This is a genomic window from Burkholderia glumae LMG 2196 = ATCC 33617 (assembly GCF_000960995.1).
Classification (GTDB): domain Bacteria; phylum Pseudomonadota; class Gammaproteobacteria; order Burkholderiales; family Burkholderiaceae; genus Burkholderia; species Burkholderia glumae.
This window is the reverse complement of sequence record NZ_CP009435.1, coordinates 3,460,853-3,517,491: the sequence shown is the minus strand read 5'-3', so window position 1 is coordinate 3,517,491 and position 56,639 is coordinate 3,460,853. Positions and strand designations below refer to the sequence as shown.

General features: G+C 64.0%; 51 protein-coding genes, 1 tRNA gene, 5 pseudogenes and 2 other annotated features (1 of these 59 cut by a window edge). Of the genes and pseudogenes, 32 read left to right on the top strand and 25 right to left on the bottom strand.

Annotated features, from left to right (window positions below; genetic code table 11):
* The 11 genes from KS03_RS28280 to KS03_RS32200 form a co-directional block, all read left to right on the top strand.
* Positions 1-711 carry the 3' portion of a ferritin-like domain-containing protein gene (locus tag KS03_RS28280; RefSeq protein WP_015876394.1) on the top strand. The gene continues 147 nt to the left of window position 1, outside the view, so only the last 711 of its 858 coding nucleotides appear in the window; its start codon lies off the left edge, out of view; it ends in the stop codon at positions 709-711.
* A gap of 139 nt (positions 712-850) precedes the next feature.
* Positions 851-1,747, top strand: a complete 897-nt coding sequence (locus tag KS03_RS28275) for an alpha/beta fold hydrolase (protein ID WP_017432935.1) — start codon at positions 851-853, stop codon at positions 1,745-1,747.
* A gap of 121 nt (positions 1,748-1,868) precedes the next feature.
* On the top strand, positions 1,869-2,699 hold the full coding sequence (locus KS03_RS28270) for a 3',5'-nucleoside bisphosphate phosphatase (RefSeq protein ID WP_015876392.1): 831 nt from the start codon (positions 1,869-1,871) through the stop codon (positions 2,697-2,699).
* 85 nt (positions 2,700-2,784) lie between these two features.
* Positions 2,785-3,420: an L-threonylcarbamoyladenylate synthase gene (locus KS03_RS28265; protein ID WP_015876391.1), complete on the top strand. Its 636-nt coding sequence runs from the start codon at positions 2,785-2,787 to the stop codon at positions 3,418-3,420.
* A gap of 91 nt (positions 3,421-3,511) precedes the next feature.
* Positions 3,512-4,174 (top strand): site-2 protease family protein, encoded by a 663-nt coding sequence (locus KS03_RS28260; protein WP_015876390.1) that lies wholly within the window; start codon positions 3,512-3,514, stop codon positions 4,172-4,174.
* Positions 4,175-4,183: 9 nt separating this feature from the next.
* Positions 4,184-5,386: a tryptophan--tRNA ligase gene (locus KS03_RS28255; RefSeq protein WP_015876389.1), complete on the top strand. Its 1,203-nt coding sequence runs from the start codon at positions 4,184-4,186 to the stop codon at positions 5,384-5,386.
* A 16-nt stretch (positions 5,387-5,402) separates the two neighbouring features.
* Positions 5,403-6,020 (top strand): class I SAM-dependent methyltransferase, encoded by a 618-nt coding sequence (locus tag KS03_RS28250; RefSeq protein ID WP_035978205.1) that lies wholly within the window; start codon positions 5,403-5,405, stop codon positions 6,018-6,020.
* A 44-nt stretch (positions 6,021-6,064) separates the two neighbouring features.
* A complete protein-coding gene (gene dapA / locus KS03_RS28245; RefSeq protein WP_015876387.1) occupies positions 6,065-6,967 on the top strand; it encodes a 4-hydroxy-tetrahydrodipicolinate synthase in 903 nt (300 codons plus the stop codon).
* A 102-nt stretch (positions 6,968-7,069) separates the two neighbouring features.
* A complete protein-coding gene (bamC, locus tag KS03_RS28240) occupies positions 7,070-8,215 on the top strand; it encodes an outer membrane protein assembly factor BamC (RefSeq protein ID WP_015876386.1) in 1,146 nt (381 codons plus the stop codon).
* Positions 8,216-8,219: 4 nt separating this feature from the next.
* Positions 8,220-8,993, top strand: coding sequence for an MBL fold metallo-hydrolase (locus tag KS03_RS28235; protein WP_015876385.1), 774 nt, complete (start codon positions 8,220-8,222; stop codon positions 8,991-8,993).
* A 105-nt stretch (positions 8,994-9,098) separates the two neighbouring features.
* Positions 9,099-9,395, top strand: a complete 297-nt coding sequence (locus KS03_RS32200; protein ID WP_161520944.1) for a hypothetical protein — start codon at positions 9,099-9,101, stop codon at positions 9,393-9,395.
* 207 nt (positions 9,396-9,602) lie between these two features.
* On the opposite strand, the gene KS03_RS28230 is transcribed toward KS03_RS32200, so the two are convergent.
* Entirely contained in the window at positions 9,603-10,826 is a 1,224-nt protein-coding gene (locus KS03_RS28230; RefSeq protein ID WP_045678932.1) for a cupin domain-containing protein, read from the bottom strand.
* 32 nt (positions 10,827-10,858) lie between these two features.
* Between KS03_RS28230 and KS03_RS28225 the strand changes: the two genes are divergently transcribed.
* Positions 10,859-11,404: an FKBP-type peptidyl-prolyl cis-trans isomerase gene (locus KS03_RS28225; protein WP_015876383.1), complete on the top strand. Its 546-nt coding sequence runs from the start codon at positions 10,859-10,861 to the stop codon at positions 11,402-11,404.
* Positions 11,405-11,454: 50 nt separating this feature from the next.
* Here KS03_RS28225 and KS03_RS28220 read toward each other — a convergent pair whose 3' ends face one another.
* From KS03_RS28220 to KS03_RS28205, 4 genes are all read right to left on the bottom strand, one after another.
* Positions 11,455-12,708, bottom strand: a complete 1,254-nt coding sequence (locus tag KS03_RS28220) for a membrane protein (protein WP_043307866.1) — start codon at positions 12,706-12,708, stop codon at positions 11,455-11,457.
* Positions 12,692-15,403, bottom strand: a complete 2,712-nt coding sequence (gene mutS / locus KS03_RS28215) for a DNA mismatch repair protein MutS (protein WP_035981581.1) — start codon at positions 15,401-15,403, stop codon at positions 12,692-12,694. Before mutS ends, KS03_RS28220 begins: the two co-directional genes overlap by 17 nt.
* 630 nt (positions 15,404-16,033) lie before the next feature.
* The gene (locus KS03_RS28210) at positions 16,034-17,266 is read right to left on the bottom strand and encodes an EAL and HDOD domain-containing protein (RefSeq protein WP_015876331.1); all 1,233 of its coding nucleotides are present in this window, start codon (positions 17,264-17,266) and stop codon (positions 16,034-16,036) included.
* Positions 17,267-17,375: 109 nt separating this feature from the next.
* Positions 17,376-19,094: a methyl-accepting chemotaxis protein gene (locus tag KS03_RS28205; RefSeq protein ID WP_045678931.1), complete on the bottom strand. Its 1,719-nt coding sequence runs from the start codon at positions 19,092-19,094 to the stop codon at positions 17,376-17,378.
* Between the two features lie 350 nt (positions 19,095-19,444).
* Between KS03_RS28205 and KS03_RS28200 the strand changes: the two genes are divergently transcribed.
* The gene (locus tag KS03_RS28200; protein WP_015876329.1) at positions 19,445-20,272 is read left to right on the top strand and encodes a c-type cytochrome; all 828 of its coding nucleotides are present in this window, start codon (positions 19,445-19,447) and stop codon (positions 20,270-20,272) included.
* A gap of 408 nt (positions 20,273-20,680) precedes the next feature.
* On the opposite strand, the gene kdgR is transcribed toward KS03_RS28200, so the two are convergent.
* Positions 20,681-21,514 (bottom strand): DNA-binding transcriptional regulator KdgR, encoded by an 834-nt coding sequence (kdgR, locus tag KS03_RS28195; RefSeq protein ID WP_015876328.1) that lies wholly within the window; start codon positions 21,512-21,514, stop codon positions 20,681-20,683.
* Positions 21,515-22,055: 541 nt separating this feature from the next.
* Between kdgR and kdgT the strand changes: the two genes are divergently transcribed.
* Both kdgT and KS03_RS28185 read left to right on the top strand, forming a co-directional pair.
* The gene (kdgT, locus tag KS03_RS28190; RefSeq protein WP_015876327.1) at positions 22,056-23,081 is read left to right on the top strand and encodes a 2-keto-3-deoxygluconate transporter; all 1,026 of its coding nucleotides are present in this window, start codon (positions 22,056-22,058) and stop codon (positions 23,079-23,081) included.
* 322 nt (positions 23,082-23,403) lie between these two features.
* The gene (locus tag KS03_RS28185) at positions 23,404-24,024 is read left to right on the top strand and encodes an HAD family hydrolase (RefSeq protein WP_015876326.1); all 621 of its coding nucleotides are present in this window, start codon (positions 23,404-23,406) and stop codon (positions 24,022-24,024) included.
* Between the two features lie 175 nt (positions 24,025-24,199).
* On the opposite strand, the pseudogene KS03_RS28180 reads toward KS03_RS28185, so the two are convergent.
* Positions 24,200-25,148: pseudogene (locus tag KS03_RS28180) on the bottom strand (IS5 family transposase); the annotation flags it as partial.
* 135 nt (positions 25,149-25,283) lie between these two features.
* On the opposite strand from KS03_RS28180, the gene KS03_RS28175 reads away from it, so the two are divergent.
* Together KS03_RS28175 and KS03_RS30655 are read left to right on the top strand one after the other, a co-directional pair.
* Positions 25,284-25,691: a hypothetical protein gene (locus KS03_RS28175; protein WP_232252233.1), complete on the top strand. Its 408-nt coding sequence runs from the start codon at positions 25,284-25,286 to the stop codon at positions 25,689-25,691.
* Positions 25,691-26,758, top strand: a complete 1,068-nt coding sequence (locus KS03_RS30655; protein WP_015876325.1) for an Imm71 family immunity protein — start codon at positions 25,691-25,693, stop codon at positions 26,756-26,758. Before KS03_RS28175 ends, KS03_RS30655 begins: the two co-directional genes overlap by 1 nt.
* A 203-nt stretch (positions 26,759-26,961) precedes the next feature.
* Here the strand turns inward: KS03_RS30655 and KS03_RS33030 are convergent.
* Positions 26,962-27,118, bottom strand: a pseudogene (locus tag KS03_RS33030) (IS6 family transposase); the annotation flags it as partial.
* A gap of 75 nt (positions 27,119-27,193) precedes the next feature.
* Complete coding sequence (locus KS03_RS28165) at positions 27,194-28,009, bottom strand: inositol monophosphatase family protein (RefSeq protein WP_015876324.1); 816 nt, start codon at positions 28,007-28,009, stop codon at positions 27,194-27,196.
* A 306-nt stretch (positions 28,010-28,315) separates the two neighbouring features.
* Here KS03_RS28165 and KS03_RS28160 point away from each other — a divergent pair, with 306 nt between their 5' ends.
* Positions 28,316-29,170, top strand: coding sequence for an RNA methyltransferase (locus KS03_RS28160; RefSeq protein WP_015876323.1), 855 nt, complete (start codon positions 28,316-28,318; stop codon positions 29,168-29,170).
* Between the two features lie 186 nt (positions 29,171-29,356).
* Positions 29,357-30,121, top strand: coding sequence for a serine O-acetyltransferase (gene cysE / locus KS03_RS28155; RefSeq protein WP_015876322.1), 765 nt, complete (start codon positions 29,357-29,359; stop codon positions 30,119-30,121).
* Positions 30,122-30,184: 63 nt separating this feature from the next.
* Here cysE and KS03_RS28150 read toward each other — a convergent pair whose 3' ends face one another.
* The 4 genes from KS03_RS28150 to KS03_RS28135 all read right to left on the bottom strand — a co-directional run bounded on the left by KS03_RS28150 (position 30,185) and on the right by KS03_RS28135 (position 32,944).
* Positions 30,185-30,988, bottom strand: a complete 804-nt coding sequence (locus KS03_RS28150; protein WP_015876321.1) for a UDP-2,3-diacylglucosamine diphosphatase — start codon at positions 30,986-30,988, stop codon at positions 30,185-30,187.
* A 22-nt stretch (positions 30,989-31,010) separates the two neighbouring features.
* The gene (locus tag KS03_RS28145; RefSeq protein ID WP_015876320.1) at positions 31,011-31,502 is read right to left on the bottom strand and encodes a peptidylprolyl isomerase; all 492 of its coding nucleotides are present in this window, start codon (positions 31,500-31,502) and stop codon (positions 31,011-31,013) included.
* A gap of 87 nt (positions 31,503-31,589) precedes the next feature.
* Positions 31,590-32,168, bottom strand: a complete 579-nt coding sequence (locus KS03_RS28140; protein ID WP_015876319.1) for a peptidylprolyl isomerase — start codon at positions 32,166-32,168, stop codon at positions 31,590-31,592.
* A gap of 59 nt (positions 32,169-32,227) precedes the next feature.
* On the bottom strand, positions 32,228-32,944 hold the full coding sequence (locus KS03_RS28135; RefSeq protein ID WP_015876318.1) for a tetratricopeptide repeat protein: 717 nt from the start codon (positions 32,942-32,944) through the stop codon (positions 32,228-32,230).
* A 228-nt stretch (positions 32,945-33,172) separates the two neighbouring features.
* Between KS03_RS28135 and cysS the strand changes: the two genes are divergently transcribed.
* The 9 genes from cysS to KS03_RS31895 all read left to right on the top strand — a co-directional run bounded on the left by cysS (position 33,173) and on the right by KS03_RS31895 (position 43,584).
* On the top strand, positions 33,173-34,567 hold the full coding sequence (gene cysS / locus KS03_RS28130; RefSeq protein WP_015876317.1) for a cysteine--tRNA ligase: 1,395 nt from the start codon (positions 33,173-33,175) through the stop codon (positions 34,565-34,567).
* Between the two features lie 45 nt (positions 34,568-34,612).
* Positions 34,613-35,524, top strand: coding sequence for a DNA-3-methyladenine glycosylase family protein (locus KS03_RS28125; protein ID WP_015876316.1), 912 nt, complete (start codon positions 34,613-34,615; stop codon positions 35,522-35,524).
* Positions 35,525-35,629: 105 nt separating this feature from the next.
* The gene (locus KS03_RS28120; RefSeq protein ID WP_017423377.1) at positions 35,630-36,601 is read left to right on the top strand and encodes an acetyl-CoA carboxylase carboxyltransferase subunit alpha; all 972 of its coding nucleotides are present in this window, start codon (positions 35,630-35,632) and stop codon (positions 36,599-36,601) included.
* Between the two features lie 43 nt (positions 36,602-36,644).
* Positions 36,645-38,084, top strand: coding sequence for a tRNA lysidine(34) synthetase TilS (gene tilS, locus KS03_RS28115; RefSeq protein WP_015876314.1), 1,440 nt, complete (start codon positions 36,645-36,647; stop codon positions 38,082-38,084).
* 346 nt (positions 38,085-38,430) lie between these two features.
* Positions 38,431-39,681: an aspartate kinase gene (locus KS03_RS28110; RefSeq protein ID WP_017432558.1), complete on the top strand. Its 1,251-nt coding sequence runs from the start codon at positions 38,431-38,433 to the stop codon at positions 39,679-39,681.
* 132 nt (positions 39,682-39,813) lie between these two features.
* Positions 39,814-39,907, top strand: a tRNA-Ser gene (locus KS03_RS28105).
* Positions 39,908-40,010: 103 nt separating this feature from the next.
* Positions 40,011-41,384 carry a site-specific integrase gene (locus KS03_RS28100; RefSeq protein WP_017432559.1) on the top strand — a complete coding sequence of 458 codons (1,374 nt, stop codon included), beginning with the start codon at positions 40,011-40,013 and terminating at the stop codon, positions 41,382-41,384.
* A 47-nt stretch (positions 41,385-41,431) separates the two neighbouring features.
* Positions 41,432-42,669, top strand: a protein-coding gene (locus KS03_RS28090; protein WP_085962428.1) for an IS3-like element IS1416 family transposase whose coding sequence is annotated in 2 segments (ribosomal slippage) — positions 41,432-41,723 and positions 41,723-42,669 — 1,239 coding nt in all. Because the reading frame shifts where the segments join, the coding sequence is not laid out codon by codon here.
* Positions 41,713-41,829: a sequence feature (AL1L pseudoknot), on the top strand. Its footprint overlaps the gene before it by 117 nt.
* Before the next feature lie 219 nt (positions 42,670-42,888).
* On the top strand, positions 42,889-43,584 hold the full coding sequence (locus tag KS03_RS31895; RefSeq protein WP_127913931.1) for a hypothetical protein: 696 nt from the start codon (positions 42,889-42,891) through the stop codon (positions 43,582-43,584).
* Positions 43,585-43,614: 30 nt separating this feature from the next.
* Here the strand turns inward: KS03_RS31895 and KS03_RS30650 are convergent, their stop codons facing one another.
* The 3 genes from KS03_RS30650 to KS03_RS31885 form a co-directional block, all read right to left on the bottom strand.
* Positions 43,615-44,076 (bottom strand): ankyrin repeat domain-containing protein, encoded by a 462-nt coding sequence (locus KS03_RS30650; protein WP_158335157.1) that lies wholly within the window; start codon positions 44,074-44,076, stop codon positions 43,615-43,617.
* Positions 44,077-44,129: 53 nt separating this feature from the next.
* A complete protein-coding gene (locus KS03_RS31890) occupies positions 44,130-44,513 on the bottom strand; it encodes a hypothetical protein (protein ID WP_127913932.1) in 384 nt (127 codons plus the stop codon).
* 159 nt (positions 44,514-44,672) lie between these two features.
* Positions 44,673-45,068, bottom strand: coding sequence for a hypothetical protein (locus KS03_RS31885; RefSeq protein WP_127913933.1), 396 nt, complete (start codon positions 45,066-45,068; stop codon positions 44,673-44,675).
* Between the two features lie 377 nt (positions 45,069-45,445).
* Here KS03_RS31885 and KS03_RS28085 point away from each other — a divergent pair, with 377 nt between their 5' ends.
* Positions 45,446-45,772 (top strand): hypothetical protein, encoded by a 327-nt coding sequence (locus KS03_RS28085; protein ID WP_035979995.1) that lies wholly within the window; start codon positions 45,446-45,448, stop codon positions 45,770-45,772.
* Entirely contained in the window at positions 45,769-47,793 is a 2,025-nt protein-coding gene (locus KS03_RS28080; protein ID WP_045678930.1) for an AAA family ATPase, read from the top strand. The genes KS03_RS28085 and KS03_RS28080 overlap by 4 nt, the downstream gene beginning before the upstream one ends.
* Here the strand turns inward: KS03_RS28080 and tnpC are convergent.
* Both tnpC and tnpB read right to left on the bottom strand, forming a co-directional pair.
* Positions 47,774-49,360 (bottom strand): IS66 family transposase, encoded by a 1,587-nt coding sequence (gene tnpC, locus KS03_RS28075; RefSeq protein ID WP_012732733.1) that lies wholly within the window; start codon positions 49,358-49,360, stop codon positions 47,774-47,776. The two genes, KS03_RS28080 and tnpC, sit on opposite strands and share 20 nt — an antisense overlap.
* A gap of 99 nt (positions 49,361-49,459) precedes the next feature.
* A complete protein-coding gene (gene tnpB, locus KS03_RS28070; protein WP_012732734.1) occupies positions 49,460-49,813 on the bottom strand; it encodes an IS66 family insertion sequence element accessory protein TnpB in 354 nt (117 codons plus the stop codon).
* Between the two features lie 119 nt (positions 49,814-49,932).
* Between tnpB and KS03_RS28065 the strand changes: the two genes are divergently transcribed.
* Positions 49,933-50,979, top strand: coding sequence for an IS481 family transposase (locus tag KS03_RS28065; protein WP_015877383.1), 1,047 nt, complete (start codon positions 49,933-49,935; stop codon positions 50,977-50,979).
* A gap of 55 nt (positions 50,980-51,034) precedes the next feature.
* Here KS03_RS28065 and tnpA read toward each other — a convergent pair whose 3' ends face one another.
* The 7 genes and pseudogenes from tnpA to KS03_RS28035 all read right to left on the bottom strand — a co-directional run bounded on the left by tnpA (position 51,035) and on the right by KS03_RS28035 (position 55,266).
* The gene (gene tnpA / locus KS03_RS28060) at positions 51,035-51,490 is read right to left on the bottom strand and encodes an IS66-like element accessory protein TnpA (protein WP_012732735.1); all 456 of its coding nucleotides are present in this window, start codon (positions 51,488-51,490) and stop codon (positions 51,035-51,037) included.
* Positions 51,491-51,701: 211 nt separating this feature from the next.
* Positions 51,702-52,272 (bottom strand): annotated as a pseudogene (locus tag KS03_RS33025) (integrase core domain-containing protein); the annotation flags it as partial.
* A 13-nt stretch (positions 52,273-52,285) separates the two neighbouring features.
* Positions 52,286-53,103 (bottom strand): IS5-like element ISBugl2 family transposase gene (locus KS03_RS30645; RefSeq protein ID WP_085962362.1). Its coding sequence is split into 2 segments (ribosomal slippage): positions 52,286-52,755 and positions 52,755-53,103, totalling 819 coding nucleotides; the frame shifts between segments, so codons are not numbered across the junction.
* A 117-nt stretch (positions 53,104-53,220) separates the two neighbouring features.
* Positions 53,221-53,415 (bottom strand): annotated as a pseudogene (locus KS03_RS28050) (transposase); the annotation flags it as partial.
* A 120-nt stretch (positions 53,416-53,535) separates the two neighbouring features.
* A complete protein-coding gene (locus KS03_RS28045) occupies positions 53,536-54,339 on the bottom strand; it encodes a phytanoyl-CoA dioxygenase family protein (protein WP_015876294.1) in 804 nt (267 codons plus the stop codon).
* A gap of 8 nt (positions 54,340-54,347) precedes the next feature.
* Positions 54,348-54,926, bottom strand: coding sequence for a class I SAM-dependent methyltransferase (locus KS03_RS28040; RefSeq protein ID WP_015876293.1), 579 nt, complete (start codon positions 54,924-54,926; stop codon positions 54,348-54,350).
* A gap of 49 nt (positions 54,927-54,975) precedes the next feature.
* Positions 54,976-55,266: a tetratricopeptide repeat protein gene (locus KS03_RS28035; protein WP_230674514.1), complete on the bottom strand. Its 291-nt coding sequence runs from the start codon at positions 55,264-55,266 to the stop codon at positions 54,976-54,978.
* A gap of 266 nt (positions 55,267-55,532) precedes the next feature.
* Here KS03_RS28035 and KS03_RS33020 point away from each other — a divergent pair.
* A pseudogene (locus tag KS03_RS33020) lies at positions 55,533-56,027 on the top strand (transposase); the annotation flags it as partial.
* Positions 55,814-55,930, top strand: a sequence feature (AL1L pseudoknot). (Overlaps the previous pseudogene by 117 nt.)
* Positions 56,028-56,639 lie beyond the last annotated feature (612 nt).

Here is a 56,639-nt window from a genome sequence, read left to right as displayed (position 1 = left end):
GCGGCGCGCCGCTTCGCAGCGCCGCCGGCGCTGCCGGGTCGCCCGGCGCGGCCCGAGCTGGTCGAGCCGCGCCTGCTGCGGCGCCGCTCGATGCGCTCGCCGCAAGGGCGCGCGACGCTGCTGCACGCGCTCGCCCATATCGAGTTCAACGCGATCAATCTCGCGCTCGACGCGGTGTGGCGCTTCGCCGGGATGCCCGACGCGTTCTATGCCGACTGGCTCAGGGTGGCGGCCGAGGAAGCCAGCCACTACGGGCTGCTGGCCGAGCGCCTGCGCGACTACGGCCATGCCTACGGCGACTTTCCGGCCCACGACGGCCTCTGGGAGATGTGCGAGCGAACCGCCGGCGATGTGCTGGCGCGCATGGCGCTCGTGCCGCGCACGCTCGAGGCGCGCGGGCTCGACGCGTCGCCGCCGATCCGCGCGCGGCTCGCGCAGGCGGGCGACCACGCCTCGGCGGCGATCCTCGACGTGATCCTGCGCGACGAGATCGGCCACGTCGCGATCGGCAACCGCTGGTTCCGCCACCTCTGCGCCCAGGCGGGGCTCGACGCGCATTCGGCCTACCTGCGGCTGGCCGCGCAATACCATGCGCCACGCCTGCGCGGTCCGTTCAACTTCGACGCGCGCCGCGACGCCGGTTTCGACGAGACCGAACTGGCCGCGCTGGTGAACCAGGACAGCGACGCATCGCCGCCCGCCACGGCATGAGTCTCGGCCCCGATGCCGGGCAAGCGCGCCTCGCTGGCTAGAGAAGTGCCTCTGCACGCGCGCGCCGCGCGCCTGCCGGGGCGCATCGGCAGGCCGTCGCCGATATAATCGAACGACCATTCTTTTTTTGGCGGCCGCGATGATCCCAACCCAATCCGATTCCGTTTCCGAATTCGTGACCGTGCGCGGCGTGCGGCTGCATGTGCGCCGCTGGGGCCGTCCGGACGCCCCGACGCTCTACATGCTGCACGGCTGGATGGACGTGGCGGCCTCGTTCCAGTTCGTGGTCGACGCGCTGGCCGGCGACTGGCAGGTGATCGCGCCCGACGCGCGCGGCTTCGGGCTATCCGACTGGCCGGTGGCCAGGCAGGGTGGCGGCCATTACTGGTTCGCCGACTATCTCGGCGATCTCGACGCGCTGATCGACCACTACACGCCGTCCGGCGAAGTCAATCTGGTCGGCCACAGCATGGGGGCCAACGTGGTGTGCCTGTATGCGGGCGTGCGGCCCGAACGCGTGCGCCGCGTGGTCGACCTGGAGGGCTTCGGGCTCGCGCCGCCGCCGGCCTCGCTCGCACCGGCGCGATTGCGCGGCTGGCTCGACGACCTGCGCGAGCCGCCGCGGCTGATGAGCTATGCCTCGCTCGACGAGGTGGCCGGGCGCCTCGTCAAGACCAATCCGCGGCTCGCGCCGGAACGCGCCGCGTTCCTCGCGCGCCACTGGTCGCGCCGCGAGGCGGACGGCCGCTACCATCTGCTCGCCGATCCGGCGCACAAGCAGATCGGCCCGCTGCTGTACCGGCTCGACGAGGTGATGGCGATCTGGTCGCAGGTGAGCGCGCGGGTGCTGCATGTCGAGGCCGTCGATTCGGCCATGCTGCGGCGTCTGGCCGGCGACATTCCGCTCGACGAATTCCGGGCACGCTTCGCCGCCTTCCCCGACTGGCGTGAAAAACAGATCGAGGAGGCCGGCCACATGGTCCACCACGACCAGCCGGAGCAGATCGCGGCCCTGATCGAGGCGTTCTGCGCCTGAGGCCGGACCACCCGGCGCGAGCACGGCGGCGGCGTGCCGGTGGCGGTGACGGGGCGCGCGGCCGCGCCACGGCGAACGCGCGACCTTGCAGTAGAATGGCCGGATGCGCCCGATACCGACCATGAACGCCGATCTGCACTGCCATTCCAACGTTTCCGACGGCCATCTCGCACCCGCCGAGGTCGCCCGGCGCGCCCAGGCCGCGGGCGTGACGCTGTGGGCGCTGACCGATCACGACGAGGTCGGTGGGCAGCTGGCCGCACGCGAGGCGGCCGAGGCGCTCGGCATGCGGTATCTGAGCGGCGTCGAGATTTCGGTGACCTGGGCCTCGCGGACCGTGCATGTGGTCGGCCTGCATATCGATCCGGCCAATCCGGCACTCGTCGACGGGCTCTGCCGCACGCGCAACGGCCGCGCCGGGCGCGCGCGCGAGATGGCCGAGCAGCTCGCGGCGATCGGCATTCCCGGCGCCTATGAGGGTGCGCTGCGCCACGTATCGAATCCGGACCTGATCTCCCGTACCCATTTCGCGCGGTTCCTCGTCGAGGCCGGCTATGCGGCCTCGACCTCGGACGTGTTCGCGCGCTACCTCGGCGACGGCAAGCCCGGCTTCGTGCCGCACCGCTGGGCCACGCTCGCCGACGCAGTCGGCTGGATCCGTGCGGCGGGCGGCGAGGCCGTGATCGCCCATCCGGGCCGCTATTCCTACACGCCGGTCGAGTTCGACGCGCTGTTCGGCGAGTTCATCGACCTGGGCGGCCGCGCGATCGAGGTCGTCACGGGCAGCCATACGCCCGATCAATACCGGCAATATGCGGACGTGGCGCGGCGCTACGGCTTCGAGGCGTCGCGCGGTTCCGATTTCCATGCGCCCGGCGAGAGCGTGGTCGAATTCGGCAGCCTGCCGCCGCTGCCGCCCGACCTGACGCCCGTCTGGGAGCGCTGGCTCTGACATGATCCAAGGCCGCGCCAGGTTCGCGCGGCGCGCCCCCGGCGCATGAGGCGCCCGGGCAATGCCCCTCTTCAGCACAGTCCCCATGTCCCAGTTCTTCAGGATTCACCCGGAAAACCCGCAGCCGCGGCTGGTGCGCCAGGCAGTCGAGATCGTGAAGCAGGGCGGCGTGATCGCCATGCCGACCGATTCGAGCTACGCGCTCGCCTGCCAGCTCGACGACCGCGCGGCCGTCGAGCGCGTGCGCCGCATCCGCGGCCTCGACGAGAAGCAGTTGCTGTCGCTGCTGGTGCGCGACCTGTCGGAGCTCGCGAACTTCGCGATGGTCGACAACCACCAGTACCGGCTGATCAAGTCGGTCACGCCCGGTCCCTACGTGTTCGTGCTGCAGGCCACCAAGGAGGTGCCGCGCCGGCTTTCGCATCCGTCGCGCAAGACCATCGGGCTGCGCGTGCCGGACCACGCGATCACGCTGGCGGTGCTGGAGGCGCTAGGCGAGCCGCTGCTCGGCACCACGCTGATCCTGCCGCCCGACACCGATCCGCTCAACGATCCGGAGGAGATCCGCGAACGCCTCGAAAAACAGGTCGATCTCGTGATCGACGGCGGCGCGTGCCCGCGCGAGCCATCCACGATCGTCGACCTGACCGGCGCCGAGCCGGTGCTGGTACGCGCCGGGCGCGGGCCGCTCGAGCCGTTCGGGCTCGGCGCGCACGCCTGAGCGCAGTTTATTGCGTGCCGCAACGCGAGCCCGGCATGGCGGCGCCCGCGTTTCGGTGTTCGACTTTTCCTGCTTGTTACAATATCGCGCTATGGACAACCTGATTCAGACGATTGCCGTCTACGCATTGCCCGTGATCTTCGCGATCACGCTGCACGAGGCCGCGCACGGCTATGCCGCGCGCCTGCTCGGCGACAACACCGCCTACGTGCTGGGCCGCGTGTCCTTCAATCCGATGCGCCACATCGATCCGATCGGCACCATCGCCATGCCGCTGGTGCTGTATTTCCTGACGAGCGGCGCGTTCCTGTTCGGTTACGCCAAACCGGTGCCGGTGGCGTTCCGCAACCTGCGCAATCCGCGCTGGGGCAGCCTGCTGGTGGCGGCCGCCGGCCCCGTCTGCAATCTCGTGCAGGCGCTGGTCTGGGGCTTCGTGGCGGTCGGTCTCGCGGTCGCGCAGGTCGACGAACCTTTCTTCACGCGGATGGCCGCGGCCGGCGTCGGCACCAATCTCGTGCTCGCCGCGCTGAACCTGTTTCCGTTGCCGCCGCTCGACGGGGGGCGCGTGCTCGCGGCGCTGCTGCCGCCGCGCCAGTCGATCGCGCTCTCGAAGCTCGAGCCCTACGGCTTCTTCATCGTGCTGATCCTGGTGACGACGGGCGTGTTCACGCGGATCTGGCTGGGGCCGCTGGTCGGCCTCGGCCAGAGCGTGCTGGCCGCCATCCTGAATCCCATTGCCTCGCTTTTCTTCTAAAAGACCACCATGTTCCCCGATCGTATCTTTTCCGGCATGCGTCCCACCGGGTCGCTGCATCTCGGCCATTACCACGGCGTGTTGAAGAATTGGGCGAAGCTGCAGTCCGAGTATCCGTGCTTCTTCTGCGTGGTCGACTGGCATGCGCTGACCACGCATTACGAAACCCCCGAGGTGATCGAGAAGAACGTCTGGGAAGTGCTGATCGACTGGATCGCCGCCGGCATCGATCCGACCCAGGCCACGCTGTTCATCCAGAGCAAGGTGCCGGAGCATGCCGAACTGGCGCTGCTGCTCGGCATGAGCACGCCGCTGGGCTGGCTCGAACGGGTGCCGACCTACAAGGAGCAGATCGAGAAGCTGCGCGACAAGGACCTGTCCACCTACGGCTTTCTCGGCTACCCGGTGCTGATGGCAGCCGACATCCTGCTCTATCGCGGCTCGCTCGTGCCCGTCGGCGAGGATCAGGTGCCGCACGTCGAGATGACGCGTGAGATCGCGCGCCGCTTCAACTACCTGTACGGCCGCGAGAAGGGCTTCGAGGAGAAGGCGCTCGAGGCCGCGAAGAAGCTCGGCGGCAAGCGCGCCAAGCTCTATCACGAGCTGCGCAACGCCTATCAGCAGGAAGGCGACGACGAGGCGCTCGAACAGGCACGCGCCATGTTGCAGGAGTCGCAGAGCCTGTCGATGAGCGACCGCGAGCGGCTGTTCGGCTATCTCGAAGGCGCGCGCAAGATCATCCTGGTCGAGCCGCAGGCGCTGCTGACCGCGGCGTCGCGGATGCCGGGGCTCGACGGCGGCAAGATGTCGAAGTCGTACGGCAACACGATCGGGCTGCGCGAGGACGCGGAAACGATCACGAAGAAGGTGCGCACCATGCCGACCGACCCGGCCCGCGTGCGCCGCACCGATCCGGGCGATCCCGAGAAATGCCCGGTCTGGCAGTTCCATCTCGTCTATTCGGACGACACCACGCGCGAATGGGTGACGCAAGGCTGCAAGTCGGCCGGCATCGGCTGCCTCGACTGCAAGCAGCCCGTGGTCGAGGGCATCCTGCGCGAACAGCAGCCGATGCTCGAGCGCGCGCAGAAATACATGGACGACCCCTCGCTGCTGCGCGCGATCGTGGCCGACGGCTGCGACAAGGCACGCAAGCACGCGGTCGAGACGATGCGCGACGTGCGCGACGCGATGGGCCTGTCCTACAACTGAGCGGGCGGATGCTCCGATGACGACGTCTGCCCCTGGCGCCGCGGCCGCTTTGCCGGGCGCGCCCGACCCGGCCGTGGCTGCCGCGCCGTCGCGCTGGGTCGCCGCATGGTCGCATCTGGTCGCGCCGGGCGGGGCGGTGCTCGATGTCGCCGCCGGCCAGGGCCGGCATGCGCGCTGGTTCGCCTCGCGCGGGCATCCGGTCCTGGCGCTCGATCGCGATCCGGCCGCGCTCGCGACGCTGGGCGCGCTGGGCGGCGTCGAGGCGCGCGCGGCCGACCTCGAAGGTCAGCCATGGCCGCTGCCGGCCGGGGCGCGGTTTTCCGCCGTCGTGGTCACGAACTACCTGCATCGCCCGCTGCTGCCGCGGCTCGTCGAAGCGGTCGCGCCAGGCGGCGTGCTGCTCTACGAAACCTTCGCACGCGGCAACGAAACGCTCGGCAAACCGTCCAACCCGGCGTTCCTGCTCGCGCCTGGCGAACTGCTCGACGCGGTGCGCGGTGAGTTGCGCACGATCGCGTTCGAGGACGGTTACCTGGCGGCGCCGAGGCCGGCGTTCGTACAACGAATCTGCGCGGTGCGGGAGCGCGCCGCGCAACAAGGGGCGGGATTTCCGCGTTACGGACTGCTCGGGTAATCCGCTACAATCGTCGTTTATTGAGTTTACTTTCACTGCGTTTCATGGCTAACGGCACTCAAGACGGTATTCAATTCCGCGGCAGCATTCCCGCGATCGTGACCCCGATGCTCGAAGACGGCAGCCTCGATCTGCCGACGCTTCGCAAGCTGATCGACTGGCACATCGAGGAGGGCACCGACGGGCTCGTCGTGGTGGGCACGAGCGGCGAATCGGCGACGCTGTCGGTCGACGAGCACGTGCTGACGATCAAGACGGCGGTGGAGCACGCGGCCGGACGTATCCCGATCATCGCGGGCGCGGGCGGCAATTCGACCTCGGAGGCGATCGAACTGGCGCGTCACGCGAAATCGGTCGGCGCCGACGCCACGCTGCAGGTGGTGCCGTATTACAACAAGCCGACGCAGGAAGGCATGTTCCGCCACTTCCGGGCCATCGCCGAGGCGGTGGACCTGCCGCTGATCCTCTACAACGTGCCGGGCCGCACGGTGGCCGACATGGACAACGAGACGATCCTGCGGCTTGCCGAGGTGCCGGGCATCGTCGGCGTGAAGGACGCGACCGGCAACATCGGTCGCGCCGCGCACCTGATCAAGGCGGCGCCGGCCGGCTTCGGCATCTACAGCGGCGACGATCCGACTGCGATCGCGCTGATGCTGCTGGGCGGCCACGGCAACATCTCGGTCACCGCCAACGTCGCGCCGCGCGCGATGAGCGAGCTGTGCCGCGCGGCGATCGCCGCCGACGCGAAAACGGCCCGCGAGATCCATCTGAAGCTGCTGTCGCTGCACAAGCACCTGTTCGTCGAGGCGAACCCGATTCCGGTGAAGTGGGCGCTGCAGGAAATGGGCAGGATCCGCGGCGGCATCCGCTTGCCGCTGACGCCGCTCGACGAGCGTCATTACGATGTCGTGCGCGGTGCGCTGCGCGAAGCCGGCATCGTTTAACCGATCCGGGCGGCCGCGCCGCCCGGAGTTTCGATCCACTCCGACTCCTGTCCGGCCCGCCGGCATCGCGCGTCACCCGCGTTTAGCAAGACGAAGGATTTCATGAAACATTTCGCCTTTTCCTCTCGCGCCTTCCAGGCGTCCGTGATGGCGCTCGCGCTCGGCGCGCTGGCCGGCTGCGATACGCTGAACGATTATCTCGCGCCGGACCGGGTCAACTACAAGGCGACGGGCTCGGCGCCGCCGCTGGAAGTACCGAAGGATCTGACCGCGGTGCCGGTCAACCCGTCCTACGTGGCGCCGCCCACCAATGCCGGCCTCGGCTCGCTGCCGCAGCGCGCCGTCACGGCGGCCGGTAACGCGACGGAAGGGCAGCCGAACGCGCAGGACCCGTTGGGCATGCACGTCGAGCGCGACGGCGACCGCCGCTGGCTCGTCGTCGACGGCCGCACGCCCGAGCAGCTCTGGCCGCAGCTGAAGGAATTCTGGGTCGACAACGGCTTCGCGCTGAAGACCGACGCGCCGCAGACGGGCATCATGGCCACCGACTGGGCCGAGAACCGCGCGAATATCCCCGATGACTGGTTCCGGCGCACCATCGGCCGCGTGATCGATTTCGCGTATTCGTCGGGCACGCGTGACAGCTTCCGCACGCTCGTCACGCGCGGGCCGGACGGCTCGACCGACATCTCGATCACGCACAGCGCGATGGAGGAAGTGCTGACGGGGCCGCAGGGCGGCGATTCCTCGCGCTGGGTCGAGCGGCCCCGCAACCCGGTGCTCGAGGCCGTGTTCCTCACCAAGCTGATGGAGAAGTTCGGGCTGACCGACGCGCAGGCCAAGCAGCTGCTGACCGATGCGCGCCCGGCGGCGGCACCGGCGAAGGTGGTCGACACGAGCTCGGGCGCGCCCACGCTCGATCTGGCCGAGTCGTTCGAGCGCGCCTGGCTGCGCGTGGGGCTCGCGCTCGACCGCACCAACTTCGCCGTCGACAACCGCGATCGTGCCAAGGGCATCTACATGGTCCGCTACGCGAATTCGGCCGAGGAACTGAAGCGCGAGGGCGTGTTCGGCAAGCTGTTCTTCGGCGGCCCGAGCGCGGCCAAGCCCGGCAAGGAGTTTTTCGTCAGCGTGCGCGCCAATGGCGGTGCGCAAACGCGGGTCGCCGTGGTGGACGAGAACGGCCAGATCGACAACTCCGCCGACGCGCAGCGCATCATCAAGCTGCTGCACGCGCAGCTGAACTGAGCGCGTGAGATTCACGAGCCTCGGCAGCGGCAGCGAGGGCAACGCGCTCGTCGTCGAGGCCGCGTCGGGCACCACCACCACGCGCGTGCTGCTCGACTGCGGTTTCTCCGCGAAGGAAATCGACCGGCGCCTGACGCGCGTCGGGCTCGCCTCCGACGAGCTCGACGCGATCCTGATCACGCACGAGCACAGCGATCACATCGGCAGCGCGCTGACGCTGGCCCGACGGTTTGGACTCCCTTTGTTCATGAGCTGGGGCACCGCGCGCGCGGTGGGCGCCGATGCGGCCGGCATCGACCTGCACGTGCTGTGGGGCGACGAAGCGACGCCGATCGGTGATCTGGCGATCCATCCGTACACGGTCCCGCACGATGCGCGCGAGCCGCTCCAGTTCGTGTTCACGGACGGCGCGGCCCGGCTCGGCGTGCTGACCGACGCCGGCATGTCGACGCCGCATCTGTGCGCCGTGCTGAGCGGCTGCGACGCGCTCGTGCTGGAGGCCAACCACGACGTCGCGATGCTGGCCGGTAGCCGCTATCCGGCCTCGCTGAAGGCGCGCATCGGCGGTTCGCACGGACACCTCAGCAACGACGCCGCGGCCGCGATCCTCGCCTCGCTCGACCGGGCCCGCCTGCGGCATCTGGTGGCCGCGCACCTGAGCCAGCAGAACAACCTGCCCGAGCTCGCGCAGGCCGCCCTGGCGGCGGCGCTGGGCAGTGCGCCCGGCGACGTCACGGTGGCCTCGCAGGACGACGGCTTCGGCTGGCGCAGCCTCTGATCGACCCGCCTGCGACCGTGCATCGCGGCCGCGCCCCGCAGCGCCAATCGATGGACGAAAAAAAACCGGCCTGAAAGGCCGGTTTTTTCGTATCAGCGTGAGCTGATGAGCGCTTACTGGCTCGCGCCCGAAGCCGGAGCAGCAGCCGATGCGCCAGCGTCCGATGCCGGAGCAGCAGCAGCGGATGCCGAAGCCGCGTCGCTCGCAGCAGCGGCCGTGCTCGACGCTGCGTCCGAAGCAGCTGCAGCAGCCGACGAAGCAGCCGAAGCGGCTGCCGATGCGTCGCTAGCAGCCGACGAAGCGGCTTGGTCCGAGCTCTTGTTGCAAGCAGCGAGTGCAACGGCGGCCAACAGGGAAGCTACGAGGAGGGATTTCTTCATGATCACGTCCTTTTATGGTTAAAGGTAAGCAACAGCGCGAAACAATACCGGTAATGTGCTCCAACACCGACCTGGGCCGCTGGTGGAGATGCACTGCCAGAGCGTGAATCTTCCCTACGGCTTGGGCGGAAATTATATGCACTTTCGTATCGACCGTCGACAAATGCGGGGTCAATACGTTGTCTTTCCCATACAAGTTTGACTGGTATGGGCTCCTGCGAGGGCAACCTTACGACAGGTCGCCCAGCCTGATCCAGCCCGCACAATACCACTCGTGCAGCAAGGCTGTCATGAGGGGGTGACGGGAGTATGTTACAAAGCGTTTCGCCCCCAGATGACGTCGATCAGCCAATTCCGGCAGCCATTTCGCGTTGCCGGCGAGCGGATTTTCTTCGCCATTGATGAAGTACGATCGCGCGTTATACAGCAATGCCGCTTTCCTGTCGAGACGAATGCCGCGGCGGCTCGCCTGGGCGACGAAGGCGGCCTCGCCGAGCGGCCTTTCCGGGGCGTCGAACACCACGTTCGATTTCGGCTCGCTGAGGTAGCTGCCGAGGAAGTTCTCGACGTCGCGCGTGGTCCAGCGGATCCCTTTCAGTATCGTCTCGACGCGCTCGACCAGCGCCGCCGGCAGTCGCGCCGGATCGTCGACCGGCGGCTGCGCGGGATCGCGATAGAGTTCGCCCGCGCGCGCGCCTTGTCGCAGCGCACCACGTTCCGCGAGGTAGTAGAGGAACTGCCCCGTCAATTCCCCCGCGGACGGGGCGCGAAAGCCGATCGAGCAGGTCATGCATTCGCCTTCGGCGATGCCGTCATGGGCGATGTGCGGCGGCAGATAGAGCATGTCGCCGGGTTCGAGCACCCACTCGTCGGTCGGCTCGAAACGAGCGAGCACCTTCAGCGGCAGGTCCTCGCGCAGCGTCAGGTCCTGCTGCGCGCCGATGCGCCAGCGCCGCCGGCCATGCACCTGCAGCAGGAATACGTCATAGGAATCGAAGTGCGGACCCACGCCGCCGCCGTCGGTCGCGTAGGAGATCATCAGGTCGTCGAGGCGCGCGTCGGGGATGAAGCGAAACCGCTCGAGCAGCGCGCGCGCGGCATCGTCGTGCAGGTCCACGCCTTGCACCAGCAGCGTCCACTCGCGCTTGCTCACCGACGGCAGCGAGTCGAGCTCGAACGGTCCCTGCGCCAGTTGCCATCTGTTACGAAAATGGGTGATGAGCCGCGACTCGGTGTCATAGTCGCCGGCCAGCTCGAACAGCGCGTCGCGCGAGAGCGGCGGGACGATGCCCGGGATCGCCTGGCGGATCAGCAGCGGCTTTTTCTGCCAGTGGCGGCGCATGAATTGCGACGGCGTCAGGTTGCCGAGCAGCGGCGTGGCGGTATCGGGCAGGGGCGCGCCGGACGGGGCTCGGGCAGCGCCCGTCGGTTCGGTTTCGGACCGTTGGGACATCGTATAATGCGGCTGGTAATTGGGAGATTTGGATGAAAATCGCAAAAAACACCGTCGTGTCGGTCGCATACAAGCTGTCTGACACGCAAGGCAACCTGATCGAAGAGAGCGACGAGCCGATGGTCTATCTGCACGGCGGCTATGATGGCACGTTCCCCAAGATCGAGGAACAGCTCGACGGACAGGAGGCGGGCTTCGAGACGCAGGTGCAACTGGAGCCGCAGGATGCGTTCGGCGATTACGATCCGGAGCTCGTGAAGATCGAGTCGCGCGACCGCTTCCCCGAGCCGCTCGAGGTGGGCATGCAGTTCGAGGGCACGCCGGAGGACGGCGACGAGGAAGTCGATTCGCTGATCTATACCGTCACCGATATCGCCGAGGACAAGGTCGTGCTCGACGGCAATCACCCGCTCGCCGGCATGGCGCTGCGCTTCGCGCTGTCGGTCAAGGACGTGCGCGCGGCCACCGAGGACGAGATTGCGCACGAGCACGCCCACGGTGCGGAAGGCCTCGAGATCGTCGATGAGGACGATGACGACGAGGACGATGCGCCGGCGCAAGGCCGTACGCTGCACTGAGCCGCGGGCCGCGCCGGCGGCCGATCCGACCGGCGCGTACCGCACACGCTTCAACGCGGGGCGGCCGGCAGGGAAGGGGGCCGGTCCTCGCCTTCCGGCAGGGCCGGCATCGATGCCGGCACGCTGCCCGGCACGGCCGATGCGCCGGCCGAATCCGGAATCTCCGGCACCGCGGGAATCTCCGGCATCTGCGGCAACGGCGTGTCGTCCCGCGGTATCAGCGGTAGCGCGGGCGGCACCGGCAGGTTGCTCGGCACCGCCTGCACGCTCACCCCGAACATCGGCCGCCTGGCCGGGTTCACCGTGATCCTGATCCATTGCGCGAACGGATCGCGCGGCGCGATCGCGATGCGCGTCAGGTTATTGATGCGATCACCTTTTTCATCGTGCAGGGGCTGGTCGATGCGAAAGCCGCCGCGCAACGCCTCGTCGCTCGCGTGAATCACCAGGATCGTGCCGTGGAACGTCGAGGTGGCCTTCACCAGCGCGCGCTTGAACTCCAGAAAGCCGTCACGACGGGTGTGTCCGAACCGTAGCCATGCGAAGCGCTCGCGCTCGTAGCGTTCGAACTGCGGATCGCCCTCGACCAGGATCACCAGCGCGCGCGCATTGCGGCGTTTCGCGAACTCGGCCGAATGATCGATCCAGAACGCATTGGCGATCGCGCGATCCTCGAATTCCCCGTTGCGCCCACCCGCCGTCAAGTAGCGATTGTTGGGCGAGGGCGCGTTGATCGCGACGAACACCGTGTCGCCCTGCGTCCAGCGGATGTTCTCGCGGAATGGACGAAAGCGCGCGACTTCGCTCTCGCGCGTCAGCGGCTGCGGCGTCACGCCGAACGATTCGGAATCCGACAGGAAAGTCTGGCGCAGATAGTCGAGCCGCTCGACCGCGTCATAGCCGCCGGCCTCGCGCGTCGCGCAGGCGGCCCAGTCGGCCTGCCCGGGAACGTAGAACACCGGCACGCGCGATGACTTCAGCAGCGCGACGCGCGCATCGTAGACCGCATCGCTGCAGACTTCGTGCGGGCCTTTCAGGTTGCCGTCATAGACCACGAAGGCCACGCCACGGTCGCGCGCGATCGCGGCCAACAGGCGTTGCGCGGCCGGCTCGTCGGCCGGGCCGGCGAGCACGCCGGACAGCACCGCGAACCCGTAGCCAGGCTCGGCGCGCGCGCGCGCGATCGCGGCCGGCGCGGCTTTCGCGGCAACGGCGGCCGTGGCCAGCGCCGCCGCGAGCAGCACCGCCGCCATCGCCGGCGCGGCGCGCGGGCGGCGAGGATGCGCGTCAGTGAGCCGTCTCATCGTCGCCTTGCCGGCCGGCCAGCGCGTGCAGTTCATAGAGCAGATCGAGCGCTTCGCGCGGCTTCAGCTCGTCGGGATCGATGCCGCGCAGCCGCGCCAGCGCCGGATGCGGTTCGGGCCGGGCCGTCTCGTGGTATTCGGCGGCGGGGCGGCCGTCGTCCGGCGCGTCGTCGTAGACGGGAGGCGGTGCGGCGAACAGGTCGAGCTGCGGCGTGGGCTGGCCCGCCGACTGCTGTTCGAGATGGGCGAGATGCTTGCGTGCCGCGCGGATCACCGCGGGCGGCACGCCCGCCAGCTGCGCCACCTGCAGGCCGTAGCTCTGGTTGGCCGGTCCCTCGTCGACCGCATGCAGGAACACGATGCCGTGGCCGTGCTCGACCGCCGACAGGTGGACGTTGGCGGCATGCGGAAACTCGGCCGGCAACTGCGTGAGTTCGAAGTAGTGCGTCGCGAACAGCGTGTAGCAGCCGTTGTGTGAAAGCAGGTGGCGCGCGATCGCCCAGGCCAGCGCGAGGCCGTCGAAGGTCGAGGTGCCGCGGCCGATCTCGTCCATCAGCACCAGGCTTTGCGGCGTGGCGTCGTTGAGGATCGCCGCGGCCTCGGTCATCTCCACCATGAATGTCGAGCGCCCGCCCGCCAGATCGTCGGCCGCGCCGATGCGCGTGAAGATCCGGTCGATCGGGCCGAACCTGGCCGATTTGGCCGGCACGTAGCTGCCGACGTAGGCCATCATCGCGATCAGCGCGGTCTGCCGCATGAAGGTCGACTTACCGCCCATGTTGGGGCCGGTGATCAGCAGCAGCTTGCGATCGCTGCCGAGCCGGCAGTCGTTCGCGATGAATTGCTCGACCTGCGCCTCCACCACCGGATGGCGGCCCTGCTCGATGTCGATGCCGATCTCGTCGGAAAAGCTCGGCGCGACCCAGTCGAGCTCGCGCGCGCGTTCCGCGAACGCGCCCAGCACGTCGAGTTCGGCGAGCGCAGCCGCCACGCGCTGGCAGTCCTCGATGAACGGCAGCAGCGATTGCAGCAATGCCTCGTAGAGCGCCTTTTCACGCGACAGCGCACGTTCCTGCGCCGATAGCGCCTTGTCCTCGAAGGTCTTCAGCTCGGGCGTGATGTAGCGCTCGGCGTTCTTCAGCGTCTGACGGCGGCGATAGTCGTCGGGCACCTTGTCGGTCTGGCCGCGCGTGACCTCGATGTAGAAGCCGTGGACGCGGTTGAATTCGACGCGCAGGTTCGGAATGCCAGTGCGTGCGCGCTCGCGCGCTTCGAGATCGATCAGGAACTGGCCGCAGTTCTCGGAGATGTCGCGCAGCTCGTCGAGTTCGGTGTCGTAGCCGCGCGCGATCACGCCGCCGTCGCGCACCATCGCGGCCGGTTCCGGCGCGATGGCGCGCGCGAGCAGGTCCGCGCAGCCGGCGGGCGGCGCCAGCGCCGCCTCGAGGCGCGCGAGCGTGTCGGCGTGCTGCGTGATCGGGGCGACCAACTCGCGCAGCGCCGGCAGCGCGGCGAACGTATCGCGCAGGCTCGACAGGTCACGCGGGCGGGCCGACAGCAGCGCGAGGCGGCCCGTGATGCGTTCGACGTCGGCAATCTGGCGCAGCGCGCGGCGCAGGTTGTCGAGGCTCGCCGCGCCGGCCGCTTCGAGCAGCGCGCCGATGGCCTGCTGGCGGCCCTGCGCCGCCACCGAGGCGCGCGGCGGGTGGTGCAGCCAGTGGCGCAGCAGGCGGCTGCCCATCGTCGTGCAGCAGGTGTCGAGCAGCGAGTAGAGCGTGGGCGACTCGGTGCCGCGCAGCGTTTCGGTCAGTTCGAGATTGCGGCGCGTGGCGGGATCGAGGCCGATGTATTCCGATTCCGTCTCGACCTTGAGGCTGCGCACGTGGCGCAACTGCTGGCCCTGCGTGGATGCCGCGTACAGCAGCAGCGCGCCGGCCGAGCCGCAGGCGCTCGTCAGCGAGTGTGCGCCGAAGCCTTCGAGGCTGGCGACGTCGAGTTGGCTGCAGAGCCGCTGGGTGCCCGAGGCCACGTCGAAATGCCAGGCCGGCACGCGCGTGACCGCGCCTGCGCCGGGCGGTATCGCCTCGATCGCACCATCGCCCGCGAGGATTTCGGCCGGGCGGATCCGTTCGAGCGCGGCGCCGAGTTCGTCCGGTGCGATCTCGGCGAGCCGCAGCGCGCCGCTCGCCAGGTTCAGCCAGGCCAGGCCGATGTTGGTGACCACGCCGCGCTTGTTGTGGCCGAGGCTCAGCGCGAGCAGGAACACATCGGCCTTGTCGGACAGCAGCGCCGCGTCGGTCAGCGTGCCGGGCGTGACCACGCGCACCACCTTGCGCTCGACCGGCCCTTTCGAGGTGGCGGGGTCGCCGATCTGTTCGCAGATCGCCACCGATTCACCAAACTTCACCAGCTTCGCCAGATATTGTTCCACGGCGTGATGCGGCACGCCCGCCATCCGGATCGGATTGCCGCCCGAGGCGCCGCGCTGCGTCAGGGTCAGATCGAGCAGGCGCGCGGCCTTCTCGGCATCGTCGTAGAACAGCTCGTAGAAGTCGCCCATCCGGTAGAAGACGAGCGTGTCCGGGTGCTCGCTTTTGATGCGAAGGTACTGCTGCATCATCGGCGTATGCGATGAAAAGTCCCGTTCCGTAACCTGCTGTTTCGCTTCCGTAATTTCCTGCACTTCCTTTTCCATCAAGGCATTCCCGTCATTTCGCGCGCTCGGCGAGTTCGTTTCCGCGCGCATCGGCACGCTTGCAAATATCTCGGCCCAGCATGGCTTTTCCTCTTGCATGCACCCGAACCCACGCGGGCGCGGGCTTCGTTGCGGCAGGAACCCATGCCGAGTACGAGATACGATTCGGCGCACGCGCCGCGAAGCAGAGGCAGCCGGGCCGCACGCGCCGATCTTGGGTTGATCGATACAAGTCGCCGGTCGATGGCCGCATGCGGCACACGATACCAGGCGAGTGGCCAGCGCTATCGCCTGCGGCCGCCGCCGGCGAGTGAGGCCGGCCGGGCATGCGGCGCGAGACGGGCGAGTCCCGGCGCTCGCGAAGCGGCAACAGGCCGGTTCCAAAGCTGCCGGTATGGTACCGCAGGACCGGGCGCCGACCGTGCGTGATGTCGGTCGGGCCTATATCGAAGGGCAGGGGAGCGCAACCGCAAACCAAAGGGCGCCGCGCAGGCGTGGTTCCGATCCTACGCCCGGGCGAGTTCGTCGGCCGCCTGGCCGGCACGGTGTCGTGCGGCGCGGCGTTCGCCCCGGTTGGAAACCGATGCCCGGGCCCCCGTCCCGCTGATGGGATTCGAGCCGCTCGTCGAATCAGCCACGCCCTCGGGTTGCCGCGCGTTCCTGATGCGACGGGATCGTCGTGATGCCGTGCGAAGCCGTTTCGCTCGGCTCGCCGAGGCAGAACGACCGTTCGAGCGCGGCGACGGCTAGCAGCGCCTCTCCATACCAGCCCTCTTGAACCGTGAGTGCTCGCTTGATCTCTTGGTCGAACGAGAGCGGACGCCAGAAATCCTCAGCCGTGGCGCCCTGGCGGATGTGCAGCAGCGACAGGAGGCCAACCAGGCGGCCTTTGCTGAGTTGATGAGGCGTGGCCCCTGAAGCGGCCAGCATATCTCCGATCTGCTCGGCGCGCGATCGAGCCAGATCCGTGAGCGGGTCGAACATCGGCTCCGACTCGCGTCGATACAGCAGCAGCGCACACCAGCCCATGAGCGTATCGGTGCCCGCCAGCGAGATAGCATGGCTGATCGAAGATATTCTCATGCGGGATCGATTGGTGGCGGCACAGTTATTCGCGATGCGGATCAATTCAACGCAGAGCTCCGGGCTTCGCTCTATCTTGACCGCCAGGGCGCTCAGGCTTTCCTCGTCGAGAATCGACTGCAATACCTGGGTGACTACCTCGAAATCGGCGGGCATTTTTTGCGCCGATAGGATCTGGGGCCGGCAGAAATAAAACCCCTGTAGAAGCGAACACCCCGAATCCACCGCGTAATTGCGGTCGGCGCTGGTTTCGATCTTTTCGGCGAGGGCGAGCGCACCGTAGCCGATCACGGTATCGATCATGCTGCGGCGCTGCTGCGGATCGGTAAAAGGCCAGTCTATCTTGACGATATCGATCAGCGGCAGAATATCCACGATGTCGGGCGACAGCTCGCGCACATCGTCGAGGGCCAGGCGAAAGCCTGCTTCCTTCAACTGCCGGCAACGACGTATCAAATGACGATCCAGCTTGCAGGTTTCGAGGATTTCGAGAACGAAGCGATGCGGCGGGAGCGCGTGGACGATGGTCGACATCAGAAATTCGCTCGAGCAGTTGATGAAGAAACTGCCCACCGGCGACACCTGATGCAGTCCTACATGACCGATTGCCGCCTCGAGCACCGCCATCGTCGCGGACTCGTCGTCGACAATGGTCGTCACGGCGCCGGACCGGTCACGGAACAGAAGCTCGTGACCAAAGAGTTTCCCGTTGCACTCGACTATCGCCTGCTTGGCAAAAATCACCAGATCGCTTTCCTTTCGTACACTGATGGCCTGCATGTGCGTCATCTCCGATGTGGCCGGCTGGCCAGCCGTTGCGCCTGCCGGCATCCACAGGAATGGGGAACAGCTCGTGCCAACCGGCCCAGGCGGGCGGCGTTGGCGGCGTTCAGAACGTCTGCCAATCCGGCTGCGACGCGTGGGCTGGCGAGCCGGCCGCCGCCAGCGCGGGCGCCGTGCCCCGGCCGCGTGCCGCGGCGAGCTTGCCGCGTGCCGCGGGCGCGCGGCGTGCTGCGCTCGCGCGCGGACCCTGGTCGGGCACGCCGGGGCGGCTCGCGCAGACGCGGAACATCGTGATCATGTCCTTCAGGCTCGAGGACTGCGAGGACATCGACTGCGCAGCCGCGGCCGCCTCTTCCACCAGCGCCGCGTTTTGCTGCGTCACCTCATCCATTTGCGTGACCGCCTGATTCACCTGCTCGATACCCTTGCGCTGCTCCTGCGAGGCGGCGGAGATTTCCTCCATGAGGTCGGTGACCCGCGCCACGGTGCTGACCACTTCCTTCATCGTGGCCCCGGCCTCGGCAACCAGCGCTTCGCCTCGGCTCACCCCGTCGGCCGACGCCGTGATCAGATCCTTGATCTCCTTGGCCGCGGCGGCGCTGCGTTGCGCCAGCGTGCGCACCTCGCCCGCCACCACCGCGAATCCGCGGCCCTGCTCGCCGGCGCGCGCGGCTTCGACCGCCGCGTTGAGCGCAAGGATGTTGGTCTGGAACGCGATGCCTTCGATCGCGGCGATGATCGACGACATGCGGCCGGCCCGCTCGCTGATTTCCTGCATCGTGTCCACGACCCGGCTCACGACCGAGCCGCCATGCTCGGCCACTTCGGAGGCGCTCTTGGCCACGCGGCTGCCCTGCTGCGCGTTGTCCGCGTTCTGCTTGACCGTCGCGGTCAGTTGCTCCATGCTCGCGGCGGTTTGCTCCAGCGACGCGGCCTGCTCCTCGGTCCGTTGGCTGAGGTCGACGTTGCCGGACGCGATTTCCGAGGACGCCATCGCGATGCTGTCGGCGCTCTGCTGGATGTCGCCCACCATCCTGGCGAGCCGCGCGTTCATCTCCTTGAGCGCGGCGAGCAGCATGGCCGTCTCGTCCTTGCCGCTCACCTCGATGTCCGAGGTGAGATCGCCTTGGGCGACGGTCTGCGCGACGGTGACCGCGCGGTTGAGCGGCCGGGTGATGGAGCGCGTGATCAGGATCGCGATGCCGATGCCGGCGGCCACCGCCGCCGCCACCAGCATGACCGTGCCGAGCACCGCCGAGTGGTAGGAGGTGGAGGCGGACGCGTCGGCTGCATCGCTGCGTTCGCGGTTCGCTTGCACCGCCGCGTCGACCGCCTTCACGAAACTCGCGAACTGGTCGGCGCTTGCCTGGGTCGCCAGCGTCCGCACCTCCCGTGCCTCGGTTTTGCCCGCCGCCACGGCCTCCAGCAATCGCTGGTCGTTCTTCAGGAAAATCGCCCAGGCGGCTTCGATGTCCTGGGTGAGCCGTGCATCGTCGAACGATTTCGCCAGCGACTTATAGTGGGCAAACCGGCTGTCGTACTGCCGCAGCGCCGCGTCGTGCGCCGCCCGCTGCGCATCGCGCCCCGGCTGGTCGGCTTCGAGCAGGCCCCGCAGGGTCGTGCGTCGAACGGTATTGGCCATCGATCGGACATCGCTGAGTGCCTGCACGGTCGGCAGGATCGCAGCGGAGATTTCCTCGGTTTTCTGATACACCTTGCCGATCTGCCAGATCGCCATCGCGCCGATCACGCACACGAGCCCGACCGAAATGGCGAAGCCCATCGCCAGCCGGCTGCCGATCTTCAGATTAGTGAGAAAGGACATGGCATTCTCCACAGGAAAGAGCAGGACGTCGGAAAGACAACTGTAATTACGACCCCCGGGTGGCTTGCTGAAGTTCGTTAAGTGTTTGTCCCGATCCAGGACGAGGGGGGCCGTGCAGGAGCGGGCTGCGGGCTCGGTGCAACGACGCGCTGGCGTGAGCGATCGTGCCGAATGTGAGAGCACAGCTTGCCAACCCGCGGCGCGCCGAGATTGGTCAATCCGATCTCGCCATCGACGTTTCGTCTGCGTCGACACGCTGAGATAATCGGCCTGCCGTGCGCCCGACAAGAGCCGCGGCCTGCAACCCGGCGCCATCGCAAGCCGCGAGCGCCCACCCACGGAGCCCCCGAGTGCTGAAACGCACATTACTTTCGCTTTGGCTGCTGCTGCTGGGCACGCTCGCCCACGGCACGCCAGCCCAACCCGCGATCACGATCGCGTCCCACGGCAAGCTGCTGACGTTCACCGCCCAGACCCTGCTGGCGCGCGCCGACGCGGCCGACATCCACGTCACCCGCGACGTTTCCTACGGCAAGCCGATGACGTACCGCGCGGTGCCGCTGGCCGACCTGATCGACGGCGCGTCGCTGCCGCCCGACGGCGTGATCGAGACGCGCGCCACCGACGGCTTCGCCGCACAGCTGCCGATGGATCTGGTTCGGAATCGCGATCCCGCACGCGCCGTGGCCTATCTCGCAGTGGAGGACCCGGCGCGGCCGTGGCCAAAATTGCCGGGCAAACCGGTGAGTGCCGGGCCGTTCTATCTGGTCTGGGTAGGCGCGCAGGCGGCGTCGGTGCGCGGCGAGCAATGGCCCTACCAGGTGGCGCGCTTCACCATCGAGCGTGCGCCGGTCGCGCGCTGGCCCGCGCTCGCCGTCGATTCGGCGCTGCCGGCAACCGATCCGGTCCGCGCCGGGCAGCGCCTGTTCATCACGCAGTGCCTGGCCTGCCACCGCTTCAACGGCGCGGGCAGTTCGAACACCGGCCCCGATCTCGGCAAGCCCGCCAATCCGGTCGATTACTTCCAGCCGGGCGCGCTGCATCGCTACATCCGCAATCCCGCCTCGCTGCGGGACTGGCCCGGCCGTGCCATGCCGGCCTTTTCGCCGGACCAGTTGAGCGATCGCGAGATCGATCTGATCATTGGCTATCTCGCCTACATGGCGCATCGGCGATAATCGCGAGCGCATGATGCGCACGGCGCGCCGCGTCGGGCGCGTTGCCGGCCTGGCAAACGCGAAGCCGCGCGGCGCGAGCATCGGCTTCGACGGCCGCACGCTCGGCGAATGCGGCGGGAAGGAGGCGGGAAGAAGGCGGGCATCGCGCACGCGCTGCCGCCGCTGATTCGCGGCCCGCGACGCAGCGTGTAGTCGCGGAACCATCTCCACGTGCTGCTGCACCGCGGCTACCCGGGCGTGATCCAGGCGGACGAGGATGTGCAGGGCGTGGCCGAGTGCCCGCCAGGTGCTATCGTGATCGGCCGGCCCAGCGACATAAGACGCGAGCGGCGGCCGAGGCGCGCCCGCGGCCGATGCGGAGCACGCCGGCATGCCCCGTCGAGGCGATTCAGCGCCCGCCCGCCGCCTTCAGGCGCGCGCGCCGTGATAGCCGAGCCTGGCCGAGATGGCCTGCCCGGCCTGCTTGAGCAGCGCGACGTAGTGCGCCTTCGTGTCGGCGCCGCAGCGCATGGTCGGAAACGAGATCGACAGCCCCGCGATCACGCGGCCGAAGCGGTCGAACACCGGCACCGCGAGGCATAAGAGCCCGTCTTCCTGCTCCTCGTTGTCCTCGCCATAGCCCTGCTCGCGCACATGCGGAAGAATGCTCCAGACGGCCTCGGCCGAGGCCAGCGTCTTCTGCGTCGACTTCCTGAACTCGATCCGCGAGAGCGTCTCGCGCGCCTCCTCGGGCGCCATCCAGGCCAGCAGCACCTTGCCGATCGCGGTGCTGTAGAGCGGGTTGGTGCGGCCGATCCGCGAGTGCATGCGCAGCCCGTAATCGGCGTCGATCTTGTGGATGTAGATGATGTGGTCTGCGTCGAACGCGCCGAGGTGCAGCGCCTCGCGCGTGAGCCGGCCGATGCGGCGCATCTCGAGGTCGGCCTCGCGGATCAGGTCCACGCTCTCGAGCGCCAGCGAGCCGAGTTCGAACAGCCGGATCGTCAGACGGTAGCGTTCGGTCTCGTCTTCCTGCGCGACGAAGCCGAGCGTCTTCAGCGTCTGCAGGAACCGGTGGACGGTGGTCTTCGATATGCCGAGCCGGTGCGACAGCTCGCTGATGCCGCTCGGCCCGTGCGTGCCGAGCGCCTCGAGCACGGCGAACACCTTGCCCGTGGCCGAGGCCGATTCCGCCTTATCGGCGCCGCCTTCGGCCGGCGGCTGCGGCGCGTGTTCCCGGCGCCGCCTGAGCATCGCTTCCATGTGCGAAACGTCCGTCGGTGTGGAGTCAGGCTTGAGCATAGCGCGTCCCGGCTGGGGTTGAATCAGCGGGCGAGCCGGCCGCCGTCCGCCGCGAGCGTGGCCGCCGCGCACCGCCCGCGACGATCCGGCCGATGCGGTCGATGCCGCCGTAGGCCGGCTTCGGGGCATCCGGCTCGCACATCTGCCCGGTCGGGAAGCGCCGCCGCAGCCCGGCAGCGTCGAGGCTGTTCGCATGTCCGCCCGCGGATGGCCGGACTCCCATCTCCCTCCGCTTTCTCCGTGGGAACCGGTACAGCGGGGCGGGGCTCGCCAGCCCGCTACGCTGATGTCGCGCATTAGAGCACGGCATGAAGACCTTCGGAACGGTGTTCCGTAAAAATTTTCCTACGCGCCGAAGCCGGCTTCTACGCCGTCGGCGTGCCCGAAAAATAACAGGGTTAACCGCCATGTAAGGCGCTATGTGAATGGAATAACGTTCCGAAACTGCCAGGCAGACGACGGCAACGATAATGGGCGAGCACGTCCACGCATGGAGTAGCGAGTGAATATCAAGAGAGTGATCGACCGCGTGCCGGGCGGGCTGATGCTGGTGCCGATGGTGCTGGGGGCCTGCGTGCATACCTTCGCGCCTGATGCGGGCAAGTATTTCGGCTCGTTTACGAACGGGCTGATCTCGGGCACGGTGCCGATCCTCGCGGTCTGGTTCTTCTGCATGGGCGCGACCATCGACCTGCGCGCCACCGGCGTGGTGCTGCGCAAGTCGGGCACGCTGGTGATCACCAAGACGCTGGTGGCCTGGCTCGTGACGCTGCTCTGCGCCCAGTTCATCCCAGCGGACGGGATCAAGAGCGGGGTGCTGGCCGGGCTGTCGCTGCTGGCGATCGTGGCGGCGATGGACATGACCAACGGCGGGCTCTACGCGGCCGTGATGCAGCAGTACGGCACGCGCGAGGAAGCCGGCGCGTTCGTGCTGATGTCGCTCGAATCGGGGCCGCTCGTCAGCATGACGATCCTAGGCGCCACCGGGGTGGCGGTGTTCGAGCCGAGGCTGTTCGTGGGCGCCGTGCTGCCGTTCCTGATCGGCTTCGCGCTCGGCAACCTGGACCGTGACCTGCGCGACCTGTTCGGCCGTTGCGTGCATCCGCTGATTCCGTTCTTCGGCTTTGCGCTCGGCAACGGCATCGACCTGCGCGTGATCGCCCACAGCGGGATTCCCGGCCTGCTGCTCGGCCTCGCGGTGATCGTCGTGACCGGCGTGCCGCTGATCCTCGCCGACCGCCTGATCGGCGGCGGCAACGGCACGGCGGGCCTTGCCGCCTCGTCCACGGCGGGTGCCGCGGTCGCGAACCCGGCCATCATCGGCGAGATGGTGCCGAAGCTCAAGCCGCTCGTGCCGGCCGCGACGGCGACCGTCGCCACGGCCTGCCTGATCACGGCAATCCTCGTGCCGATCCTCACGGCGATGTGGTCACGCCGCTTCGCGAAGACGGGCGCCCCGGCTGCCGGCAACGCGAACCCGGCGGCGCTGCCGGAGGTGAGGGCTCGCGGACATCGGGAGCCTATCTGAGCGGTGGATGCGACGCGCGCCGCGTGCGCCGCTTTGTCTTTGGGGGTGGCGGGGGGGCTGAGGGGAGCGCCCACGCGGTGTGGTGTGACGGCCTTGATGCGGTCTCGATGGCGGCGGGAGCGACGCGTGGCCGTCGCCATGATCCGGCGCCAGCGGTTGATCCAACGGCTTGCGGCCGAGGCGTTTCGGTCTGCGCCCGCCGGCCGCCGGTGAGCACCGGCGTTGCGCTGGATTCCAGGCTCCGGGCCCGCGTGAATCGCGCGAGCCCGCGCAAATTTGCTATCTTGCGTGCTCGCCCGTTTCCTTCCCGGCAGAGCTCGCCATGACCGACCGCATCGTCGCCGCCTTCGATTTCGACGGCACCATCACCACCGCCGACAGCTTCCGCCATTTCGTGCGGCAGGCGGTGGGCGCACGCCGTTTCGCCTGGGCGGGCTTGCGCGCGCTGCCGTGGATCGTCGCGATGAAGGCGGGCTGGATCTCGCGCGGCGCGGCGAAGGCGAAATTCGCGTGGTTCGCGTTCGGGCCGATCGGCGAGCATGAACTCGACGCGCTCGCGACGCGCTTCGCGGCTACCCGCCTGCCGCGTCTGGTGCGCCCCGAGATGCTGGCGCGGGTGCGCGAGCATCAGGCGCGCGGGCATGCGGTGGTGCTGGTCAGCGCGTCACCGTCGATCTACCTGGAAAAGTGGGCGGCGCCGCTCGGCTTCGAGGCGGTGCTGGCCACGCGGCTCGGTTTCGAGCGCGGCCGGTTCACCGGCCGGCTCGACGGCGAGAACTGCTGGGGGCCGCAGAAGGTGGTGCGGCTGAACGCGTGGTGGGGCGCGCAGCCCCCGGTCACGCTCTATGCCTACGGCGATAGCCGCGGCGATCGGGAGATGGCCGAGCGCGCCGACCGGGCCTGGATTCGCGGCCAGGGGCCGATGGCCGCGATCGACGGCTGAACGGCGCCCTGGGCCGGCGCTGTCACGTGAGCGGATCACGGCCCTAGTTGCTATCATCGCCTCGACATTCAAGGGACGGCCGTCTCAATGAGAGAAGACCCGCAGGAGCGGGTCATGAACAAGATCTAGGCAGCCTGCGGAAATACCTCTCGTCAGCGAGCACATTTGCTTCGGACTGCTCGATCAGCTTGTGCTTTTGCTGCGACAGCGCGTAACCCACGCTCCCGGTAATCTCGTCATCTACCGCCGAGCGGCGATTCGACTTGTTCTGCGCCACATGCGGCACGACCTTCAACCGCTCGCAGGCTTCGATGAAATCCTGTGCGTCGTAGCCCTTGTCCGCGCCCAACGTGATCTGCGTCGCGTCGTTGCCGAGTGCTTGACGGGCATCGGCGATCATCCGCTCGGCGCGTCGCGCTCCGCATAGCCGTCGGCACGGCTCACGCGTGCATTGACGATCAGCCCATGGCGGTTATCGCTCAACGCATGACCCATGTAGCGCAGTTCGCTGGCCGTTTTCCCTTTGCGAAACAGCCTCGCATTGTCATCGGTGCGCAAGGCGTGTGTGTCGTTACTACGCTTCTCTCCCTTGAAGCTGCCACCATCGCCCTCGTCATCGCCGCCTTCCTTGCTTCTGAAACTCTTGTGGCCTGCCCACGCCTGAATCAGCGTGCCGTCCACGCTGAAATGCTCGCCCGACAGCAGTTTCTTCTTCTCGGCCAGCGTCATCACTGCATTGAAGAGCTCGGTCACCGCGTCATGTCGGATCAAGCGCTCACGATTCTTCGTGAAGACGGTAGGCACCCACACCGCATCGTCCATCGCCAGGCCGATGAACCAACGAAACAGCAGGTTGTATTGCACCTGCTCCATGAGTCGACGCTCCGAGCGAACGCTGTAGAGCACCTGGGTCAGCATGGCTCTCAACAATTTCTCCGGCGCGCGATACTGGCCCTTCCGCCCTTCGCGTCAGATTCGTACATCTGCGCGAACAGGCGATCGAGCTTCGCCAATGCTTCGTTCGCCATCTCGCGGATCGCTCGCAGCGGATGTGAGGGCGGAATGAAGTCGTCCTGCTTGTGAACCGTGAACAGGCTTTCGGTGAATGTGTCGGCGCCGCGCATGATCGCCAGGAGGCAGGGTGGGTTCTCGTATCAACTTGTCAGTTGTCCCGCTCGATGACGCGCCCCGTGGTATTTCAGCGAACTGCTAACGGGACCATCTGGCGCAATCAAAGTGCAATCAAGCATGCATGGAGCATGAATGGCAGTTTTGCGCAAATGAAGGTGCCGACGCGCGAGGCCATGGAGAAGCTCGGTATCGACGTACCGAAGGACTGGGACGGAATGCGTCTGTGGGCGGGGCGCATTGCAGAACAATGGGACGATGAAGGGACGGAGGCCACGATGCGCTTGCTGGTGGGCGGCGATGTTCAATTTTTTGTGGATTTCAAACATCCATCCAACAAGCCGGTGGAGGCATGGATCCAAAAGATGGTCAAAGCCGAGCGGACGCACTGGACCGATGTGCGTTTGCCGGATGAGGCCAACGCGCGTGCACTCTATCTGAAAGAGTACGAACGATCGGCTAAGATCAGGCAGGAAGGTTATGCACTTCGTGCCAGTGCCGATGTGGGTAAGCAATCGCCAAAAGAATCGAATCCATAATGCTCAATACGCTAACGATGACTGACGAGCAGTCTAGCAACGCGCGATCGAAGGCATTTTTTCTGCTGAAAAAATGGACGAGCGTGACGTTCCTGAGAAATGCCGTCGATCTATACAGGGATTTTCTGAACGCCTATGCAAGACAATTGGATGCGCCGAGTCCGAATCAGCAGGAATTGGAGGATGCATACGTCACTGATTTTCTGCCTACATTGGCACGCATGGATGACGGTATCGAGATTTTGTCGAGTGGTGGTGATAAGCGATCGGCCTATGGTCTTCTCATCGCAGGCAGTGAAAAAGGAAGCGAGCTGTTATTCGGCCGGAGTGCTCACGAGGTAGGGCGAACGTACGATCCCTTCTTTCATGCGCTTGGTGTCAAGGATTCAAGATATTCGGATTTCGACTATGCAACCGGATATGCGGAAGGTGTCTGGATTGAAGAGTTGAGTTGCAAAGCACTCAATTGCACGATCGGGCTTGATTTTTCTGGATATCTTTCTTATGGAAAGCGTGCCGACGGTGGGCGCCGTATTTTCAAACACTGGACGTACGAGTCGTTATTTCAAGACCACGTTTTTCCGGCCTGGCGATATTGGCCTCCCGGGCGGAGTTATCCGGTAAATCTCGATGCCTGCCCACCGAAAAATGAATCGAGTACAGGAGAGGTGAACAGCGGAGAGGAAATACCGGTCGAGGGTATCTGGGAACCGTGGTTTCCGGGCGACGAAGTCGGCTGCCCGAATTACTTCCTCAAGGGCAGCATCGCCCACCAGTATCTGCTGGAAGGCACCAACGACGAGTACGACGTCCGCTGGCGCTTGCTATGGGAAGACACGCGTTATCAAGGGGGTAGCATTCCCGAGGAGGAGTCGACCTACTTCCCGAAGCCAGTCGCAGAGACGAGCCTGCGAGCCTTGCCCGGGGAAACGTGTCCGCGTACCGGTCGCTGGCACAGTCCGGCTGTCAAGGAACCGATTCATGTCGAAGCGGGAGAGCCGATGCCGGGCCCTCGGCACACGTCATGGGGTATGGTCATTTGGCACTATGCGGATCCGCAACCGTAGGATTGTCAGTGCATGGCGGGCGCTGCCATCTTAGCGGAGTCTTAGTGGAGTAGGCTGACAAGAAGCGCGAGCGCGACCTGCATGTTTGATGCGGCAGACCGATTCTGGGTGGCCTCGGTCGATTCGCGCCACGTCGAGAAGCGTGCGGCGAGGTGTTTGCGACAAGGCGAAGCAGGCAGCAGATGCCGCTCCGGGGCGAGGTGCCGGCGGATCGTCTCGTAGCTGGCGATCACGTCGCGCTCGAACAGCAACTCCTCAATGTCGCGTAGGCTCAGTTGCAAGCGGAAATACCGGCGCACCGCCTGGGCTGACGATCGTTGCGGGGGATCGATGGCCGTGGTGGAGCGCTTTCGGTTTCATCGTCCCATCTTACGCGGCCACACTGGCCAACCTGACAGCGCCCTTGCGCCGCGCCCGGGCGCGGCGCAAGGGCCTTTACTGCTGCGCCTGCGCGGCGTCGCCGCCGATGCGCGAATAACGGTTCAGGATCGGGATCATCTGCGCGTAGATCTTCGGGTTCGCCGCGACGATCTCGTGGCGATGCAGGAAGTCGGCATCGCCGTGGTAGTTGCCGACGAGGCCGCCCGCCTCGGTGATCAGCAGGCTGCCCGCGGCCATGTCCCAGGCGTGGATGCCCTGCTCGAAGAACGCGTCGAGCCGGCCCGCCGCGACGTTCGCGAGATCGAGCGCCGCCGCGCCCGGACGGCGCAGCCCGGTACACGATTGCGTCATCTCCAGGAACAGCTTCATGTAGTTGTCGAGGCCGTCCTTCTCGCGGAACGGGAAGCCGGTGCCGACCAGTGCGTCCGCCAGGCGGTCGCGTCGGCCGACGCGGATGCGGCGGTCGTTCAGATAGGCGCCGCGGCCGCGCGTGGCGGTGAACAGGTCGTTGCTGTTCGGATCGTAGACGACGGCCTGCTGCACCACGCCGCGATGCGCGAGCGCGATCGACACGCAGTAGTACGGGAAGCCGTGGATGAAGTTGGTGGTGCCGTCGAGCGGATCGATGATCCAGACGTATTCGGATTCGTTGTCCGACTTGCCCGATTCCTCGGCCAGGATCGCGTGGTCGGGGTAGGCCGTCTTCAGCGTCTCGATGATCGCGTCTTCGGATGCCTTGTCGACTTCCGTCACGAAATCGTTCTGCTGCTTCTTGCGGATCTCGATCATGTCGAGGTCGAGCGACGCGCGGTTGATGATCTGTCCGGCGCGGCGCGCAGCCTTGACAGCGATATTGAGCATGGGATGCATAGCTGAATCCTGAAGCCGGCGGCACGGGCCGCCGCGAGGTGGATCGAACCGGCGACGCGGCGCCCGGCAAGGCAGGGCGGACGTTTCGTCGACGGAAGACGCGAATTGGCAAAGAGCGGGGCGCTGGCCGCATGGACGACCTGCCGGCTTACCGGGGCTGATGGAGGCGGCTCCGAAAGCCGGCTAGCGCGAAACCGGCATTTTACCCGAGTCGGGCCGTTTTTCCGAAATCGTGCCGTCGCGCCCCGAGCCGCCGCCATGCTCGCGCCCGCCCCGGCGGTGCGGCCGGGTGGGATTGGCGCGGCGTTGGCGATACCATACGGGCAATTCTTTCAGTCGGACCGAATCACGTTGGAAACCTCGCACCCCCCCTCGGCGCCCGCCGGACCCTCGTCCGTGCCGCCCCCGGCCGCAGGCGGCTTCGCCTCGGCGCGCTTCGTGCTGGTCGAGCCGAGCCATCCCGGCAACGTCGGCGCGGCGGCGCGCGCGCTCAAGACGATGGGTTTCTCGCGCCTCGTGCTGGTCGCGCCGCGCGTGGCCGGCGTGCTGGCCGATCCCGAGGCGGTCGCGATGGCGAGCGGCGCCGACGACGTACTGGCCGCCACGCGCATCGTGCCGACGCTGGCCGACGCGCTGGCGGGCGTGCAGTGGTCGGTCGCGCTGACCGCGCGCAGCCGCGAATACGGGCCGCCGCGCCTCGCACCGCGTGCGGCCGCCGAGACGGCGCGCGCGCAGCTCGCCAGCGGCGAGATCGCGTTCGTGTTCGGCAATGAGCGCGTCGGGCTGTCGAACGAGCACGTCGAGCGCTGCAGCGCGATCGCGCATATTCCGGCGAACCCCGAATACAGCTCGCTGAACCTGTCGCAGGCGATCCAGGTGCTGGCCTACGAGCTGCGTGTCGCGCTGCTGTCGGGCAGCCCCGGCGGGCGTCACGACGGGGCGGCCGGCACGCTGGCGCGGGCCGACGAGATCGAGGGGATGTTCGCGCACCTGGAGGCGGCACTCGTCGCACTCGATTTCCTCGATCCGCGCAACCCGAAGAAGCTGATGCCGCGGCTGCGGCGGATGTTCTCGCGCGCGGGGCTCGAGCGCGAGGAAGTCAACATCCTGCGCGGCATCGCCAAGCACATCGTGCTGAAGACGGGCGGCGGCGAGCGCTGAGCGGCGCCGGGGCCCGCCCGCGCCCCGGCCTGCCGCGCCAATACCCCCGGCGCCGTCGGGGGCAACGCGGTGGGTCCAGCGCGTCCGCGCGAGTGGCCCTACAATCGCCGCACGTGATAAGCCAATGGCAATCGCGTATAAGGGCCGCGCGGCGCGCGGCGACAATTCCCCCCGGTCGAGACACGCATGTTCACGAGACTCCGAGAAGACATCGCGACGATTCGCGAGCGCGACCCCGCTGCTCGCAGCGCCTGGGAAGTGCTGAGCTGTTACCCCGGCATCCACGCGCTGATTTTCCACCGCGTCGCGCATGCGTGCTGGCGGCGCGATTGGCGCTGGCTCGGGCGTTTCATTTCGCAGGCCGGGCGCTTCATGACCGGCATCGAGATCCATCCTGGCGCCACGCTCGGGCGACGCGTGTTCATCGACCACGGCATGGGCGTGGTGATCGGCGAGACGGCGGTCGTCGGTGACGACTGCACGATCTACCAGGGCGTGACGCTCGGCGGCACCTCGCTCACGCGCGGCGCGAAGCGCCATCCCACGCTCGGGCGCGGCGTGATCGTCGGCGCGGGGGCCAAGGTGCTCGGCGGCTTCACGGTGGGCGAGGGCGCCAAGATCGGCTCGAACGCGGTGGTCGTCAGGCCGGTGCCGGCGGGCGGCACGGCGGTCGGCAATCCCGCCCGCGTGGTGCTGCCGGCCGAGTCGAAGCCGGCGCCGGCCCGGGCCGAGTTCAGCGCCTACGGCATCACCTCGAACGCCGACGACCCGATGTCGCTGGCGATCCATGGCCTGGTCGATCACGCCGCCCGGCAAGCGCAGCGCGTCGACGAGATCGTCGCTGCGCTGGAGCGGCTGGGCGCGCGCTTCGAGGCTCTGCAGGCCGACGGCCGGGTCGATCTGCAGCGGCTGTCCGCTGCTCTCGAGGCGAGCGTGGGCGAGCCGCGCTGAGCCGAACCTCGCCGCTTCGCGGCGCGTGCCGACCGGTGCCGCTGGCCGACCGGCCGCCGCGGCTCAGCGGCCGAGCGGCAGCGCCTGCACGCCGTCCGCGTCGATGCGCAGGTAGCCGCCGCGCGGCGTGCCGTGATCGAGATCCCAATCGGGCAGGACCCAGCGCGCGCCCTCGGGTTCGGCGTGCCGCGCCGGGCGATGCGTATGGCCGTGGATCATCGTGTCGGCGCCGCTGCGCTCGAACAGCTCGGCGATGCCGCGCCGCGTCACGTCGTAGCGCGGCAGCATCGGCCGCTCGCGGCCGGCCTCGCTCTTCGCGCGCATGCGCTCGGCGAGTGCGCGGCGCCAGCCGAGCGGGCGCGCGAGGAACAGCCACTGCGCGGCGCGATTGCGCGCGAAGCCGCGAAACCATTGATAACCGCGATCGGCCGTGCATTGCGCGTCGCCGTGCGCGAGCACGATGCGCCGGCCGAAGGCCAGCACCACCGACGGGTCGGGCACCAGCATCGCGCCCGCGGCCTTCATGAAGCGCCGGCCGAGCAGGAAGTCGCGATTACCGTGCATCACGTAGAGCGCGATGCCGCGCTCCGAGAATGTATGCAGCAGCGCGGCGATGCGCTGCGCGAACGGATCGACCGCGAGGATGTCGTCGCCGATCCAGTATTCGAACAGGTCGCCGAGGATGAACACCGAGTCGGCGCTGTCGGCCGTAACGCGCACGAAGTGCTCGAACGCGGCCACCGTGCGGGGGATCGCCTCGCTCAGGTGCAGATCGGAGACGAACAGAAAGGGGCGTGCCGCGTGCGCGAGCCCATGCTCGCCCGGCACGCCCCCGGAGACGCTTCGCGGTGGTGCTTCCTGCAGCATCGGGATGCGTCTGCGTAACGCGTCAGACCACCACGGCCTTTTCGATCACCACGTCGTCGTTCGGCACGTCCTGGTGGAAGCCCTTGCTGCCCGTCTTGACGCTCTTGATCTTGTCCACCACGTCCTGGCCTTCGACCACCTTGCCGAATACGGCGTAGCCCCAGCCTTGCGGCGTCGGCGACGAGTGGTTCAGAAAGTCGTTGTCGTTGACGTTGATGAAGAATTGCGCGGTCGCCGAGTGCGGATCGTTGGTGCGCGCCATCGCGACCGTGTAGTTGTCGTTCTTCAGGCCGTTGTTCGCCTCGTTGTCGATCGGCGCTTCGGTGGGCTTCTGCTTCATGCCCGGCTCGAAACCGCCGCCCTGGATCATGAAGCCGTTGATGACGCGATGGAACACCGTGCCGTCGTAGTGGCCGGCCTTCACGTAGTTCAGGAAGTTCTCCACCGTCTTCGGTGCCTTGGCGGCGTCGAGTTCGAGCTTGATCACGCCGTGGTTCGTATGCAGTTCAACCATGATGGTTCCTTCTTTAGAGGTGGGTGAAACGGCACGCGGCCGGTCGGGACGACGCGGCCGCGTGGCAGGGCGCAGCGCGCCCGGGGTTTACTTGCTGACGATGCTGGCCGATTCGATCACGACCGGCTTCTGGGGGACGTCGCGCATCGAGCCGTGCACCGTGGTGGGCGCCGCCTCGATCTTCTTGACGACGTCCATGCCCGAGACGACCTTGCCGAACACCGCATAGCCGTTGCCGTCGGGGTTCGGGTAGTCGAGGCCGGCGTTATCGACGGTGTTGATGAAGAACTGCGCGGTGGCCGAGTTCGGATCGCTGGTGCGCGCCATCGCGATGGTGCCCGTCAGGTTCTTCAGGCCGTTGCGGCTTTCGAGCGGGATCGGCGCGCGGGTGGGCTTCTCGTCGAAATTCTCCTTGTAGCCGCCGCCCTGGATCATGAAGCCGGGAATCACGCGATGGAAGATCGTGCCGTTGTATTGGCCGGCCTTCACGTAGTCGAGGAAGTTCGCCACCGTCTTCGGCGCCTTCTCGGGATACAGCTCGACGCGGATGTCGCCCTGCGTGGTCTTCAACTGCACGACCGGATGCGCGGCGGCCGCCGTTTGGGCGTAAACGGGTGCGGTCGCGACGAAGGCGGCGCTGCCGAGCGCCAACAACAGACGTTTCATGACGATCCTCTGGTTGAGTGAATGGATTGGGAAGCCCTGCCGCGCGTCCGATTCCCGCGTCAGTTCGATGGCGCCAGGTAGGGCGGCACCGCGAGCGAGCCGTCCGAGATGCCGAACTGGAACGAGGGCGACAGCGGCAGCGTGGTGGTGGACAGGTTCGAGGCCGCCCGGTCCGTCAGCGCGCGGGTCCGGCTCGCCGGCGCGGCAGCCGCGGCGCGTTGGTCGGCCGGCGGCGAAACGATGCGCTGCAGGTCGGCAAGCCGCTGCGCGGTCGGGCCGCTCGCCTGGCCGAGCGACTGCGCGCGCTGGTATGACGCCGCCGCGAGCCGCAGGTACAGGTCGCCCAGATTCTCGTAGGCGAGACCGTAGTCGGGATTCGCCTTGATCGCGGTGACGAGCGCGGCGCGCGCCTCGTCGTAGCGGCCGTGCTTCGCGTACAGCGCGGCGAGGTTGTTGTACGGTTCGGGCAACTCGGGGTAGGCCTGCGTGAGCGCGACGAACTGTTGGATCGCGTCGTCGTCGCGGTTCAGCCGGGCCAGCACCGTGCCGCGCTTGAACTGCGCCTGCACGTCGCGCGGGTTCGTCGCGATGCGCGCGTCGAGCTGTGCCAGCGCCGCCGACCAGTTGCGGTTCGTGATCGACGCGTCGATCTCCGGCGTGCCGTCGGTGGCGGCGGGTGCTTTCTGGGCAAAGGCCGGAAGCGCCAGCGCGAGACCGAGGAGGGCGGTCGCAACGAGGGTCGCAGCGCTCGGCGCGCGGCCGCTGGAAGATTTCATAGGCTCAAATCGCAATGTTATACTCCGAGCCATTCTAGCAAATCGTCCGCGCATTCCGGCGAGCTGCGGACTGTCTTTTGCCTCTCGCGCCGTTACCGCTTCGCCCGTCGTTCGATCGACGCCTCGTTGACCGACGGCGGCGCTTCCGATCGCGGCGGGGGCACCGAGCGGGTTCTCATGCAGGCGCCCGTCGCCAGGGCGGCATCCTTCGGCTCTCGTTTCATCTCTATGGAATCACTGCGCATCTACAACACGCTCGCGCGTGACAAGCAAGTCTTCGTGCCACGGCATCCCGGCGAAGTCCGGATGTACGTCTGCGGCATCACCGTCTACGACTACTGTCACGTCGGGCATGCGCGAATGATGGTCGTGTTCGACGTCGTGCAGCGCTGGCTGCGCGCGCTCGGCTATCGCGTCACGTATGTGCGCAACATCACCGACATCGACGACAAGATCATCCGCCGCGCGGTCGAGAACGGCGAGACGATCGGCTCGCTGACCTCGCGCTTCATCGCGGCGATGCACGAGGATCTCGACGCGCTCGGCGTCGCGCGGCCCGAGCACGAGCCGCGCGCGACCGATTTCGTGCCGCAGATGCTCGGCATGATCGAGACGCTCGAGGCAAACGGCTATGCATATCAGGCGAGCGACGGCGACGTCAACTACGCGGTGCGCAAGTTCGCGAACTACGGGCGCCTGTCGGGCAAGTCGCTCGACGACCTGCGCGCGGGCGAGCGCGTGGCCGCCAACGACGCGAAGCAGGACCCGCTCGATTTCGTGTTGTGGAAAAGCGCGAAGCCCGGCGAGCCGGCCGACACCAGCTGGGATTCGAAGTACGGGCGCGGCCGCCCGGGCTGGCACATCGAGTGCTCCGCAATGGGCTGCACGCTGCTCGGTCATCACTTCGACATCCACGGCGGCGGCCAGGATCTGCAGTTCCCGCATCACGAAAACGAGATCGCGCAGAGCGAAGGCGCCACCGGCGAAACCTTTGTCAATTACTGGATGCACAACGGCTTCGTGCAGGTGGACAGCGAGAAGATGTCGAAGTCGCTCGGCAATTTCTTCACGATCCGCGAAGTGCTGGCGCGCTACGACGCCGAGGTGATGCGCTTTTTCATCGTGCGCACCCACTATCGCTCGCCGCTCAACTACAGCGAGGTGCATCTCGATGATGCGCGCGCCTCGCTCACGCGGCTCTACACGGCGCTCAAGGACGTGACGCCCGACGCCGCGCCGCTCGATCGAGACGAGCCCCACGCGCGGCGTTTCGCGGCGGCGATGAACGACGATTTCAACACGGCGCTGGCCGTGTCGGTGCTGTTCGAGCTCGCGGGCGAGGTGAACCGCACGCGCGAGCCGGCGCTGGCACGCCAGCTGAAGCAACTCGGCGGGCTGCTGGGGCTGCTCGGCCGCGAGCCGCGCGCCTACCTGCAGCAGGCCTCGGGTGCCGCCTCGGGCGCGCTCGAAGCCGGCGCGATCGAGGCGCAGATTGCCGCGCGCGTGGCCGCCAAGCAGGCGAAGAATTATGCCGAAGCGGACCGGATCCGGGCAGCGTTGCTCGAAGCCGGTGTCGCGCTCGAAGACAAACCGGGCGGGTTGACCGAATGGCGTCGCGTTTGATCGCACGTCGTCCGTTCCGCTGATCGACTCGTCGCAGGAGGCAGGATGGCAACGGGCAGGAAAGTGCCGGCAAAGCGGGCGGCGCGCACGGCGACGGGCGCGTCGGCGGCCGCGAAGCGCGTGCCGGCCAGCAAGGTCGCCGCAAAGCGTGCGGCCGGCCCCGCCGAGGGCGCCAACGGCGCCGCGCACAAGCCGCTCGCGCGCGGCGCGGCGAAGCCCGCGCGCGCCGACGCGGCCGAGCGTCGCGAACTGGCGGTCGACGCCGCCGACAGCGGCGCGCGGCGCGCGCGCGCGGCCGAGGCGGCCGTGCCGGTGCAGCTTGCCGATGCGGACGTGGTGGTGCGCCCGCCCTACTGGGACAAGGCGTGCGCCGATCTCGTCAAGCGCGACCGGATTCTCAAGAAGCTGATCCCCAAGTTCGGTCCCGCGCATCTCGTCAAGCGCGGCGATCCGTTCGTCACGCTCGCACGCTCGGTGGTCGGCCAGCAGATCTCGGTCGCCACGGCGCAGGCCGTTTGGGCCGCGATCGAGGCCGCGTGCCCGAAGCTCACGCCGCAGCAGGTGATCCGCCTCGGCCAGGAGAAGCTCGCCGCCTGCGGCCTGTCGAAGCGCAAGTCCGATTACATTCTCGATCTTGCCCAGCATTTCGTGTCGGGCGCGCTGCACGTCGACAAATGGACCTCGATGGAAGACGAGGCCGTGATCGCCGAGCTCACGCAGATCCGCGGCATCGGCCGTTGGACCGCCGAGATGTTCCTGATCTTCAATCTGTCGCGCCCGGACGTCCTGCCGCTCGACGACCTCGGCCTGATTCGCGCGATCAGCATCAACTACTTCAGCGGCGAGCCCGTCACGCGCAGCGAGGCGCGCGAGGTCGCGGCGAACTGGGAGCCGTGGCGTACAGTCGCGACCTGGTACATGTGGCGCAGCCTGGATCCCGAATCCGGTGATGCGTAACCTGTGCTGACTATCGATTTATTCGAGTCAATAGTTTTGACTCGATTTTGACGTGGGTGAGCGCGGTTAGAATACGCGCTGCCGCACGACCTAGGATTCCCATACATGAAGACCACGTTTCTGGATTTCGAACAGCCGATCGCCGAACTGGAAGGCAAGATCGAGGAACTGCGATTCGTGCAGGACGATTCGGCCGTCGACATTTCGGAAGAGATCGAGCGCCTGTCGAAGAAGAGCCAGCAACTGACGAAGGATCTCTACGCGAACCTCTCGCCGTGGCAGGTCTCGCAGATCGCGCGCCATCCGCAGCGCCCCTATACGCTCGACTATGTCAGCGAGCTTTTTACCGATTTCCACGAGCTGCATGGCGACCGCGCGTTTGCCGACGATCAGTCGATCATCGGCGGCCTCGCGCGCTTCAGCGGCACGCCGTGCATGGTGATCGGCCACCAGAAGGGCCGCGACACCAAGGAGCGCGCCGCGCGCAACTTCGGCATGCCGCGTCCCGAGGGCTACCGCAAGGCCGAGCGTCTGATGCGCCTGGCCGAGAAGTTCGGCCTGCCGATCTTCACCTTCGTCGACACGCCGGGCGCTTACCCTGGCATCGGTGCCGAGGAGCGCGGCCAGTCGGAGGCGATCGGTCGCAATCTCTACGTGATGGCCGAGCTGAAGACGCCGATCATCGCCACCATCATCGGCGAAGGCGGTTCGGGCGGCGCGCTCGCGATCGCCGTGGCCGACAGTGTGCTGATGCTGCAGTTCTCCACCTATTCGGTGATTTCCCCCGAAGGCTGCGCCTCGATCCTCTGGAAGAGCGCGGCGAAGGCGCCAGAGGCCGCCGAGGCGCTGGGCCTGACCGCGCACCGCCTGAAGGCGCTGGGCCTGATCGACAAGATCGTCAACGAGCCGCTCGGCGGCGCACATCGCGATCCGAAGGGCATGGCCGCGCTGCTGCGCCGCGCGCTTGCCGACACGCTGCGCCAGTTCCAGGGCATGAGCGTCGATGCGCTGCGCGAGCGCCGCATGGAGCGTCTGCTCGCCTACGGCAAGTTCAAGGAAACGACGCCGGGCGTCTGAGCGCCGTGGTCGCTTTTGCGAGCCGCGCGCAAGCGTGCCGCCGATGATTTCTCCGCATGAGACTGCCGCGGACCGCGTCGTGCTCGACGCGGTCCGCGGCGCTTTGGACGCGCTGCCCGAGGCCGCCACGATCGCGATCGCGTACAGCGGCGGGCTCGACTCGTCGGTGCTGCTCGACGCGGCCGTGCGCGTGGCCGGCGCCGCGCGCTGCGTGGCGCTGCATGTCCACCACGGGCTGAGCCCCAACGCCGATGCCTGGCTCGCGCATGCCGCGGCGTGCGCGGCCGCGCTTGGCGTGTGCTTCGATGCACAACGCGTCGAGGTGCCGCGCGAGAGCGGGCTCGGCGTCGAGGCGAGCGCGCGCGAGCTTCGCTATCGCGCGCTCGACGCGCTGGGCGAGCGCCACGGCGCGCAGGCGCTGTGGATCGCGCAACACGCCGACGACCAGGCCGAAACGGTGCTGCTGCAATTGCTGCGCGGCGCGGGGCTGGCCGGCATCGCCGCGATGGCGCCGCGCTACCTGCCCGACGGCGCGACGATCGTGCGCATGCGTCCGCTGCTGTCGCTGTTGCGCGCGCAGCTCGAACGCTACGCCGAGGCGCGCGCGCTGCGCTGGATCGACGACGAGTCGAATGCCGACACGCGTTATGCGCGCAATGCGCTGCGTGCGCGAGTCCTGCCCGAACTCGCCGTCCACTTTCCCGGATTCCGTGACGCGCTGGCGCGTACCGCCCAACATGCGGCCGCCGCGCAGCGGCTGCTCGACGTGCTCGCGGCCGACGATCTCGCCGGCGCGACGCGCGACGACGGCCGCGTGCTCTCGCGCGAGCGCCTGCTCGGCTTCGACGACGAACGCGGCGCGAACCTGCTGCGCCACTGGATGCGCACGCTCGGCCTGCCCGGCGCCTCGGCCGCACGGCTCGCCGAGATGATCAAGCAGCTGCGCGCCGCGCAGGTCTCGCATGCCTTGCGTATCGATCACGCAGGGCAATGCCTGCGGCTCTATCGCGACGACGTGTACTGGGAAGCTGGCGACAGCGCTGATCCGGCCGACGACGACAGCGCGCCCGAGCGTCCGCTCGCGCGGCTCGAGTGGGCGGGGCAGGAGGTCTGGCATCTGCCGGCGTGGCGCGGCAGCTTCGTGTTCCGGCCGGTCGACGCGGCGCCGGCCGCGGCAGCCGGCGCCAGCGATCTGGTCGCCGAGGCCGTGCTGGCGGGCGCGCCGCTCGTGGCGCGCGCACGGGCCGGCGGCGAGCGGATGCGAATGTCGCCGGGCGGGCCGTCGCGCACCCTCAAGAATCTGTTCCAGGAGCGCGGCGTGCCGGCGTGGCAGCGGGACGTTCCGCTGCTGCATGTCGGCGAGACGCTGCTGTTCGTGCCGCGGCTCGGCGTCAATCGCGCGCCGGAGGCGGGCGGGGCGGGCGCCGGCGTGGCGGGTCCGTGCCGGCGCATCGAGTGGCGGCCCGATCTGCTGATTGCCTGACCATCGGTTTATAAAAAGGGTTCGAGCAATTCGCAAAACGACGGCCGAGTGCCGATTCGCGTAATAAAAAGCGACGGACCAGTTTCTGACAACTTGTCAAGCGAACCCCGATAGAGTACGCTCAAGCGTTTGCTCGGCTCGTTTTTTCGAGCGTTTTGTGCAGGTTTTCCGCGTAACGTACCCGGTTTGCGCGGCCTGATCCGCCTATCGGGCAAATCCGCCACGCCAGCACACTGTTTTCTCCGCCGCCTTTCCCGTCGTCCCCTGCCACAAGCCGCGAGACCGAACGGTGGCGCGGCTTGCGGCGCAGTGTATCTGCGCGGTCAATTTCCAGTTCAGAACGACAATGTCACTCATCGTACATAAATACGGCGGCACCTCGATGGGCTCGGTCGAGCGCATCAAGAACGTCGCGAAACGCGTCGCGAAATGGCATCGGGCCGGCCACCAGATGGTGGTCGTGCCGTCGGCGATGTCCGGCGAAACGAACCGCCTGCTCGGTCTCGCGAAAGAGATCTCGAGCCGGCCCGATCCGCGCGAACTCGACATGATCGCGTCGACGGGCGAGCAGGTCAGCGTCGGTCTGCTGTCGATCGCGTTGCAGGAACTCGGCATTCCCGCCGTCAGCTACGCGGGCTGGCAGGTGCCGATCAAGACCGACGATGCATACACGAAGGCGCGCATTCAGTCGATCGACGACGAGCGCGTGAAGCGCGACCTCGCGGCGGGCAAGGTGGTGATGATCACCGGCTTCCAGGGCGTGGACCCGGCCGGCAACATCACCACGCTCGGCCGCGGCGGCTCGGACACCTCGGCGGTCGCGGTGGCCGCGGCGCTGCAGGCCGAGGAATGCCTGATCTACACCGATGTCGATGGCGTCTACACCACCGATCCGCGCGTGGTGGACGGCGCGCGCCGCCTGGACTACGTGACTTTCGAGGAGATGCTGGAAATGGCCAGCCTCGGCTCGAAGGTGCTGCAGATCCGCTCGGTCGAATTCGCCGGCAAGTACCGTGTGAAGACGCGTGTGCTGTCTAGCCTGACCGATCCCCTCATCGCTCTCGACGAAGAAATGAAGTCGGGCACCCTGATTACTTTTGAAGAAGACGAGACCATGGAAAAGGCAGTCATTTCCGGCATCGCATTTCAGCGCGACGAAGCGCGCATCGTGGTGATGGGCGTGCCCGACAAGCCCGGTATCGCCTATCAGATCCTTGGCCCGGTGGCCGACGCGAACATCGATGTCGACATGATCATCCAGAACCAGAGCGTGGCCGGCAAGACCGACTTCACGTTCACGGTCGGCCGTGGCGACTACCAGCGCGCGATGGAGATCCTGACCAACCAGGTCAAGGGTCACGTCAACGCCGAGCAGGTGCTGGGCGATCCGAAGGTGTCGAAGGTGTCGGTGGTCGGCGTCGGCATGCGCTCGCACGTCGGCGTGGCGAGCACGGCGTTCCGCACGCTGTCGGAAGAGGGCATCAACATCCAGATGATCTCGACCTCCGAAATCAAGATCTCGATCCTGATCGACGAGAAGTACATGGAACTCGCGGTACGCGCGCTGCACAAGGCGTTCGAACTCGATCAGGCGTAAGCGGCGCGAATTACCGCCGGATTCGTGGCCGCGGCGGCGCGAAAAAGCGTGCCGAAACATTTGACCTTCGTGCCGGGGCCATATAGAATCTTGTTCTCGTCGCGCTGCCTCCCTGGCGCGAGCGAAAGTTTGGGAGACGTGGCCGAGAGGTCGAAGGCACTCCCCTGCTAAGGGAGCATCTGGGCCAAAACCTGGATCGAGGGTTCGAATCCCTCCGTCTCCGCCAAAAGCGGGTAAGCCCCTGATTTTTCTAGGAAAATCAGGGGCTTTTTCTTTGTCCGTCTCTTGCGGTGTCACTCGTAGGGGTACCTCTTCCTCAGGAAGAGACCTTGAAACTGTCCACCCGCATCGCTCAATCGCGTCACGGCGTTTACTACTACCGTCACCAGTTCACGGTAGCTGGCAAGCGCTGCGAAAAGCGGTTCTCACTGCGCACAAAGCACCCAGCCATCGCCAAGAACAAGGCGCTGTTGGTTTCCGCTATCCTTGTAGCGAACCGAACCGGGGTGTACATGAGTGAGCCAAACGACGAGTCCATAGAGAACATCCTCAAGCGCATCGATGCCGATGCGCGCAATTTGGAGATCGTCTATAGCTCGCCAGATGGTCGCAACATCACCATGAAGGCAGATCCCAACGTGCCGGGTGACTTGGATGCCCTCATGCGAGCTTCTGAGGCGTTTTGGAATAGTGAGCTTGGGCAATCGTTCAAGCATGCGCGAGAAACCGGTGCGGCGGCACAACCTGCCGCGCCAGCGCAGCCCGTTCCGGCAGTTCCTGCCCAAGTTATCATCCAGACTCCTCAGGTAAGCATCTCGGAGCCTTCCAAGCCTGTTCCTGCCGGTCTGACAGTGCAGGAAGCGATCAGCCGCTTTGCGACCCGTCACGGGGCTAAACTCGCACCCAAGACGCTCTACGAGTATCGACAGCACCAACTGCATTTCCAAAGCTGGCTCGCCACGCGCAAGAGCACGGAGCACTATCCGATCCGCGATGTGATACGCGAGGACATTGCCGTTTGGATTGATGACCTGCTGGCAAAGGGAATCACGCATTCCACCGTCCAGCAAAAATATCTTCGTCCCGTCTCTGGTTTATTCGAACTGGCGCAGTCCATGGGTTCCTTCCCTGAGGGGGTGCAATTTCCATCCCGTGGGCACAAGCTGTTCACCAAGAAGGATGCGAAGAAGGTGAGGGATAAGAATGGCTACAAGCCGTTCACCGACGAGGATTTGAAGGTCATCTTCGATTCCGCTGCCTATCTGGTACAGAAAAACCCAACGGACTACTGGCTTCCATTGCTCGGTCTGTTCACTGGCGGGCGCATCAATGAGCTTTGTCAGCTTCTGATTCAGGACGTGAGGAAGGTCGGCGAGATTTGGGCGATCTCGATCACCGATGACGACGAGTGCCAGCGCCTCAAGACGCCTGCAGCAAAACGCACGATCCCGATCCATCCCCAGCTCATCAAACTGGGCTTTCTGGATTTCGTTGCGGACATGAAACCGTTTGGCGGGATGCTGTTCCCTTATCTGACTGCCAACAAGTTTGGGAACTTCAGCGAAACGCCTAGCGAGCGCTGGGGTGATTATCTGGACAAGGTTGGTATCGCTGACAGGAAGAAGGTATTCCACTCATTCCGGTCGACTTCCAACAACCGCCTCAAGCAAAACGGGGTTCCTGAGGAAACGCGCTGCCAGTGAACCGCACCGAATTTTGTGGAGGCTCGGATTCTTGAGAGAATGGAGCCATGAACAAGAAGGCAACCAAGTTTTCCCCGGAAGTCCGGGGGCGCGCAGTGCGTCTGGTACGTGAGCAGCGTAGCGAACATCCGTCGATGTGGGCGGCGGTCGAATCGATTGCGCCGATGATCGGCTGTACGCCGCAGACGCTGCTGGATTGGGTCAAGCGCGAGGAGATCGATCGTGGGGAACGTGATGGCGTGAGCACGGCCGAGCGTGAACGCATCAAGGCCCTGGAGCGTGAGGTCAAGGAACTGCGCCGTACCAACGAGATTCTCAAGCTGGCGAGCGCGTTTTTCGCCCAGGCGGAGCTCGACCGCCGATTCAAGTCCTGAAAGCCTTCGTTGATCAGCATCGCGACACCTTCGGGGTCGAGCCGATCTGCAAGGTCTTGCGGATTGCCCCGTCGGGCTACCGACGCCATGCTGCGCGGCTTCGTGATCCGTCCAAACGCTGCGCTCGTGCCAAACGCGATGAGGTCCTGCAACCCGAGATCAAGCGTGTCTGGCAGGCCAACATGCAGGTCTACGGTGTGCCGAAGGTCTGGAAGCAGATGAACCGGGAGGGCATTGTGGTCGCACGCTGCACGGTCGGGCGGCTGATGAAGCTGCAGGGCTTGCGTGGCGCAGTTCGCGGCAAGCGGGTTCGCACGACGAATCCCGATACGAGCGCTGCGCGCCCGCTGGACCGGGTCAACCGGCAGTTCAAGGCTGAGCGCCCAAATCAGCTTTGGGTGTCTGACTTCACCTATGTCTCGACATGGCAGGGTTGGCTGTACGTGGCGTTCGTGATCGACGTGTTTGCCCGTCGCATCGTCGGTTGGCGCGTCAGTTCGTCGATGAGCACGGACTTCGTTCTGGATGCGCTCGAACAGGCGCTGTACGCGCGCCAACCGGGCGACGATGGGACCTTGATACACCACTCCGATAGGGGGGCTCAATACGTCAGCATTCGGTACAGCGAACGTTTGGCCGAGGCGGGTATCGAGCCGTCCGTCGGCAGCCGTGGCGACAGCTACGATAACGCGCTGGCTGAAACGATCAACGGTCTCTACAAGACTGAACTGATTCATCGGCGCGCCCCTTGGAAAACGAGGGAATCCGTCGAACTGGCAACGCTGGAATGGGTCGCCTGGTACAACCATCATCGGCTGATGGAACCGCTCGGCTATATCCCGCCTGCCGAAGCTGAGGCAAACTACTACAGGCAACTCAGAAATGCTGCTGAAGTGCCTGCATTAACTTAAACCAACCGGCCTCCACGATTCCCGGTGCGGTTCACCAGTTCATTGGTCATGAGCATGACACGGTGAATTCCAAGGCGTATTCGGAAGAACATAGCGTGGCGTATCTCTTGGAGAATGTTGCCGGGAAATTAAGCTACAACATCGACTTTGAGAGAATTCCGTACCCACGGGATCTCATCGTGACAACGACAAAGCAAAAGCTTATCGTGAAGTTGAAGCGTGAGCGTCATCAAGAGGCTGCTGAGAAGCGTAAGATGGAAGGCATTAAATAAAAATTGTGGGGTCACTATGTATATCAGCAGGAAAGACGCAGGGGAATTGATTTTTCAGCATCGTCAGGATGCTATTGCGGACGTTCGTGGGGAGGCTGATTTTCTTCTTGCCTTACTTGATGGTGATGATTGGTCACTTGTCATAAAATCGCATGCTCTTATTGAGTCGCTTGTTACCGAGTTGATTGTTTCAAAGATCGATCAGCCGACTATGAAGTCTTTCATCGAGAGGTTGCCGCTTTCTGATAATGAAATAGGGAAAATTCGAATAGCAAAGGATTATGGCATCCTCAGTGCTGGGCAACGATCATTTCTGAAGAATTTTTCCGAGCTACGTAATAGGCTGGTTCACAGGGTCGAAAATATAAACTTCAAATTTTTGGAGTATGTTGCAAATCTAGATAAGAATCAGAAAAAATCGTGGCAGGAAGCCTATACATGGTTTGAGCGGGAGGGCGATGAAGGTAAGGAGTCGGTGTGGAGTGCTGCCGCCATTGACAACCCGCGATGGGCAGTATTTATGTCAGTCTTCATGTTCGTCATTTTTAATCGCCTTAGCATATCTGAATTTGATGGCGTGAGGAAACTTGAGTTGGCGTCCAAGGAAACAATGAAACGACTATTTGGTGGTGACTCTAAATAAGTCGATCTAATGTTCCTTAAGGCGGGCGATTCAGATTTTCCTCTTCGAGGTGCTTGCCTCATGCTGGGGAAGCGCTTCGCTGAGGTGCTGATGTAGATCATGGGCTTGTTTGTATGCCATAGCCCAATCTCTCACATCATCTTTGCCGCGTTCGATTGCAATGTTGACATCAGCGCCTTGCTCTATCAGATACTGAACTGCTTGCAGATAACCATGAGCTGACGCGAGGGAAATTGCCTTGTCACCCTCCGCATGTACATCCGCGCCTTTTTCGATAAGATACCTCATTACATCGACTTGACCGCCACAAGCTGCGGTTTTCAGTAAAGCATCGTCATTCTGTCTCAGGTTGCAGCCTAGCGACTCATAATGCTTGACCTTGCCAAGATCTCCTGATTGGGCGAAAAAGAACAGGCGATCCTCCATTTCGCCCATCTCATCAACGAGATTCATCACAGCGCCGATATTACCCTCATCGCAGAACTTCTCCATATCTGCTTCTATTTCTCGCATCGTTCTGTCTCTTATTTTCGATGGGTGTGGCATCATGCTTTGTCCCCTTGTGGTGGAAAATTGGATGGAATGGATTGGGGGAGCGGTGGAGCAGGTTTGGATGCGGCTGCGGATTTCCGCTCAAGTGCCTTTTTTACTTGCTCGTGAAAGGCGTCAACCTTCTTCAAATCTATCAAGCCAGCGGCTTTCCACTTGGCGGCGATGCGAGCCAGCTTCTTGCCGTTCACTTTATCTAAACCCTTAAGCCCCAAGATGCGATTTGTCTCGTCTGCAGTTTTATCCCAACTGAAGCCGAGGCGCTTAATTGATAAGATTTGCACCAGGTGCTCATCCATGTGGCTGACCGTCTTGCTATTGTCTGCTTTGATTTTTGCTGCTACTAATTCAGCAGCCCAGTTGATGTTTTTCTCTGCCATGACTTGTTTCCTTTTTGTTATTATCTATTTACGATAGCGGAATATCGTCGGTTGTCAACTCTGGTGGAAGCCTCCTAAGCTTAAAAAGCTGAATGCGCGGCGGGAAGAGGTGGGTGGAGAATAGGGAATAAAAAAGCACCTCGAAAGGTGCTTGGATGTTTAGGGTTTGAGCTTCGGTAGTGGTGTCTGAGAGCTTCTCGATTTTTGGATTTCTCGGATCATCTCGTCTATACTCATATTCGATGTCGTCAAGCAATTGTGAATCCATTCCAACTCTTCCTCGGTTAGCTCACCAATTCTGGTAGCAATCACTGCGATAACATTTTTTCGCTGCCTTTCAGCGAGAATGAGATCTGCTACCACATACCACGGAAGCTCGATGGCGCAGAGTTGCTTGATTTTCTCTTTTTCGGGCGGTGTCACAGTTTCATGAGGGAAGAGCCCATCTTGGACTTTTTGGATAGCCTTTTGGGTGCATTTCATAAGCGTTATAAACCTCTTTATCCCATGGATTAGGTTGTGTACAGAGTCAAGCGCATTTTTGAGCCAATTCATATTCTACTCCAGGTGTGTGACATACATCTACAACATGGGTCAGCTTTGTCAAGGCACAAATCATCGTTGCATGTGGGTTGTTGCGATGAAGTCGGGTGAGCGCTGAAAGCAATGTTTGGTGGTAAAGGTGTGGCGAAAGATGAAGAAAAAATAAAAAACAGAAAATAACTAAGCACACACGGATAAGGGTTGCTTCGCAACCTTATCCAAAACTCAAAATCTTCAACGCCCCGCCAAGCCACGTCCGTGGCTAATCTCAAATAATTTCGGCTATCGTTACTCTTACGCCGGGAAGGTAGGTGACCTCCGAGCTGAATTGACTTTTTTGGTTTTTCGGCCAAAATGAATGAGAGGTGGCCAAATAATAAGGATAATAAATGGCGATAAAAACATACAAGCTAAGCCCTGAAATCGAAGAGGCAGCAAAGGCTGGTGGCTTCCCATCGGTCAACCAGTACGTGAAGCACTTAATGCAATTTCATCGAGAGGCTCAGCAGGAGCAGGACGATACGATGGTGAAAATTTTTAATCGCACCATTGCTTTTCTTGAGCTGGAGCGCATGACCATGCACAGGACCGCCGAGGCATTGCATCTGCTGCTGAAAAAGACCGACATCGATCTGCAGTTGACCGAGCAGGAGCGCGAGTACCTGCGCTTTGCCATAGACGACAGCCTCAAGCGCGGGGCGTGGGGGCCAAAATGATCAACGTGGAGTGGCGCACCGTTGCTCAGGGCTTCGACTACAAGCGATACCTTCAGCGCCAGGTGCAAGATGTGCTGGACGATGGTGCTGGCGTGGAAGGCAGCAAGATGGGGTACTACGCCAAGGCTGGTGAATTCACCGGAGCGGATCTGACTTACATCCGTGGCGGCATCGCGGATCGCCTCGGCCTGACTGGCCCTGCCGACATGGACAAGCTCGCGGAAATTTCGGAAGCCGAGCTTGGCAACCATCCCTTGCTCGGGGAGCGCAAAACGCGCGACAAGATAACGCGCACCATTCCCCATCCCGAAACTGGGAAGCTCATCCAGATCACGCGGACGGACATCGAGCGTGGCTTTGTCGTATATAGGGATGTGGAAATCCCCATCGATCTAGCCAAGGTTGAGGAGAGCGTGATCGGCAACCAGCGCACCTCGCTTGAGCTTGTCTATTCGGTCGACAAGTCCTTTTCCTACCTGTTCTTCTCCGACCTGCTGACTGCGGACCAGAAGAAGACATTCCAGCAAATCTTCTTCGACGCCGTGAAGGAGATCCAGGTAGACGTCGTCCAGAAGATGATTGTGGACTACGTGGGGCAGCGTGGCGAAATCATGGAATACGGGTTCATGCATCTCGACAATCGTGAGCAAGATCCGCATGTACACGCCCACGTGAACACGTCCAACATCATTCGCCTGCCGGATGGCTCTATCCGTGTCATCGAGGCGCGCGAGCTTTTCCAACGTGGATGCGCCGAGCGCATTGATGCTCAGTTCAAAGCTCTTTTTGCCAAGAAGTTCCAGCAGGCGTTTCCTGATATTCCATTGGAGTCCTACGATCATGACTTGCAGGAGATCAATCCAAAATTCGCTGCTGATGTGAAGGACATGCGCGTAGCCTTCGACAAGCGCGCCACCGACATCATCCGCAGCAAGTACAAAGTCGCTGCCAAAATCAAGGAGGAGATCGACCGTGACAAGAGGGATCTCTATGAGCGTACCCAGCAGAAGATTGCGGATCTGATAGCGCAGGAGCAAGCGGGCGCGCTTTCCAAGGATGAAGTCCTGGCCCGCGTCATCGACGTCAACAAGGACTATGAGGCGCAGTACGGCTTTCTGAATTCAGGTCGCTACAACAAGCAGGTGCAGCGCCGCCTCAAGAACAAAAAGCAGGTCGTGTCTTTGCACGAACAGCAAAGCCAGCTTGTCGCCAAAGTGAGTGAGCTAAACCTGACCTTGAAGCTATCATCCGATGCCGTACTTTATCGCCAGCACGATAAGGAGCGCATCGTTGAGCTGCTTACCAACAAGAATCCGAAGTTCACGCGCAACGATCTCATCCGCGAGTTTGCCAAGTACATAGGGCTGGGCATCGAAGCCGAATTTGTCGCTGACAAGTTCTTGCGTGAGCAGGAGGACATCTTTGCCTTGCCCTGCAACCCCAACGAGCAACCAGTGTTCACGTTGAAGTCTCTGGCTCGACTGGAGAACCAGAACGTCGAAATCTTTGCAGGGCTGACCAGCTATAGCCATCAGCGCTTCGATCTCGCAGACTACTTTCGCGAGTTGGAAGCTGGTGGCATCAGGCTCAAGGACGAGCAGAAAGCGTTTGTCCAAAACGTCTTCAATGGCAATGGCGCGTCGCTCGTTGTTGGGCTACCAGGTACGGGCAAGTCATTTGCGATGAAATATGCCGTTCAATTTGCTCGCCAGCAGAGCTATCGCACCATCGGCCTGGCACCTACGGGCAAGGTGGCGTCTGCCGTGGCCGCAGACACCAATCCGGACTACGCCGGTACGATTGATAAATTCCTGCTGGAAATCGAGGCGGGTACGCTCGAATTAGGCCCAAAAGACATGGTTTTTGTCGATGAGGCGGGGATGGTAGGGACGAGGCACTACGCGAAGCTTTTGAGCGCCGTACAGGCCTCTGGTGCGAAGCTGGGTAAGCGCTCAATTCGCCACACGTTGACGGTCGGGCCGAAGCTATGCGCTCGATCGATCAAGGCGGCGGCGGTGTAGCCGTTTGCCGTTTCGCGAAGTTGAACGGCAGCAAGTCCGTGATGTCGGCATCCGGGGCTCGCTGAGGCAGTTCGGTGAGCACATGAAGCAGGTAGGCATACGGCTCGACGTTGCATGCGCGGCACGTGAGCATGAGACTGTAGACCATTGCGCTCGCCTTCGCGCCAGCGACCGTGTCGCTGAACAGCCAAGATTTGCGGCCTGTGCAGAAGGGCCTGATGTCGCGTTCGATAACGTTATTGTCGATTGGGGCGCGGCCGTCGATGACGTAGCGGCTCAGATACTCCCATTGATTGCGCGTATAGCTGATCGCCTTGCCCAGCAGACTTTCGGGCAACACGTGTGGCGCCTGCTCGTCCAGCCAGGTCTTGAATGCAGTGAGCAACGGCACGCTATGTTCCTGGCGTAATCGGTACGTGTAATCGTCGCGGGTTTCTCCTTCGGGCAGACCGCCCTTGGCGAGCGTCTCGACCTGATACAACGCCTTGAAGTACTCAAGAGCCTGTGCCGCACGCCCACCGGGCTTCTTCTGACCTTTGAGCGCATCGACGAACGCCCTACGGGCGTGGGCAAGGCAGCCCAAGTGCGTCGCTGCGTCGAGCGTGCGCCACGCAGCGTAGCCGTCACTCATCAGCATGCCCGTGTATCCGGCCAGGAACGCTTGCGGATACTCTTGGCCGCGCCCTGGCTGGTAGTCGAACAGCACCACCGGCTGCTCGCATTGCTCGGCACTGCGATAGACCCACATATACGAGGTGCTTTGCGCGGTCTTGCCCGGTTCTTTGAGAACCTGCACCGTCGTCTCGTCGCCGTGAATCAACTGTTGCGATAGCAGCGTTTGGCGCAAGGCCTCGTACAGTCGGCTGTAGTGCAGTTGAGCGGGCCGGATGATCCAGTTGGCCAGCGTGCCGCGGCCCACCGCGATGTTCGCGCGCGAGAGCGCATCCTCCATGCGGTATAGCGGCGTGCCATCGACATATTTGCCCGCCGTCACGGTGGCGATGAGCGCTGCGCTCGCATTGCTGCCCGGCAGCGGCTGCGCCGGCATCGGGGCGGTCACGATCGGCGTGCTCTCGGCATTGCGCTCGCAGTGGCGACATGCGTACTTGAAGCGAACGTGCTGCAGCACAGAGGCTTTCACTTCGAAGTGCAGTTGCTCGCTGACTTCTTCGCCCATGCGATGCATCGCGCTGCGGCAGCAGGGGCAGACCTTCTCATCGTCGGGTAGATCGTATTCAATGCGCTGGCGCGGCAGCTCGGCCGGCAACGGTTTGCGGCCTCGCTTGCCCCGCTCTGGCTCATCGGGTGCGGGCAGCCCTGTGTCCGGCAACGCGAACGCGTCGTCGTCGGGGTCCTCCGATGGCGCTGCCGCAGCCATCTGCTCGGCCTCGTCGAATACGCGGTCCTTCAGCTTCTCGCTGCTCGGTGCGAAGCGTTTGCTCTGCGCCAAGCGGAACTGCTCCTCCAACTGGGCGATGCGTTCGCCTAGTTGTCGGTTGCGCGCCTCCAGTTCTCGGATATAGGCCTGAGCGGCCGACGGCAATTGCGAGAAGTCATGTTCGTCCATGCCGCTCACCATACCGGAGCGGCGCGCCCAGTGGGTTTACGGAAATGGGCAACAACCGTCGCGCGCGTTGTTTACCGACAACATCAGTTGGCGCCGCCTTCAACTCGCATGACGATACCGGCGCGCCGGGTGTCGCTGCATGGCGTCGATATCGATGCCGTCGAGCAGCCAGTGAAGCTGCTCGGTCGTCAACTCGATCACCGCTTGCTCTCGGTGGGGCCAGACGAAGTGGTCCGCTTCAAGACGCTTTAACATGAGCCAGAAGCCGGTGCGCTCATACAGCAGCAGCTTGACCCGATTGCGCTTGCGATTGCGGAACGCGAATATCGCTCGCGCGAACGGATCGAGCTGTAACGACTGCTCGACCAGCATCACGAGGCTGTTGATGCCGGCTCGGAAATCAATCGCATCGCGGTGCAAGTAGACCCGCAATTCGGCGTCGAGCCGAAACATTAGCTGTAGAAGTTCAGACTTGATCTGACAGTAAGGCCTTGCCAAGAGGCGGGGTTACCCGTTTTGATAGAGGTGCGAATCTTCATCAAAACAGCGCGCAAGCGCCAAGGAGTAACCCCGTGAGTAGTCTCAACCAAAATGTCATCCGCCACAAGATCGGTCTGCTGAATCTGGCCGCCGAGCTGGGCAACGTGTCGAAAGCCTGCAAGGTGATGGGGCTGTCGCGCGATACGTTCTACCGCTATCAGAACGCCGTGGCCGAGGGCGGCGTCGATGCCCTGTTCGACAGCAATCGGCGCAAGCCGAATCCCAAGAATCGAGTCGATGAAGCGACGGAAATCGCCGTGCTGGCCTATGCCATCGAGCAGCCCGCCCACGGGCAGGTTCGGGTCAGCAACGAATTACGCCGGCGCGGCATTTTCGTGTCTGCATCCGGCGTTCGTTCGATCTGGCTGCGTCACGCGTTGTCGTCCTTCAAGCTGAGGCTCGTGGCGCTGGAGAAGCAGGTCGCTGAAAAAGGCATCGTGCTGAGCGAGGACCAGGTGGCCGCGCTGGAAAGAAAGCAGGACGACGATGTGGCTCATGGCGAAATCGAAACCGCTCATCCCGGCTATCTGGGCTCGCAGGACACGTTCTACGTGGGCACGATCAAGGGCGTAGGCCGGATTTACCAGCAGACCTTCGTCGACACCTACAGCAAAGTGGCGATGGCCAAGCTGTACACGACCAAGACGCCGATCACGGCGGCCGATCTGCTCAATGACCGGGTGTTGCCGTTCTTCGAGGAGCACGGCATGGGTGTGATCCGCATGCTGACCGATCGAGGCACGGAGTATTGCGGCAAGCCGGAATCGCACGATTATCAGCTGTACCTGGCGCTGAACGACATCGAGCACACCAAAACCAAGGCGCGACATCCGCAGACCAATGGCATCTGCGAGCGGTTCCATAAAACCATCCTGCAGGAGTTTTATCAGGTCGCGTTCCGCCACAAGCTCTATCTGACGCTGGCGGAACTGCAGGTCGATCTCGATACTTGGCTGATGTACTACAACGGCGAGCGAACGCATCAAGGTAAGATGTGTTGTGGTCGCACGCCTTTGCAGACGCTCATCGCGGGCAAGGAGGTGTGGAAGGAGAAAGTGAGCCACCTGAATCTGATCTGACAGTCACGCACCGTCGGAACGGGTAACTGTCAGATCGGGTCGCGACTTCTACACATTAGCGCACTCCCAATGCTTCGATCATCGCTCGCACGAGGGCGGCATCGTGCGCTGCGCATTCGAGTCGCAGCGTCACGCCATTGGGCAACTGCGCCGAAAGTCGAGCCTGCACGGCGGAGCTTATCGAGTGGTTCTTCTTCGGCGATTCAGGCGCGGGTGCGCGCTGCGCCACGGACATCACGTCGTTGACGGTCACGACCGGTACGAATGCCGATGGCGCCGGCTTACGAGTTGTCGTCAGCGCAGTCCCGCTCGTACGCTCGCGCAAGTGAATCCATTTATGCAGTTGGTTCGCGTTGACGCCGGCCTTCAGCGCAAGTCCGGCAATCGACGCACCTGGCTGCATACAGGCCTCGATCAGCTTGCGCTTACCCTCTGGATCAAAGCGTCGCTTGCCGGTGGCGGTCACGCCCGTCACCCGCAGCGGAAAGAAATCAACTTCGTTCTCTGTCATAGGTTGCGTCCGCAAGTTGTGGTTGCGGACGCAAGCCTGCGCGCATTCATCCGGGAATTCTAGGTGCGCTTAAATTCGCGCTTACTCAAGGTAAGATGTGTTGTGGTCGCACGCCTTTGCAAACGCTCATCGCGGGCAAGGAGGTGTGGAAGGAGAAAGTGAGCCACCTGAATCTGATCTGACAGTCACGCACCGTCGGAACGGGTAACTGTCAGATCGGGTCGCGACTTCTACACATGAGCCGCTGTTTCGGCGTCATGCCGCCAAGGCCCATGTTCGGACGCTCGTGATTGTATTGCCACATCCATTCGGTTGCGAAGTGCCTTACGTGTGCGAGGTCGTCCCAGTAGTACTGCGATAACCATTCATAGCGCACTGTCCGGTTGAATCGCGCTACGTAGGCGTTCTGTTGCGGCTGGCCAGGCTGATGTAGTTCAATGCGATTCCCTGTCTGGCAGCCCACTGCATGATCGCATCACTCCAATACTCCGGGCCGTTATCGCACCGTATCGCCAGCGGCTGCCCCGCCAGCCGATGATCGGCTCCAGGGCCCGGATGACACGCGCCGAGGGCAACGAGAAGTCGATCCCGATGCTCAACGCTTCGCGGTTAAAGTCGTCGATCACGTTGAACAGCCGAATACTGCGGCCATCCTTCAACTGATCGTGCATGAGGTCCATCGACCGCACCGCATTGACCGACGCCGGCACGATCAGCGGCTCCGGCGCCTGTCGCACAAGCCGTTTGCGAGGCTTGATGAGCAGGTTCAGCTCCGGTTCTCGCTAAGAGGCCAGTTCAAAAACCCTGCTCAGCTCGTCTGAAGATGTTCCAACAGATGATCGAGCAGCCAAGTTTGAGGAATGCTTCGTGAATGTAGGCACTTCGCTCGAAGCGAGTGCGTAGGCGCCGGAAATTGTGGAGCCAGGAATGCGTACGTTCGACCACCCAACGATACTTGCCCAGACCACTGCCATGCTCGGTCCGGCGCTTGGCGATCACGGGCTTGATACCGCGTTCGCGCAACGCGCGACGATGTCGGGTGGAATCGTAGCCGCGATCGGCGTAGACGACGCCGGGCTTCTGAAGCGGTCGGCCACGAACGCCGCGAATGGGTGGAATCGCATCAACGAGCGGCAGCAACTGCGTGACGTCGTTGGTGTTCGCGCCAGTCAGGATCGCAACGAGAGGAACGCCGTTGGCGTCTACGAGGACGTGGTGCTTGGAACCGGGTCGCGCGCGATCGGTGGGGTTCGGGCCAGTTTTTCGCCCGCCCCAACGGCGCGCACGGACGACGAATCGACCGCAGCGTATGACAGATCGATTTGGCCGGCCGCACGCAACTTGTCGAGTAGCAACTCGTGCAGTTGGTCCCATACACCAGCCTTTTGCCAGTCGCTCAATCGCCGCCAGCATGTGGCGCCCGAGCCAAAGCCCAGACGAGTCGGCAAGTGGTTCCAACGAATTCCCGTTTTGAACACGAACAGGATGCCGTTGAGAGCCGCACGGTCGGACACGCGCGGGCGACCAGGATCGCTCTTCGCTCGAAGCTTCGCAGGTGGCAGCAATGGTTCGATCAGTATCCACAGTTCGTCGTCAATGATTGGCGCTTCCATCCTTGGACTTCCGTTGTTCTGATGCCCAAGGTTAACAGCTTGCCGAGGAAGTAAACAGCCCCTCTCGGGAGTTTTTGAACTGGCCTCTAAGTCGGGTACACGCGCTTATGGTTCCCGCCGAAGCCCTTTACATTCCAACTCCTTCATCCGCGCCATCAGCGACGCGTCCATCCCGCCTTACTTGCTCCGCCAGTTGTAGAAGGTCGCCGTGCTAACGCCCAACTCCCGACAAATCTCCGGCACCGCCACCCCAGCTTCCGCGCGCTCGAGCGCTTCCATGATCTGGCTATCCGTGAACTTCGGCTTCTTCATTGCGTAGAATTCCCTTTGCTGAAAATTCTACTTCTGATCCCACCTACCGGACGGGAGAATTGCCATGAACGCCGAGCGTGCTACGAGCACTGTGTCTGCGCTGCGCAGCAACGTCCGTGATCAACTGGCGACGGCGGCGCGCTCTTTCTCGTACTTGATGAGTTTCAGGACGCGCGAATTGACGAAGTAGCGAATGTAGTTGACCGGCGAATAGAAAATGTCCGTCTGCCATTCACCACACAGCAGATCCTTTCCGGTGGGATCGTCGGCGGGCTGCACGATGGTGTCGGCCATGATGCGGTCGATGCCGGACACGTTCGGACCGGACTCGTGCCACAACGCGCTATTCATGATGACGAAGTCGCCCGGATTCAGTTCGGGCGTGACCTTGGGCCACTTGAACTCAAAGCTGTCTGGGTTGATCTCGCCCGCATCGCCTAGCACGCCGAGTTTATGCGAACCCGCGTAGAACGACATGCCGCCGTTATCCGCGTTCACTATGCTTAGCGGCACGAACATGCTGCACTTGTTCAGGTTACCGAGGTGATAGCAGCTGTCCTGATGCAGGAACACTTTGTTCGGGCTGAATTTGTCCTTGATCACGAAACGATGGTTATACAGCGCGACGTGATCCCCAAAAATCTGCTTGAACGTCTCGGCAAAAACCGGCTCCTTGTACATGGAGGCGAGCTTTGGCGGCAACTGCTCGTTCAGGGAAACCGGATTCGCCTTGTTGACGTCGCGCCCCTCGGCCAATTGCGTGTCGTAGAACGCCTGCCATTCGGCCTGCCACGCCTGCACGACGGACTGCGGAATCGCGTCGCGCATTACGAACACGCCGGTCTCTTTGAAAACGTTCAAATTGAAAATCTGCGAATCGATCTGTTCGATGGCCGCTTCGACCGATGCCAAAGTATTTTTCATATGCTTGATCAGATGAAACGGAATGTCAGTTCGTTGTCTGGTGTGTTCTTGAACTTGTTGCACTTCGCGAGCACGTTGTATTTCAACGGAAAGAGCTCACGCTCCGGCGACTCCAGAATGTCGATCTCCACGATGTCGAAGTCACGCAGCAGCACGTTCCAGCCGTGTTCGGTAATGCGCCAGCAATCCGGCGAAGGGCCGTGAATGCGCCAGTTCAACGGCGCGGAAATCATCAGATGGCCTTCATGTTTCAGAATGCGGCGGATTTCCTTGATCGTGTCGAACGGGTTCAGCGTGTGTTCGATCACGTCCATGCACACCACCACGTCGTATGCGCTATCCGGGATGGCAGCATTGACTTTGGTGATATCGCCAATGATCGTTGGCTTGTAGGTGCCGACCACGTCGAATGTGTCCACGCTGAAATTCGTGAAACACTGGCGCACGAGCGAGCGGTCCTGCGGGCCCACTTCAAGCAGTTTGCCGGTGCATTCCGTGAGCCGGTCGGCGGTGCGCCGAACGAACGCGTCCATGTGTGCCCGCGTGAGCGGGAAGGTGTCGTTATCGAATTTGGATGGCGTCGCCATGGGGGAATTCTCGCAGGAGTGCTGGTTTCAATTGACAGTGCCGGTTGGTCTAGACGGTCCAGTATTGACCGTTGTGCGGACGCAGTCCGAGGCACTGCTCGAAAAGCGGCAATGCGTCGGCCGTGCGATCCCTTTGGCCAAGCAGCACATCGAGGTTGTAAATGACGTCGGCGTGGTGCGGCTTCGCGCCGAGCATGGCGCGATACAGCGCGAGCGCGTCGTCGAATTCGCCCTTGTGATGGTGGCCGAGCACTGTCTGTAATACGAGCGCAATATCCTGCCCAAGCTGTTGCTCGGGCGTCAGCGGGGCGACAAGCGGCTGCTCGTACAGAAGAGTCATGATCTCGGCGCAAATGTTCCTTGGCGTAAATTGTGCGACTAGGCAGGTCTTTCCGATGCGTGGAGATGACGGTGAAAAAGCCGCCTGTTTAGCGTATGCGCCAGCGTCGCGGGACGCCGGAACGGACGAAAACGGGTTCATCGCAGGACTGCATGGAGCACCGGCGGGCATTTTGGGAATCTGACGTCTTTTCAACGAGGCGTTGGCGGACGATGTGAATCTCCCCGGAGATTGAGGGAGGCTCCAACTCTTGAGAGGGCGGAGCCGTGCACAAGAAATTGAGCAAATTTTCTGCTGAAATCCGCGAACGTGCAGTCCGCCTGGTGCAAGAGCAGCGTAGCTAGCATCCGCCGCTGTTGGCGCCGGGCGAGTCAATTGCGCCGATGATCGACTGCACGCCGCAAACGCTGAACGATTGGGTCAAGCGCGACGAGATCGATAACGGCGAACGCCACGGCCTGACCACCAACGAGCGTGAGCGCCTGAAGGCGTTGGAGCGCGAGAACAAGGAATTGCGCAAGACCAACGAGATTCTCAAGCTGGTCCGCGCGTTGTTCAGCCAGGCCGAACTCGACCGCCGTTTCAAGCCCTGAAGCCTTCATCGATCAACAATCGCGACACCTGCGGAGGCGAGTCGATCTGCAAAGTCTTGCGGATTGTCCCTTCGAGTTACTGGCGCCATGTTGCTCGGCTCGGGTGAACCATCGCAGCGCTGCGCCCGAGCCAAGCGTGATGATGCGCCGTGCCCGGAAATCCAGCGCGCCTTGGGACGATTCACGCTGACCGTAGCGTTCCTTGATCGGTAAGCCCGCCCCCGCCTCGTGCGGGAAACCATCGGTCTGCTCTTCGGTGAATCGTTTCTTCATGCCCAATCTCCTGCCTCTGCAATGGAACGCTGAAGCATTGTGTTACGCGGGGGCGGGGAGACGTCGCTGACGCGCCAATATGCCTGCAGCCGGCAATCCGCATGGCGCGTTTCACGCTCGAAATCTTCTGCGCGCGAAGCTCCCAAGATTCCAAGGAATAGATTAAATAATCCGCCAGATTGTTCGGCGCGGTTATTTTGCAAAAAGCTGAACAATCTCGACTTTGGCAACACTGAAAGAAATGAAAGATTTTTGGCCTGCCAACCCGATTCATGGCAGCCGAGACGTCCGATGAGGCAACCGGAGAAGTCGAGAAAAGCAGAGGTAGCGGTATGTTTGACGACGATGGGTGCGTATTTCGTGAAAATTCTCGACGTAATTCAATCGAAAGAAACATTACATATTTCTGCGGAATGATGTTGTTTGCGGTGAGGATTCGGATATACTTGCGCAACTTTAGAACCGTTACCACATCCACGAATGAAATCCAATCGGCCGCACATCTAA

Excerpts from the sequence above, each read along its gene's own strand:
- KS03_RS28260 (WP_015876390.1), top strand. The coding sequence starts at position 3,512 with ATGGACAACCTGATTCAGACGATTGCCGTCTACGCATTGCCCGTGATC.
- KS03_RS28150 (WP_015876321.1), bottom strand. The coding sequence starts at position 30,988 with ATGCTGCAGGAAGCACCACCGCGAAGCGTCTCCGGGGGCGTGCCGGGC.
- KS03_RS28175 (WP_232252233.1), top strand. The coding sequence starts at position 25,284 with ATGAATGGCAGTTTTGCGCAAATGAAGGTGCCGACGCGCGAGGCCATG.
- KS03_RS28265 (WP_015876391.1), top strand. The coding sequence starts at position 2,785 with ATGTCCCAGTTCTTCAGGATTCACCCGGAAAACCCGCAGCCGCGGCTG.
- KS03_RS28135 (WP_015876318.1), bottom strand. The coding sequence starts at position 32,944 with ATGAAATCTTCCAGCGGCCGCGCGCCGAGCGCTGCGACCCTCGTTGCG.
- KS03_RS28035 (WP_230674514.1), bottom strand. The coding sequence starts at position 55,266 with ATGACTCTTCTGTACGAGCAGCCGCTTGTCGCCCCGCTGACGCCCGAG.
- KS03_RS28230 (WP_045678932.1), bottom strand. The coding sequence starts at position 10,826 with ATGTCCCAACGGTCCGAAACCGAACCGACGGGCGCTGCCCGAGCCCCG.
- KS03_RS28045 (WP_015876294.1), bottom strand. The coding sequence starts at position 54,339 with ATGAAAAATACTTTGGCATCGGTCGAAGCGGCCATCGAACAGATCGAT.
- KS03_RS28225 (WP_015876383.1), top strand. The coding sequence starts at position 10,859 with ATGAAAATCGCAAAAAACACCGTCGTGTCGGTCGCATACAAGCTGTCT.
- cysS (WP_015876317.1), top strand. The coding sequence starts at position 33,173 with ATGGAATCACTGCGCATCTACAACACGCTCGCGCGTGACAAGCAAGTC.
- KS03_RS28185 (WP_015876326.1), top strand. The coding sequence starts at position 23,404 with ATGACCGACCGCATCGTCGCCGCCTTCGATTTCGACGGCACCATCACC.
- KS03_RS28255 (WP_015876389.1), top strand. The coding sequence starts at position 4,184 with ATGTTCCCCGATCGTATCTTTTCCGGCATGCGTCCCACCGGGTCGCTG.
- KS03_RS28250 (WP_035978205.1), top strand. The coding sequence starts at position 5,403 with ATGACGACGTCTGCCCCTGGCGCCGCGGCCGCTTTGCCGGGCGCGCCC.
- tnpC (WP_012732733.1), bottom strand. The coding sequence starts at position 49,360 with ATGGACGAACATGACTTCTCGCAATTGCCGTCGGCCGCTCAGGCCTAT.
- KS03_RS32200 (WP_161520944.1), top strand. The coding sequence starts at position 9,099 with ATGAGCGCTTACTGGCTCGCGCCCGAAGCCGGAGCAGCAGCCGATGCG.
- kdgR (WP_015876328.1), bottom strand. The coding sequence starts at position 21,514 with ATGGAAGCGATGCTCAGGCGGCGCCGGGAACACGCGCCGCAGCCGCCG.
- KS03_RS28275 (WP_017432935.1), top strand. The coding sequence starts at position 851 with ATGATCCCAACCCAATCCGATTCCGTTTCCGAATTCGTGACCGTGCGC.
- KS03_RS28205 (WP_045678931.1), bottom strand. The coding sequence starts at position 19,094 with ATGTCCTTTCTCACTAATCTGAAGATCGGCAGCCGGCTGGCGATGGGC.
- KS03_RS28220 (WP_043307866.1), bottom strand. The coding sequence starts at position 12,708 with ATGAGACGGCTCACTGACGCGCATCCTCGCCGCCCGCGCGCCGCGCCG.
- KS03_RS28085 (WP_035979995.1), top strand. The coding sequence starts at position 45,446 with ATGGCGATAAAAACATACAAGCTAAGCCCTGAAATCGAAGAGGCAGCA.
- KS03_RS28110 (WP_017432558.1), top strand. The coding sequence starts at position 38,431 with ATGTCACTCATCGTACATAAATACGGCGGCACCTCGATGGGCTCGGTC.
- dapA (WP_015876387.1), top strand. The coding sequence starts at position 6,065 with ATGGCTAACGGCACTCAAGACGGTATTCAATTCCGCGGCAGCATTCCC.
- KS03_RS30655 (WP_015876325.1), top strand. The coding sequence starts at position 25,691 with ATGCTCAATACGCTAACGATGACTGACGAGCAGTCTAGCAACGCGCGA.
- KS03_RS31885 (WP_127913933.1), bottom strand. The coding sequence starts at position 45,068 with ATGAATTGGCTCAAAAATGCGCTTGACTCTGTACACAACCTAATCCAT.
- KS03_RS28120 (WP_017423377.1), top strand. The coding sequence starts at position 35,630 with ATGAAGACCACGTTTCTGGATTTCGAACAGCCGATCGCCGAACTGGAA.
- KS03_RS30650 (WP_158335157.1), bottom strand. The coding sequence starts at position 44,076 with ATGGAGAAGTTCTGCGATGAGGGTAATATCGGCGCTGTGATGAATCTC.
- KS03_RS31890 (WP_127913932.1), bottom strand. The coding sequence starts at position 44,513 with ATGGCAGAGAAAAACATCAACTGGGCTGCTGAATTAGTAGCAGCAAAA.
- mutS (WP_035981581.1), bottom strand. The coding sequence starts at position 15,403 with ATGGAAAAGGAAGTGCAGGAAATTACGGAAGCGAAACAGCAGGTTACG.
- KS03_RS28165 (WP_015876324.1), bottom strand. The coding sequence starts at position 28,009 with ATGCATCCCATGCTCAATATCGCTGTCAAGGCTGCGCGCCGCGCCGGA.
- KS03_RS28145 (WP_015876320.1), bottom strand. The coding sequence starts at position 31,502 with ATGGTTGAACTGCATACGAACCACGGCGTGATCAAGCTCGAACTCGAC.
- cysE (WP_015876322.1), top strand. The coding sequence starts at position 29,357 with ATGTTCACGAGACTCCGAGAAGACATCGCGACGATTCGCGAGCGCGAC.
- KS03_RS28270 (WP_015876392.1), top strand. The coding sequence starts at position 1,869 with ATGAACGCCGATCTGCACTGCCATTCCAACGTTTCCGACGGCCATCTC.
- KS03_RS28080 (WP_045678930.1), top strand. The coding sequence starts at position 45,769 with ATGATCAACGTGGAGTGGCGCACCGTTGCTCAGGGCTTCGACTACAAG.
- tnpB (WP_012732734.1), bottom strand. The coding sequence starts at position 49,813 with ATGTTTCGGCTCGACGCCGAATTGCGGGTCTACTTGCACCGCGATGCG.
- KS03_RS28125 (WP_015876316.1), top strand. The coding sequence starts at position 34,613 with ATGGCAACGGGCAGGAAAGTGCCGGCAAAGCGGGCGGCGCGCACGGCG.
- bamC (WP_015876386.1), top strand. The coding sequence starts at position 7,070 with ATGAAACATTTCGCCTTTTCCTCTCGCGCCTTCCAGGCGTCCGTGATG.
- tnpA (WP_012732735.1), bottom strand. The coding sequence starts at position 51,490 with ATGACAGAGAACGAAGTTGATTTCTTTCCGCTGCGGGTGACGGGCGTG.
- KS03_RS28040 (WP_015876293.1), bottom strand. The coding sequence starts at position 54,926 with ATGGCGACGCCATCCAAATTCGATAACGACACCTTCCCGCTCACGCGG.
- tilS (WP_015876314.1), top strand. The coding sequence starts at position 36,645 with ATGATTTCTCCGCATGAGACTGCCGCGGACCGCGTCGTGCTCGACGCG.
- KS03_RS28210 (WP_015876331.1), bottom strand. The coding sequence starts at position 17,266 with ATGCAGGCCATCAGTGTACGAAAGGAAAGCGATCTGGTGATTTTTGCC.
- KS03_RS28140 (WP_015876319.1), bottom strand. The coding sequence starts at position 32,168 with ATGAAACGTCTGTTGTTGGCGCTCGGCAGCGCCGCCTTCGTCGCGACC.